At 72.7% G+C, this 56,761-nt stretch carries 50 protein-coding genes and 1 tRNA gene (2 of these 51 running past the window's edge); 24 read left to right on the plus strand and 27 right to left on the minus strand.

Translation table 11 applies throughout. The annotated features are described in order from the left end of the window. From Ae505Ps2_RS13855 to Ae505Ps2_RS13895, 9 genes are all read right to left on the minus strand, one after another. A protein-coding gene (locus Ae505Ps2_RS13855) for an ABC transporter ATP-binding protein (RefSeq protein ID WP_198932137.1) crosses the window boundary here: on the minus strand, window positions 1-364 show its 5' end (the start). The gene continues 644 nt to the left of window position 1, outside the view; the window shows 364 of its 1,008 coding nt (coding positions 1-364); its start codon is at window positions 362-364; its stop codon lies beyond the left edge, outside the window. Next, window positions 361-1,059, minus strand: coding sequence for an alpha/beta hydrolase (locus Ae505Ps2_RS13860; RefSeq protein ID WP_075307841.1), 699 nt, complete (start codon window positions 1,057-1,059; stop codon window positions 361-363). The genes Ae505Ps2_RS13855 and Ae505Ps2_RS13860 overlap by 4 nt, the downstream gene beginning before the upstream one ends. 7 nt (window positions 1,060-1,066) lie before the next feature. Further along, on the minus strand, window positions 1,067-2,155 hold the full coding sequence (locus Ae505Ps2_RS13865) for an ABC transporter permease (protein ID WP_198932138.1): 1,089 nt from the start codon (window positions 2,153-2,155) through the stop codon (window positions 1,067-1,069). Beyond that, window positions 2,152-3,018, minus strand: coding sequence for an ABC transporter permease (locus tag Ae505Ps2_RS13870; RefSeq protein WP_075307839.1), 867 nt, complete (start codon window positions 3,016-3,018; stop codon window positions 2,152-2,154). Before Ae505Ps2_RS13870 ends, Ae505Ps2_RS13865 begins: the two co-directional genes overlap by 4 nt. Further along, a complete protein-coding gene (locus Ae505Ps2_RS13875) occupies window positions 3,015-4,664 on the minus strand; it encodes an ABC transporter substrate-binding protein (RefSeq protein ID WP_075554231.1) in 1,650 nt (549 codons plus the stop codon). Before Ae505Ps2_RS13875 ends, Ae505Ps2_RS13870 begins: the two co-directional genes overlap by 4 nt. Window positions 4,665-4,830: 166 nt before the next feature. Next, entirely contained in the window at window positions 4,831-6,426 is a 1,596-nt protein-coding gene (locus Ae505Ps2_RS13880) for an amidohydrolase (RefSeq protein WP_139318787.1), read from the minus strand. Window positions 6,427-6,443: 17 nt separating this feature from the next. Next, the gene (locus Ae505Ps2_RS13885) at window positions 6,444-7,967 is read right to left on the minus strand and encodes a glutamine synthetase family protein (protein WP_084786271.1); all 1,524 of its coding nucleotides are present in this window, start codon (window positions 7,965-7,967) and stop codon (window positions 6,444-6,446) included. Next, window positions 7,960-9,330, minus strand: coding sequence for a Rieske 2Fe-2S domain-containing protein (locus Ae505Ps2_RS13890; RefSeq protein ID WP_075307835.1), 1,371 nt, complete (start codon window positions 9,328-9,330; stop codon window positions 7,960-7,962). The genes Ae505Ps2_RS13885 and Ae505Ps2_RS13890 overlap by 8 nt, the downstream gene beginning before the upstream one ends. An 85-nt stretch (window positions 9,331-9,415) precedes the next feature. Then, window positions 9,416-11,416 carry a primary-amine oxidase gene (locus tag Ae505Ps2_RS13895; RefSeq protein ID WP_083695652.1) on the minus strand — a complete coding sequence of 667 codons (2,001 nt, stop codon included), beginning with the start codon at window positions 11,414-11,416 and terminating at the stop codon, window positions 9,416-9,418. Between the two features lie 260 nt (window positions 11,417-11,676). Here Ae505Ps2_RS13895 and Ae505Ps2_RS13900 point away from each other — a divergent pair, with 260 nt between their 5' ends. Beyond that, a complete protein-coding gene (locus Ae505Ps2_RS13900) occupies window positions 11,677-12,411 on the plus strand; it encodes a GntR family transcriptional regulator (protein WP_075307833.1) in 735 nt (244 codons plus the stop codon). Window positions 12,412-12,434: 23 nt separating this feature from the next. On the opposite strand, the gene Ae505Ps2_RS13905 is transcribed toward Ae505Ps2_RS13900, so the two are convergent. From Ae505Ps2_RS13905 to Ae505Ps2_RS13915, 3 genes are read right to left on the minus strand one after another with little or no spacing between them, the layout of a single operon-like run. Continuing rightward, complete coding sequence (locus tag Ae505Ps2_RS13905; protein ID WP_075553678.1) at window positions 12,435-13,565, minus strand: FAD-dependent oxidoreductase; 1,131 nt, start codon at window positions 13,563-13,565, stop codon at window positions 12,435-12,437. Next, complete coding sequence (locus Ae505Ps2_RS13910) at window positions 13,562-14,815, minus strand: aminotransferase class V-fold PLP-dependent enzyme (protein ID WP_083695656.1); 1,254 nt, start codon at window positions 14,813-14,815, stop codon at window positions 13,562-13,564. Before Ae505Ps2_RS13910 ends, Ae505Ps2_RS13905 begins: the two co-directional genes overlap by 4 nt. After that, window positions 14,812-16,266, minus strand: a complete 1,455-nt coding sequence (locus Ae505Ps2_RS13915) for an aldehyde dehydrogenase family protein (protein ID WP_233147449.1) — start codon at window positions 16,264-16,266, stop codon at window positions 14,812-14,814. Before Ae505Ps2_RS13915 ends, Ae505Ps2_RS13910 begins: the two co-directional genes overlap by 4 nt. 805 nt (window positions 16,267-17,071) lie before the next feature. On the opposite strand from Ae505Ps2_RS13915, the gene Ae505Ps2_RS13920 reads away from it, so the two are divergent. The 3 genes from Ae505Ps2_RS13920 (at window position 17,072) to Ae505Ps2_RS13930 (ending at window position 20,823) form a co-directional block, all read left to right on the plus strand. Then, on the plus strand, window positions 17,072-18,430 hold the full coding sequence (locus Ae505Ps2_RS13920; RefSeq protein ID WP_249265267.1) for an MFS transporter: 1,359 nt from the start codon (window positions 17,072-17,074) through the stop codon (window positions 18,428-18,430). Window positions 18,431-18,473: 43 nt separating this feature from the next. Beyond that, a complete protein-coding gene (locus tag Ae505Ps2_RS13925) occupies window positions 18,474-19,322 on the plus strand; it encodes an NAD(P)H-binding protein (protein ID WP_075554233.1) in 849 nt (282 codons plus the stop codon). A 109-nt stretch (window positions 19,323-19,431) separates the two neighbouring features. Continuing rightward, window positions 19,432-20,823 carry a DHA2 family efflux MFS transporter permease subunit gene (locus Ae505Ps2_RS13930; protein ID WP_083695661.1) on the plus strand — a complete coding sequence of 464 codons (1,392 nt, stop codon included), beginning with the start codon at window positions 19,432-19,434 and terminating at the stop codon, window positions 20,821-20,823. Here Ae505Ps2_RS13930 and Ae505Ps2_RS13935 read toward each other — a convergent pair. Then, complete coding sequence (locus tag Ae505Ps2_RS13935) at window positions 20,774-21,955, minus strand: helix-turn-helix domain-containing protein (RefSeq protein ID WP_020628360.1); 1,182 nt, start codon at window positions 21,953-21,955, stop codon at window positions 20,774-20,776. The genes Ae505Ps2_RS13930 and Ae505Ps2_RS13935 overlap by 50 nt on opposite strands. Window position 21,956: 1 nt before the next feature. Beyond that, on the minus strand, window positions 21,957-23,360 hold the full coding sequence (locus Ae505Ps2_RS13940) for a PLP-dependent aminotransferase family protein (protein WP_249265268.1): 1,404 nt from the start codon (window positions 23,358-23,360) through the stop codon (window positions 21,957-21,959). Window positions 23,361-23,533: 173 nt separating this feature from the next. Here Ae505Ps2_RS13940 and Ae505Ps2_RS13945 point away from each other — a divergent pair, with 173 nt between their 5' ends. From Ae505Ps2_RS13945 to Ae505Ps2_RS13995, 11 genes are all read left to right on the plus strand, one after another. Further along, the gene (locus Ae505Ps2_RS13945) at window positions 23,534-24,358 is read left to right on the plus strand and encodes a transposase family protein (protein WP_075553681.1); all 825 of its coding nucleotides are present in this window, start codon (window positions 23,534-23,536) and stop codon (window positions 24,356-24,358) included. A 176-nt stretch (window positions 24,359-24,534) separates the two neighbouring features. Continuing rightward, the gene (locus Ae505Ps2_RS13950) at window positions 24,535-25,944 is read left to right on the plus strand and encodes an MFS transporter (RefSeq protein ID WP_075306997.1); all 1,410 of its coding nucleotides are present in this window, start codon (window positions 24,535-24,537) and stop codon (window positions 25,942-25,944) included. An 8-nt stretch (window positions 25,945-25,952) separates the two neighbouring features. Further along, window positions 25,953-27,251 (plus strand): M20/M25/M40 family metallo-hydrolase, encoded by a 1,299-nt coding sequence (locus tag Ae505Ps2_RS13955; RefSeq protein WP_249265269.1) that lies wholly within the window; start codon window positions 25,953-25,955, stop codon window positions 27,249-27,251. A gap of 113 nt (window positions 27,252-27,364) precedes the next feature. Continuing rightward, the gene (locus Ae505Ps2_RS13960) at window positions 27,365-27,985 is read left to right on the plus strand and encodes a response regulator transcription factor (protein WP_020628356.1); all 621 of its coding nucleotides are present in this window, start codon (window positions 27,365-27,367) and stop codon (window positions 27,983-27,985) included. A gap of 32 nt (window positions 27,986-28,017) precedes the next feature. Continuing rightward, window positions 28,018-29,001, plus strand: coding sequence for a methyltransferase domain-containing protein (locus tag Ae505Ps2_RS13965; RefSeq protein WP_139318786.1), 984 nt, complete (start codon window positions 28,018-28,020; stop codon window positions 28,999-29,001). Then, on the plus strand, window positions 28,998-29,819 hold the full coding sequence (locus Ae505Ps2_RS13970) for a fumarylacetoacetate hydrolase family protein (RefSeq protein ID WP_075333081.1): 822 nt from the start codon (window positions 28,998-29,000) through the stop codon (window positions 29,817-29,819). The genes Ae505Ps2_RS13965 and Ae505Ps2_RS13970 overlap by 4 nt, the downstream gene beginning before the upstream one ends. Beyond that, window positions 29,816-30,709, plus strand: a complete 894-nt coding sequence (locus tag Ae505Ps2_RS13975) for an acetaldehyde dehydrogenase (acetylating) (RefSeq protein ID WP_075333082.1) — start codon at window positions 29,816-29,818, stop codon at window positions 30,707-30,709. Before Ae505Ps2_RS13970 ends, Ae505Ps2_RS13975 begins: the two co-directional genes overlap by 4 nt. Continuing rightward, window positions 30,706-31,740, plus strand: coding sequence for a 4-hydroxy-2-oxovalerate aldolase (dmpG, locus tag Ae505Ps2_RS13980; RefSeq protein ID WP_075553683.1), 1,035 nt, complete (start codon window positions 30,706-30,708; stop codon window positions 31,738-31,740). The genes Ae505Ps2_RS13975 and dmpG overlap by 4 nt, the downstream gene beginning before the upstream one ends. Next, window positions 31,740-31,991, plus strand: a complete 252-nt coding sequence (locus Ae505Ps2_RS13985) for an acyl carrier protein (protein WP_020626707.1) — start codon at window positions 31,740-31,742, stop codon at window positions 31,989-31,991. The genes dmpG and Ae505Ps2_RS13985 overlap by 1 nt, the downstream gene beginning before the upstream one ends. 4 nt (window positions 31,992-31,995) lie before the next feature. Continuing rightward, window positions 31,996-32,916 carry an LnmK family bifunctional acyltransferase/decarboxylase gene (locus Ae505Ps2_RS13990; RefSeq protein WP_075307819.1) on the plus strand — a complete coding sequence of 307 codons (921 nt, stop codon included), beginning with the start codon at window positions 31,996-31,998 and terminating at the stop codon, window positions 32,914-32,916. Window positions 32,917-32,979: 63 nt separating this feature from the next. Beyond that, window positions 32,980-34,035 carry a Glu/Leu/Phe/Val dehydrogenase dimerization domain-containing protein gene (locus tag Ae505Ps2_RS13995; RefSeq protein ID WP_075333083.1) on the plus strand — a complete coding sequence of 352 codons (1,056 nt, stop codon included), beginning with the start codon at window positions 32,980-32,982 and terminating at the stop codon, window positions 34,033-34,035. Between the two features lie 13 nt (window positions 34,036-34,048). On the opposite strand, the gene Ae505Ps2_RS14000 is transcribed toward Ae505Ps2_RS13995, so the two are convergent. Both Ae505Ps2_RS14000 and Ae505Ps2_RS14005 read right to left on the minus strand, forming a co-directional pair. Next, the gene (locus Ae505Ps2_RS14000) at window positions 34,049-34,372 is read right to left on the minus strand and encodes a nuclear transport factor 2 family protein (RefSeq protein WP_020626704.1); all 324 of its coding nucleotides are present in this window, start codon (window positions 34,370-34,372) and stop codon (window positions 34,049-34,051) included. Window positions 34,373-34,720: 348 nt separating this feature from the next. Further along, window positions 34,721-34,805, minus strand: a tRNA-Leu gene (locus Ae505Ps2_RS14005). Between the two features lie 99 nt (window positions 34,806-34,904). On the opposite strand from Ae505Ps2_RS14005, the gene Ae505Ps2_RS14010 reads away from it, so the two are divergent. Both Ae505Ps2_RS14010 and Ae505Ps2_RS14015 read left to right on the plus strand, forming a co-directional pair. Next, entirely contained in the window at window positions 34,905-36,236 is a 1,332-nt protein-coding gene (locus tag Ae505Ps2_RS14010) for a M20/M25/M40 family metallo-hydrolase (protein WP_075307813.1), read from the plus strand. 51 nt (window positions 36,237-36,287) lie between these two features. Further along, entirely contained in the window at window positions 36,288-37,058 is a 771-nt protein-coding gene (locus Ae505Ps2_RS14015) for an SDR family oxidoreductase (protein WP_075312202.1), read from the plus strand. Window positions 37,059-37,085: 27 nt separating this feature from the next. Here the strand turns inward: Ae505Ps2_RS14015 and Ae505Ps2_RS14020 are convergent, their stop codons facing one another. Both Ae505Ps2_RS14020 and Ae505Ps2_RS14025 read right to left on the minus strand, forming a co-directional pair. Further along, a complete protein-coding gene (locus tag Ae505Ps2_RS14020) occupies window positions 37,086-37,370 on the minus strand; it encodes a DUF5703 family protein (protein ID WP_062400830.1) in 285 nt (94 codons plus the stop codon). Between the two features lie 104 nt (window positions 37,371-37,474). After that, window positions 37,475-38,422 (minus strand): aldo/keto reductase, encoded by a 948-nt coding sequence (locus Ae505Ps2_RS14025; RefSeq protein ID WP_075307811.1) that lies wholly within the window; start codon window positions 38,420-38,422, stop codon window positions 37,475-37,477. A 168-nt stretch (window positions 38,423-38,590) separates the two neighbouring features. On the opposite strand from Ae505Ps2_RS14025, the gene Ae505Ps2_RS14030 reads away from it, so the two are divergent. The 4 genes from Ae505Ps2_RS14030 to Ae505Ps2_RS14045 all read left to right on the plus strand — a co-directional run bounded on the left by Ae505Ps2_RS14030 (window position 38,591) and on the right by Ae505Ps2_RS14045 (window position 41,745). Further along, on the plus strand, window positions 38,591-39,412 hold the full coding sequence (locus Ae505Ps2_RS14030) for an undecaprenyl-diphosphate phosphatase (protein ID WP_060710947.1): 822 nt from the start codon (window positions 38,591-38,593) through the stop codon (window positions 39,410-39,412). A 30-nt stretch (window positions 39,413-39,442) separates the two neighbouring features. Continuing rightward, the gene (locus tag Ae505Ps2_RS14035; RefSeq protein WP_075307809.1) at window positions 39,443-40,156 is read left to right on the plus strand and encodes a histidine phosphatase family protein; all 714 of its coding nucleotides are present in this window, start codon (window positions 39,443-39,445) and stop codon (window positions 40,154-40,156) included. Window positions 40,157-40,252: 96 nt separating this feature from the next. Beyond that, the gene (locus tag Ae505Ps2_RS14040) at window positions 40,253-40,837 is read left to right on the plus strand and encodes a DUF3090 domain-containing protein (RefSeq protein ID WP_075307807.1); all 585 of its coding nucleotides are present in this window, start codon (window positions 40,253-40,255) and stop codon (window positions 40,835-40,837) included. Between the two features lie 50 nt (window positions 40,838-40,887). Further along, window positions 40,888-41,745: an SCO1664 family protein gene (locus Ae505Ps2_RS14045; RefSeq protein ID WP_075554234.1), complete on the plus strand. Its 858-nt coding sequence runs from the start codon at window positions 40,888-40,890 to the stop codon at window positions 41,743-41,745. On the opposite strand, the gene Ae505Ps2_RS14050 is transcribed toward Ae505Ps2_RS14045, so the two are convergent. Then, on the minus strand, window positions 41,742-44,045 hold the full coding sequence (locus Ae505Ps2_RS14050) for a UvrD-helicase domain-containing protein (protein WP_233147453.1): 2,304 nt from the start codon (window positions 44,043-44,045) through the stop codon (window positions 41,742-41,744). The genes Ae505Ps2_RS14045 and Ae505Ps2_RS14050 overlap by 4 nt on opposite strands. Window positions 44,046-44,218: 173 nt before the next feature. Between Ae505Ps2_RS14050 and Ae505Ps2_RS14055 the strand changes: the two genes are divergently transcribed. Further along, window positions 44,219-45,094: an alpha/beta fold hydrolase gene (locus Ae505Ps2_RS14055; protein ID WP_075333084.1), complete on the plus strand. Its 876-nt coding sequence runs from the start codon at window positions 44,219-44,221 to the stop codon at window positions 45,092-45,094. A 94-nt stretch (window positions 45,095-45,188) separates the two neighbouring features. Further along, entirely contained in the window at window positions 45,189-46,625 is a 1,437-nt protein-coding gene (gene gndA, locus Ae505Ps2_RS14060) for an NADP-dependent phosphogluconate dehydrogenase (protein WP_083702269.1), read from the plus strand. A 21-nt stretch (window positions 46,626-46,646) separates the two neighbouring features. Here the strand turns inward: gndA and Ae505Ps2_RS14065 are convergent, their stop codons facing one another. After that, the gene (locus tag Ae505Ps2_RS14065) at window positions 46,647-48,359 is read right to left on the minus strand and encodes an MFS transporter (protein ID WP_075307801.1); all 1,713 of its coding nucleotides are present in this window, start codon (window positions 48,357-48,359) and stop codon (window positions 46,647-46,649) included. A 121-nt stretch (window positions 48,360-48,480) separates the two neighbouring features. Between Ae505Ps2_RS14065 and Ae505Ps2_RS14070 the strand changes: the two genes are divergently transcribed. Beyond that, the gene (locus Ae505Ps2_RS14070; protein ID WP_075333086.1) at window positions 48,481-49,014 is read left to right on the plus strand and encodes a DUF2127 domain-containing protein; all 534 of its coding nucleotides are present in this window, start codon (window positions 48,481-48,483) and stop codon (window positions 49,012-49,014) included. Here Ae505Ps2_RS14070 and Ae505Ps2_RS14075 read toward each other — a convergent pair. The 7 genes from Ae505Ps2_RS14075 to glpK form a co-directional block, all read right to left on the minus strand. Further along, on the minus strand, window positions 48,991-50,121 hold the full coding sequence (locus tag Ae505Ps2_RS14075; RefSeq protein ID WP_233147454.1) for an FAD-dependent oxidoreductase: 1,131 nt from the start codon (window positions 50,119-50,121) through the stop codon (window positions 48,991-48,993). The two genes, Ae505Ps2_RS14070 and Ae505Ps2_RS14075, sit on opposite strands and share 24 nt — an antisense overlap. 100 nt (window positions 50,122-50,221) lie before the next feature. After that, on the minus strand, window positions 50,222-51,178 hold the full coding sequence (locus Ae505Ps2_RS14080) for a pyridoxal-phosphate dependent enzyme (protein ID WP_075312194.1): 957 nt from the start codon (window positions 51,176-51,178) through the stop codon (window positions 50,222-50,224). A 44-nt stretch (window positions 51,179-51,222) separates the two neighbouring features. Continuing rightward, window positions 51,223-52,299: a cytochrome c oxidase assembly protein gene (locus Ae505Ps2_RS14085; protein WP_083695666.1), complete on the minus strand. Its 1,077-nt coding sequence runs from the start codon at window positions 52,297-52,299 to the stop codon at window positions 51,223-51,225. A gap of 93 nt (window positions 52,300-52,392) precedes the next feature. Further along, window positions 52,393-52,986, minus strand: coding sequence for a DinB family protein (locus tag Ae505Ps2_RS14090; RefSeq protein WP_020624846.1), 594 nt, complete (start codon window positions 52,984-52,986; stop codon window positions 52,393-52,395). A 109-nt stretch (window positions 52,987-53,095) separates the two neighbouring features. After that, window positions 53,096-53,398, minus strand: a complete 303-nt coding sequence (locus tag Ae505Ps2_RS14095; protein ID WP_020624847.1) for a hypothetical protein — start codon at window positions 53,396-53,398, stop codon at window positions 53,096-53,098. Window positions 53,399-53,414: 16 nt separating this feature from the next. Then, complete coding sequence (locus Ae505Ps2_RS14100) at window positions 53,415-55,127, minus strand: glycerol-3-phosphate dehydrogenase/oxidase (protein WP_075553684.1); 1,713 nt, start codon at window positions 55,125-55,127, stop codon at window positions 53,415-53,417. 129 nt (window positions 55,128-55,256) lie between these two features. Further along, window positions 55,257-56,761, minus strand: the 3' portion of a protein-coding gene (gene glpK, locus Ae505Ps2_RS14105) for a glycerol kinase GlpK (protein ID WP_075307793.1). The gene runs 13 nt beyond the window's last position; only the last 1,505 of its 1,518 coding nucleotides appear in the window; its start codon lies off the right edge, out of view; it ends in the stop codon at window positions 55,257-55,259.

Here is a 56,761-nt window from a genome sequence, read left to right on the forward strand (position 1 = left end):
GCAGCATCTCCGAGACCTGTGCGCCCGCCCGGTGCAGCGGGTTGAGCGCGGCCAGCGAGTCCTGGAAGACGACGGCGACGTCGCGGCCACGGACCTCGCGCAACTCGGCCTCGCTCGCCTCGACCAGGTTGCGGCCCCCGAACTCGACCTGCCCGCTCACGTGCGTGCGCGGGCCGCGGTTGAGCCCGACCAGGCTCATCGTCAACGCGGACTTGCCGGAGCCGGACTCCCCGACCAGGGCCAGGATCTCGCCGCGGCGCAGGTCGAGGTCGACACCGTCGACGGCGGGCAGCCGGCCGTCCGGGGTGTCGAAGCCGACGCGCAGGTCACGGATCCGCATGACGGTCTCCGGCGGCCCGGTCACGGTCCGCTCCGGACGCCGGTCAGCTCCGCGACGGCCGTCCCGATCACCGTGCACACCTCGTCGGCGTGCACCAGCGGGGAGAAGTGGCTGCCCGGGACCGAGCTGGTGGTGGCGCCGGCCCGCGCGGCCATGTCCCGCTGGGCGGCCGGGAGCAGGGTCGCATCGCCGTCGGCGACCTGGTACCAGCTCGGCAACACGCGCCAGGCCGGCTCACCGGTGGGCTCCTCGAAGATCTTCCTGTCGGCGACCCGGTTCTCCGCGATGCGGCCGGCGCGCAGCTCCGGGCCGAGGTCCCAGCCGATCTCGGCCCAGTAGGCCGCGCTGCGTTCGGAGCGCCACTCGCCGTCCGGCCCGCGCCGCATGTGCGCCGAGACCGGCGCGGGGTCGTAACGCTCCACGATCTGCTGCACGGTCTCGCCGGCGTCCGGGGCGAACGCGGCGATGTAGACGAGCCCGGCCACCCGCGGGTCCCGGCCGACGTTCGTGATCACCGCCCCGCCGTAGGAGTGGCCGACGAGCAGCACCGGTGCCTGCAGCGCGTCGAGGGCGGTGGTGGTGTGGGCGACGTCGTCGGTCAACGACGTCATCGGGTTGGTGACCGTCGTGACGTCGTGGCCGCGGCGCCGCAGCTCCGGCAGCACGGCGTCCCAGGTCGCCGGCGTACCGCCGGCGCCGTGCACGAGCAGGATCCGCACGGGTGACTCATCCCTTCCGCAGACGTGGGTCGAGAACCAGGTAGAAGAGATCGACGGCGAGGTTGACCAGCGTGTAGAGCAGGGCGATGGCCAGCGCGGCGCCCTGCACCACGGGGTAGTCGCGCTGCAGCACCCCGGCGACGACCATGCCGCCGACACCGGGATAGGCGAAGACCGTCTCGGTGATGACCGCGCCGCCCAGCAGCGAGCCGAACTGCAGCCCGAGCACGGTGACGATGGGCAGCGCCGAGTTGCGCAGTACGTGCCGGAGCAGGATCGCGTTCTCGGTCATGCCCTTCATCCGGGCGGTGCGCACGAAGTCCTCGCCGCGCACCTCCAGGACCGACGCCCGGACGATGCGGGTGATGAAGCCGGCCATCGAGAGGGCGAGCGTGGTGGCCGGCAGGATCAGATGGGCGATCCAGGGCAGGACGAGATCCGGGCGGTTCTGGAGGATCGCGTCGAGCAGCACGATGTTGGTCGTCGGCTCGTAGCCCAGCGAGTTCGGCAGCCGGCCCAGGACCGGGAGCCAGCCCAGCCACACCCCGAACACCACGACGGACAGCACACCGAGGGCGAACCAGGGCAACGAGAAGCTGACCGTGCCGACCGCCCGGATCAGGGTGTCGATCCAGGTCCCGCGGTACACCGCGGCGACCAGGCCGGTGACCCCGCCGATCAGGACGGCGATGCCCATCGCCGCGACGGTGAGTTCGAGCGTGGCCGGGAGCGCGGCGCCGAGCAGGCCGAGCACGTCGTTCCCGCCGAAGAACGAGCTGCCCAGGTCGAGCCGGACCAGGTCGCCGAGGTAGGTCAGGTACTGGGCCAGGAGCGGCCGGTCCAGCCCGAGCGACTCGGCGATCCGTTGCTGGTTCTGCGCGATCTGCTCCGAGGACAGCCCGTCGCCGGCGCCGCCGAGCGCGGTGGCCGCCGAGCCGGGGATGAGCCGCATCGCCAGGAAGACCAGGGTGGCCAGGACGAGCAGCACCACCGGTACGGCGAGCAGCCTGCGCACGATCAGCCGGGTCAGCCCGGAGCCTCCCGGCCGGACGGCGGGGCGCGCCCGTCGGGTCGTCGTCGTGGTCGGGGCGCTCACGGTGTCCCCTTCCGGTCGAGCGCGTCGCGGACGTCGTCGCCGACGAAGTTGCAGGCGACCACGAACACCAGGGTGGCCAGCGCCGGCAGCACGACCAGCGACGGCGCGGTGTAGAGGAACTCCTGACCGGACTGGACCATGTAGCCCCAGTCCGGGGTGGGGGGCTGGATGCCGAGCCCGAGATAGGACATGCCGGCCGCGAACCCGGCGGCCACCGACAGCGTGGTGAGCACCTGGACCAGCAGCGGTCCGACGGTTCCGGGAAGCACCTCGGTGAGTGCGATCCGCAGCCCGCCCGTCCCGGCCATCCGGGAGGCGAGCACGTGGTCGCGCGCAGACTCGCGCGCCGCGAGCGCCCGCATCAGCCGGGCGATCCCGGGGGCCAGCGCGATGCCGACGCCGACGACCAGGCTGGACGTGCCGGGCCCCGCCGCGGCGACCAGCAGGATGATCAGCAGGACGGACGGGAACGCCAGCGCGACGTCGGTCAGCCGCATCAGCAGCTGCTCGGCCCGGCCCCCGAGGTAGCCGGCGGCGAGCCCGATCGCGACACCGACGACGGTCGCCAGCGCGGTCGCGGCGAGGGCCACCATGAGCAGCGGCTGCGCACCGTGCACCAGCCGTACCAGCTGATCGCGGCCGAGGTCGTCGGTCCCGAGCAGGTGCCCCGGCGACCCCATCGGCAGCAACGCCGACGGCGACTGGCGCAGCGGGTCACCGGTCACCAGCAGCGGACCGGCCACCGCGAGCAGCACGTAGGCCAGGACCAGTGCCCAGGACACGACTGCGACCGGTGTGCGGGCGAACCGGCGCCGTGCCCCGCGCCGCACGGTGCCCGTGCCGCCGACGGCCGGCGCGGTCATGCGCCGCTCACGCTCGCGTCCTCGAGGAAGCAGCGGTGGGTGCTGAGGGCGTTGACGTTCACACCGCTCACGCTCGCGCCGGTGACCACCAGGTTCGTGGAGTGCACCAGCATCGAGAGCACCATGAAGTCCTCCGCCCAGCGGCGCTGGATCGCCGAGTAGGCGGCGGTGCGTTCCGGCCCGATCGGCATGTTCCGGGCGGCGACGGTGTCCTCGGTGAATCGCGCGGTGCCGGGCAGGGTGTCGAAACCGGTGGCGCTCGATCCGTACACGCCCCGCGGGACGGCCATGTTCCCGACCGTGTTGTCCGGGTCGGGGACATAGGAGTTGCGCTCCCACACGATGATCTCGTGGTACGGGTCGTCGGTGTCCATGACGCGGCTGAAGAACGCGGCCGGGTCGACGGAGTCGGAGACCACCCTCAGGCCGATGTCGGTGAGGTTCTGGGCGATCACCTGGGCGGCCCGCGGGTGCCAGGTGTCGCTGGCCGCCATCAGCCGCACCTCGCGGCCGACCGCACCGGCCGCCTCGATCAGCCGGCGGGCCTCGGCGACGTCGGTCCGGCTCAGGTCCGCCAGCGACGGGTCGTGGCCCGGCATCGACGGCGGTACCGCATACCCCGCCGGCAGGGTGCCCACTCCGAAGAAGGCCTGGTCCAGGATGGCCTGCCGGTCGATCGCGAGGTTGATCGCCCGACGCACCCCGAGCTCGGCCAGTGCCGGTCGGCGGACGTCCATCAGCAGCATCGCGTCGTAGCAGTAGGGCGTGTCGTGCACGGTCACCGCGTCGTTCGCCCGCAGCTGCCCGACCGCGGAGTACGGGGTGAACTGGGTGACCGAGACGGCTCCGCTGATCAGCGAGCCGATCATCGTGGATGAGTCCTGGACCTGCTGCATGACCACCCGGTCGACCGGCGGCCGCCCGCCGGTGAAGCCGTCGAAGGCCTCGAGGGTGACCGACTGCCCGGCGGTCGCGGCGGTGAGGCGGAACGGGCCCGTACCGACCAGGTTCTTGCCGATGTCGGCGCCGTGCCGGTCGAGAGCCGCCTTCGAGATCACGCGCGCCCCGATGTCGGACAGCCGGGCGAGCAGCGTGCCGTCCGGGCCATGCAGGACGATGCGTACGGTCCGCTCGTCCGGGGCGTCGAGGGAGACGAGGTTGCGGCCCAGGCTCTGGAACGGGCGGGAGGCACCGTCGGGCAGGGTCGGGTCGTCCGCGTTCAGCTGACGGTTCAGGCTGGCCAGCACGTCGGCGGAGGTGAAGGTCGTCCCGTCGTGGAAGGTCACCCCCTGCCGCAGCGCGAACTCGTAGGTCAGCCCGTCCTCGGAGACGGTCCAGCTCTCGGCCAGGTCCGGTCGTGGCTCGGGATCGGTGAAGTCGCAGAAGGTCAGTCCGCGGCAGACCGAGTCGACGACCATCCAATCGCCGAGGGTGGTGTAGAACGCCGGGTCGAACACCCCGCTGGTCGCGTCGGTGCCCACGGTGAGCGTGCCTCCCGCCGTGCCCCCGCCGCCCCCTCCCGGGGAGGCCACGCCACAGGCGTTCAGCAGGCTCGTCAGGCCGACGCCGAGACCGAGCGCGCCCGCACCGCGGAAGAGGCTGCGGCGCGACAGCTGCCGCCGATCGGTCGGGGTGGTGGGCGGCATCGCGATCTCCTCGGAGGACGTGTCGGTGGCGTGGATCCAAAACACTACGAGTGGTATCCCGGCTGAAGTCTAGGTCGGGACCTGTTTCCGTTCCTTTACGTCGTCATGAACGGGTGGGCGGAGGGCATGGCGTGCACCACGTGCGGTGCAGCGCGCGCATGCGGTGTCACGGAACGTGGAGCGCACCTGCTGTGACCGTGGCCAGGACGCGTCCCCCGGGCAGCGGGCCGGCGGGCCCCAGCGGGTCGACGTCGGTCACGGCGAGATCGGCCGGTCCGCCCACCCGTAGCCGGCCGAGCCCGTCGAGGCCGGCGACCGCCGCGGCCCGGGTGGTGAACAGGGCCAGCGCCTCCTCGGCGGTGATGGCCTCGCCGGGGCCGACCGGGTGCTCGGATCCGCGGATCCTCCGGGTGCGCGCCTGCCACATGCCGTGCAGCGCCGACAGCGGTGGCCCGGGCCCGTCCGAGCCGCCTCCGACGAGCACCCCGGCGTCGATCCAGGAACGGAGCGGGTTCGACCGGGCGGCCACCGCCTCGCCGAGCCGGTCCACGACGGACGCCCCGGCGTTCCACCAGAGAGCAGGGTGGGCCGAGAGGGCCACCCCCAGCGATGCGGTGCGCCGCATCGCCCGTGCGCTCGGTTCGAGGTAGGCGTGGATGAGGTGGAAGCCCAGACCGGCCACCGGTGTCCGCCGGTCGACCTCCTCCAGCGCGTCCAGCACGAGGTCGACGGCGGCGTCGCCGACGGCGTGGATCCCGACCCCCCGCCCGGCCGCCGCGGCGCTCCGGCAGTGTGTCCGCAGCGCCTCGACGCTCAGCGTCCGGTTGCCGGTGTAGCCGTCGGTGCCCGGCCACGGGGTCGACCGCCAGGCCGTGCCGAGGGATCCGCCGCCGTCGAGGAACAGCTTGGTGGGGCCCACCCGCAGCCGGCCGGGATCGGCGCCGGCGACTCCGGACCGTCGTACGGCGGCCTGCAGCGCGGCGTCGTCGAGGTGGTCGTCGCCCAGCGGCATCACCACCACCCGCGTGGCGAGGCGCCCGGAACGTGCCGCGGCGGCGTAGGCGGCGAGCTCGCCGGGGCCGACGGCCGGGTCCATCACGCCGGTGAACCCGTGCCCGCGCAGCAGACGGGTGCCGGTCTCGATCCACCCCGCGCGACGCGCGTCGTCCGGCTCGCCGATCGCGGCGCGTGCGAGATCGGCGGCCGGATGCTCGACGAGCAGGCCGGTCGGCCGGCCGTCGCGGGTGTGCTCGATCCGCCCGCCCGGCGGGTCGGGGGTGGTGGCATCGATCCCGGCAGCCTGCAGACCCGCGGTGTTGACGATCGCGTCGTGCCCCTTGCGGTCGAGGAGGACCGGACGGTGCGGCACGGCGGCGTCGAGGTCGGTGGCGGTGGGCAGCCGGCCCTCGGCCAGGTCCCCGGGGTCGAAACCGGCCTCGGCCTCGATCCAGCCCGTACCGGGGTGGCGGGCGTCGTGCGCGAGAAGGCGGTGCCCGATCTCGGCGATGCTCGTCGCATCGTCGAGGCCGACCCGCTCCTGCGCCCGTCCGGCCCACAGCACGTGCACATGACTGTCGACGAACCCGGGCAGGACGAACCCGCCGGCGTCGTGCTCGACGACGCGACCCCGGCCCAGCTCGCGCCGTACCTCGTCGACCGACCCGAGCGCGACGATCCGGTCGCCCCGGATCCCCACCGCGCCGGCCCGTGGGCGGGCCGGGTCCATGGTGCGGACGTCACCGACGACCAGCAGTGCACCCACGTCGTTCACCGGGCTGGTCACAGCAGGTCGAAGTACTCGCGCTGCTCCCAGGCCGACACGTCGGCCAGGTAGCGCTCGAATTCCGCCCGCTTGAGGTGGACGTACCAGTCGACGACGACGTCACCGAGCTCGCGCCGGAACAGGGCACTGGCGTCGAGCGCGTCGACCGCGGCACCCAGGGTGCGCGGCAGCCGCGGCGCCTCGTCGCGGTAGGGCGAGTCCGACGGCTCCCCGGGCGAGAGCCCGCGGTCGATCCCGTCGAGACCGCACACCAGCTGGGAGAGGATGTAGAGGTAGGGGTTCGCGCCGGGTTCCCCCGAACGGTTCTCCAACCGGGCGGCCGGGTCGCCGGCCGAACCGACCACCCGCACCATCGCCCCCTTGTTGTCGGCCCCCCACAGCACGCGGTCCGGGGCCAGCGAGTGCGGCTGGTAGCGCTTGTACCCGTTGACGGTGGGTGTGCCGAAGACCGCCGCGGCGACCGCATGCTCCAGCAGGCCGGCGAGGTAGGACCTGCCGAGCGGTGAGAGGACCGAGTCGGTCCCCGCCCCGGGGAACACCGGGGCGCCGGTGTCGAGATCGCACAGCGACTGGTGCAGGTGCCAGCCGGTGGAGGCGGTCTCGGACCCCTGCGGCCGGGACATGAACGTGGCGTGCAGGCCCATTCGTGCACACAGCTGCTTGATCGCCGTGCGGGCCAGCACGACCTGGTCGGCGACCACCGCCGCCTCGCCCGCCTCCAGGGTGATCTCGAACTGGCTGGGCCCGAACTCGAGCTCGATCGAGCGCAGCGGCAGGTCCAGCCGGGTCAGTGTCCGGTGGATCCCGGTGACCAGTTCGTCGCAGCGGTCCAGGCCACCGATGTCGAGCAGCTGGGAGCTGGGGGTGAGCGGCCGGACCACGGGCGCGGTGCCCGGCGCGCCGGGCCGGCCGACCTGCGCGGGGTCCATCGCCGGGTCCGCACGGGCGAACACGTGGAACTCCAGCTCCGGGCCGACGGTCAGGCTCATGCCGCGCCCGGCCAGCGCGCCCAGCTGCCGACGCAGCAGACCCCGCGTGCAGAACGGGACCACCCCGCCGTCGGGGTAGTGCAGATCGGCGAGCAGCAGCCCGGTCCGGTTCTCCCACGGCAGCACCCGGAAGGTGGCCGGGTCGGGGACGAGCACCACGTCACCGGCGCCGGAGAAGCCGCGGTGGCCGTCCAGCCGCAGCCCGTCGAACACCGCGAACGTCGAGCGCCCGGACGGGTCCTTCAGCAGCAGCGACGACGGCGCGGTCAGTCCGGAGCGCAGGACGCCCGGCAGTGCGGTACTGGTGATCGACTTGCCGCGCAGCACCCCGTGCTGGTCGACGAAGCAGACCCGGACCAGCTCGATGCCGAGCTCGTCGACCACCCGGCGCAGCTGCGCCGCGGCGGCGTACTGCTGCTCGGACCACAGTCCGTGCCGTTCGACGAAGCCGCCGCGGTCGGCGTCGAGCATCGGGCGGGCGGAGTGCCCGCCGCCGCCCTCGGCCACCGGCCGCTCGTCGACGCTACGCATCGGCGGTCGCCCCCGCTCCGGCCGCCGTGTCGTCGGACAGTGCGGGGGAACCGAGCGGTGTCGCCCACGGGGACTCGGCACGGCGGCGGGCGTCGTGGGCGGCCCACTGCCCCTGCCACCCCGTGGTCGGGCCGACCATGTCGACGGCGACCGGACCCACCAGCCGCGCGGCGCCGTCGGCGTCCAGGGGCTGGGCCGGCAGCGGGGAACCCGCCTCGAAGGCCTCCAGCGACTTCAGCAGCAGCCGCCGGTTCGCGGTGACCGCCCGGTCGGAGACCCCGAGCCGCTCGACGGTCCGATCCTGGACCCGGCCCATGCTCTCGACCGCCCACTGGTCGTGGACGTTGATGTCCAGACCCATCCCGGTGTAGGTCAGCTCGCTCTGTTCGGTCGCGTCGAAGCCCCAGTCGTTGCCGCGGTTCCGGATCGGCCGGTAGTCGGGGAGGGTCACCTCGGCCAGCCGCTGCGCGAGCAGGGTCTCGGCGTCGGTCCGCTCGGCGAAGTCGTAGAGGACCATGTACCAGTAGTGGTTCTCGTCGTCGATCGGCACGTGCCACTGCGCGAAGACCTTGTCGTTGCCGAACGGCACCACGAACGCGTTCGGGAACATCAGGTTCGTGATCCGGACGTGTGTGCGCTCCCCGTCGAGCTCACGGATCGCGAACACCCGCAGCCCGTGCTCGGCCCGCTCGACCTCGATGTCCGGGCGGACGTGGTCACCGACCAGCTTGGACAGCTTCTGCCCGGTTCCTGCGACTTCCTCGCTGAACTGCCGGCCGTAGACCTCACGCGGGTCTTCACCCACGAAGCGGTGCAGGAACGAGACGTGGCTCGGATCGATCCCGCCCTCGACGCCTTGGAGCCAGTTGCACTCCCAGAGCCCCTTGAAGGCGAAGGTGTAGGCCTGTGGCGCGGTGAAGCAGTCGAACGCCGGGAACGGCGGCGGATCGCCCGCGCCGAGGTAGGCGAAGACGATGCCGTTGCGCTCCTCGCAGGGGTAGCTGCGGATCCGGATCTTGTCGGCGAAGGTGCTCGACGGCGGCTCGGCCGGCTGCTCCCGGCAGCGGCCGTCCGGCCCGTAGAGCCAGCCGTGGTAGAGGCAGCGCAGGCCGCCGTCCTCGAGCCGGCCGTAGGACAGGTCGACGCCGCGGTGCGCGCAGAACCGGCTGATCAGGCCCCAGCCGCCGTCGTCGCGCCGGAACAGCACGAGGTCCTCGCTCATCAGCCGGACGGCCTTGACCGGCCGGTCCTCCGGCATCTCGGAGACCAGCGCGGCGGGCTGCCAGTAGGAACGCATCAGCCGGCCGAGCGGGGCGTCCGGGCCGGTACGGGTCAGCTTCTCGTTGTCCTCGCGCTTCAGCACGACGGGCCTCTCTCGCGTCGGGATCGGTTCACGGGTCGAGTTCCGGCCGCGGATCGCGCGCCGGGCCGCCCGCGCAGGGCGGCCATCAGTGGCAGCACCCGTCGCCGGACCGGGCGGGGGCCGGGGCCGGCAGGTCGAGCGAGGGGTTGCGGTCGAAGAACCCGTCGGGCTCCATCCGCATCCCGATCCGGTGCACGGCCATGACCGGCCACTCCTCGGGACGCGGGTCGTGGTGCACGCCGACGACCGGCCAGAGCACCAGCTCGGCGTCGTCGAGCCGACGGTCGGCCCGCTGCCACACGTGCACGCCGTCCTCGCCCAGCGGGCCCTGGTTCGGGTACTCACCGGCGATGAAGCGCTCGTCGGGGGCATAGGCACTGGCCCAGAGCGCCCGGGACACGAACGGCGCCTTGCGTTCCACGACGCTGCCGGGCCGGGCGAACAGCCGGGTCGTGTTCGGGAGCACCAGCCGGTAGCCGGTGGGGTCGCCGAAGCGGTTCGTCCGTTCGGTGCTCTCGACCAGCCAGTGCACCGCGCGGGACGGGTCGGCGCTCCGGGCGCCGGCCGCCTCGCTGGTGATCGGCGTGCGGACCATCCGGCAGGCGTTGCCGTACGGGTCGAGCTCCGGGTCGGGCTCGACCTCGGCGTGGATCTCGCTGAGCCGGTTCCGGGGCCCGTCGACCGCGGTGTCCAGACGCAGCCCGAAGTAGTGCTGGTGGTTCGACGCCTGCACGTCGGCGCCGACCCGGCGACCGTGCCGGGCGGCCCCGTCCGGTCCGAGCCCGGTGACCGACATGATGCCGGTCAGCTTGATCTCCAGGTCGATCGTGCCGTCCTGGTGGAAGGACCAGTAGAAGCCGTAGTCGTAGTTGGCGACGGTGGCGAAGGAGGAGACGACCATCTTCCGGCTCCGGCGCACCTCGGCGTGGCCGGTGCGGGTGTTGACGTGCTTCCAGAGGATCGAGGCGTCCTCCTCGTGCAGACACACCGCGTTCCGGACGGTCCGCGGCTCGCCGTGCCCGCCCAGCACGGCGGCGTCGAGGTAGCGGATCTCGCCGAGGCAGTCGCAGCCCAGCGCCAGCGACGCCGTGAGCGGGCCCGCGCCGTACTCGCCCCAGTCGAAGAAGTTCTTCCGGTACGCCGTCGGGTCCGGGTCGAGGTAGGGCACGTACATCTCGTTGACCGCGGCCCGGCGCAGCACCGTGCGCTCGCGGTCGCCGTCGAGGTAGCGCACGTCGTGCAGCACCATGCCCTCGCGGTGGGTGAAGCCCACCCGGAACGACCAGTTCTGCCAGCGCACCAGGTGCCCGTCGACGGTGAAGCCCGGCCCGTCGGGCTGGACGATCTCCAGCGGGGCGACGACACGGTCCGGGCCCCAGTCACCGGATCGGTAGTTCCCGGCCTCGGCGGTGGGCGGGCCGGAGTCGTGGTCCTCGATCCGCAGGACCTCGAAGGTCTCCATGTCGACGATCGGGACCAGGCCGGGGACCGGGCGCGCGTAGCCGTTGTCCTCGGGGTGCTCGCGGTGCCAGACCGCCCCCCAGGACAGCCGCCGCCCGGCGAACTCCGGGGGCTCGAAGCCGGTGATCGACTCCGGGTCGACCCAGACCAGCGACGGGTCGGTGATCCCGCGGCGGGCCAGTGCCGCGCGCATCCCGGGATCGTCCCGGCAGGCCTGGGCCATCATCCGGGCCTCCTCGCTGGAGATCCCGGGCCGGCGGGCGTCCACCGGGGTCCAGGTCTGCAACGACGCCGGCCGGTCGACCCCCGACGTCCAGCCGGTGACCTCCCACGCGGCGTGCGCGTCGGGGTTCATGACGATCGACCGGACCGGCCGACCGACGCCCGCCGGCAGGTCCCGGGCACGGTGCTCGTCGACCGACACCCCCCAGAACCGGGGGTGCTCGCCGATCCGCGGGTCGGCCTTCACCAGGTCGACGATCTCGGCGATCTCCGACTCGGCGAGGGGCTCGGTCCAGTGCCGTTGGGCCGGGGACGGTGGGGTCTGCCGGCCGAACCGCGGGCCGCTCCCGGCTCCCGGTGTCCGTTCCGGTCCGGACGCGGCCACGCCCTCGATCACGCTCATCGGGTCGGTCCTCCTCCACCGGGTGCCCGGACGAGTCCGGAGCGACCACGGGTCGACGGTTGGTATCCATGACGGATTAAAGTGGATCCGAAAGTGACGGCTGTGGCTCGACGACGACGGCGGACGGCCGCCCGCGGAACTGATCCACGACCCACGGGTTGGGATCCATCCCGGGTGAGCACGCACCCGTCGGCTATCGTTTCGGGTCCACCGGCGCGGTATCGCCGCCACGCGACGGCGCTGAGGACGGGGGGACGGGCATGGTCCGGCGTACACCGGATACCGACGGGACCGAGGGTGGGGCCGCGCAGGGAGCGCCGGGTGCCACGCTGGTCGACGACCTCGCCGCCCGCATCCGGGACATGATCATGGGTGGGGACATCCCGATCGGCGGCCAGCTGCGTCAGGCCGAGCTCGCCACCCTGTTCGGCGTCAGCCGCACCCCGATCCGTGAGGCGATCCGCCAGCTGCAGAACGGCGGGCTGATCGCGGTGCACCCGCACCGCGGCGCGGTCGTGCGGGTACCCGCGCCGTGGGAGGTCCGGGAGGCCTACGAGGTGCGCGCCGAGCTCGAGGCGCTCGCCGCCCGCCGCGCGGTCGCCCGGATCACCCGCGAGCAGCTCGACGAGCTGGAGAGCGACAACCGGGAGATGTACGAGCAGTCCGCCGCCCAGGGCGAGGGCCGCACACCGGTGCACCGGGCGGCCAACGACGCCTTCCACACCCTGATCTCCGAGGTCGCGGGCAACGCCCGGCTCACCCGCTCCATCGAGGACATCAACGGCGCGTTCCCGCGCAACGTGTCCTCGCAGCTGATCGTCAACGACAGCCGGCACCGCGACGAGAACTTCGCCGAGCACGAGCGGATCATCGCCGCGCTCCGCGCCGGAGACGCCGACGCCGCGGCCGCCGAGATGCGGGCGCACGTCATCGCGGCCGGTGACGCGCTGGCCCGCTGGTACGAGCAGCGCTCCGCCACGGTGTTCGTCGGCTGAGACGGATCCGCCGCCCGTCGCGGTCATGCTGCGGTCAGTCGTCGGGTGACGCCGACGAAGTCGAGGTCGGGACGGTCGATCCCCTCGCACAGGTCGGCGGCCGCCTCGCCCACGGCGGGCCCGAACTTGAACCCGTGGCCCGAGCAGGCCGCGGCGACCACCACCTGCGGCGTCGCCGGCAGCCTCCCGATGACGAAGCGGCGGTCCGTCGTCATCGTGTAGAGGCAGGCCCTCGCCTCGGCGACGTCGGTGGACGGGTGGGCGGGCACCTCCGGTACGTGCCGGGACATCAGGGTGCACAGCGCGGCGACCTCGTCCGCGGCCACCGGCTCGACGGGACGCTCGGGGTCCCAGATCCGTTCGGTGTCGGTGCCGGCCTTGTAGCCGCTGCCCGCCACGTCGGGCAGCCCGAACATCAGCCCCTGTGGCCGGTGCACCGAGAACGCGGGGAGCGACGGGGGAGCGGCGGCGGGGTGCCCCGGACGCAGTGTGACGGTGAGGATCCGCCAGGTGCTGAACAGTCCGCCGAGCTCGGGTACCAGATCGGGGACCCAGCCCGCGGTGGCGACGACCAGGCGTCGGGCCCGGACGCTGCGTCGTCCGGTGTGGACGACGACGCCCGCGTCCGGCCCGGAGCCGACGGGCGTCCAGCCCAGCACGGGCTCGTCGAAGATCAGTTCGGCGCCGTCCGTGCGGGCGGCCGCGCGGGCCGCGCGCAGCGCGGCCCCGGCCTCCAGCACACCGGCGTCCGGGTCGGAGACGGCGTGCCAGCCGTCCGGCAACGACAGCCCCGGGGCGAGCTCGCGCAGCCGGTCGGGGTCCGAGACGGTCTCGCAACCGGGGCCCTGCAGCTGTCCGGGCTCGGGGTGGGCGTAGAGCCCGCCGGTGCGGTGCAGCAGCGTCTCGCCGGTGCGCCGCTCCCAGCGCCGCCAGCCGACGTAGGCCCGCTCGACCAGCGGGTTCCACACCGGGTTCGGGTAGGCGCGGCGGATCATCCGGGTCCGCCCGTGCGAGGAGCCGCGCAGGTGGCCCTCGCCGAACCGGTCGAAGCCGATCACCCGCCGGCCGCGCGCGGCGAGCTCGTACGCCGCGGCGGTGCCGTGCACGCCCAGCCCGGCGACGACGACGTCGGCGTCGAGCACGGTGCGGGTCACCGGTGCCCCGCCGTGATCGTGTCCACGACGGACAGCAGGGCGTCGAGGTCGTCGGTGTTGTTGTAGACGTGCACCGAGGCGCGCACGACTGCGGGAACCTCGCGTGCGCCGAGATCCCACTGACCGTGGCTCGCCGGGACGGTCACGACCCGGACCCGCGCCGCGGCGAGCCGGTGCTTGACCTCGGCGGGCTCGACGCCGTCGACGGTGAAGGTCACCATCCCGGAGGTGCTCGCGGCCGGGTCGCGCACGGTCACCCCGGGCCGCGACCGCAGCTGCTCGCGCAGGTCCGCGCCGAGTGCGACCAGATGTGCGGTGGTGACGTCGAGACCCCGCTCGACCGTCTCACGGACCGCGACCCCCAGGCCGAGCCGGCAGGCGACCGAGTGCTCCCAGGTCTCGAAGCGGCGTGCGGTGCCGGCCAGGGTCCACTCGCGCTCCGCGGTCCACGCGGCACCCCGCACGTCCGGGGCGCCCGGTTCGAGGGTGGGCAGCACGGCGGGGTGCACCCAGGCGAAGGCCGTACCCCGCGGGGCCCGCAGGAACTTCCGCCCGGTCGTGACCAGTACGTCGCAGCCGATCTCGCCGACGTCGACGGGCAGGTGGCCGACCGACTGGGTGGCGTCGACGACGAGGCGTGCCCCGTGCCGGCGGGTCAGCGCGCCGAGCGCGGCGACCGGCTCCACCAGCCCGGACGACGTCGGCAGGTGAGCGACGAACACGATCGCCGGTCCACCACCGTGCAGGCTCAGCGCGAGGGCGTCGAGGTCGACGGCACCGGTCGCGGGATCGACGGGGAGGATCTCGAGCCCGGTCCCGGTGCGCCGGGCGTGGGCCATGAGGTGCAGGGCGTGGCTCACGTAGGCCGAGCGGCTCACGAGCAGCCGCGGTGTCCCGCTGCTCACGAGCGCGTCGACCAGCACCCGCAGGCCGGTGGTCGCCGTGTCGAACAACGCGATCTCCGCCGCGCGGGCACCGACGAGCTCGGCGACGTCGTCGTAGACGGCTTCGACCGCCTCACCCACCGCGGCTGCGGCCTCGTAACCACCGTCGCGCTCCTCGCGGCGGAGGTGCTCGACCACGGTGTCGACGACAGCTGCGGTCGGCAGGGCCGCGCCGGCTGCGTTCAGGTGGTGCGACTCGGTGACACCGGGGGTGCGGGCCCGTTCCGCGGCGACGTCGATCCCCGGCGCGGGTGCCGTCCCGAGGGCCGGCCGGGGGGCCGGGCCGGCGATCGACTCGGGGCTCACAGCGCCACCACGACGGCCCGGGACTCGACGAAGCCCTGCAGCGCCTCGTCACCGAGGTCCCGGCCGAGGCCGCTGTCCTTGACCCCGCCGAACGACAGGGCCGGGTCGAACACGTTGTAGGTGTTGACCCATACGGTCCCGACCTCGAGACGCGCGGCGATGCGGTGGGCGCGACCGAGGTCCCGGGTCCAGACACCGGCGGCGAGCCCGTAGGTCGAGTCGTTCGCGAGGACGAGTGCCTCGTCCTCGTGGTCGAAGGCGAGGACGCCGAGGACCGGGCCGAAGATCTCCTCCCGGGCGATCACCATGTCGTTCGTGACGCCGGTGAACAGGGTCGGTTCGACGTAGTAGCCGGGCCCGTCCGGACAACCCCCGCCCACGACGAGCTCGGCCCCTTCCGCCCGGCCCTTCTCGATGTAGCCGAGCACCTGGCTGCGCTGCTCGTGCGAGACCAGCGGTCCGACCGAGATCCCGCCGGCGAGCCCGTCGCCCATCGGGACCCGCCCGACGGCGGCCCGCAGTCGTTCGGTGAGCTCGGGCAGGATCGAGCGCTGCACGAGCAGTCGGCTGCCGGCGGTGCACATCTGGCCGGAGTGCCCGAAGGACGCACGCATCGCGGTGGTGACGACGGCGTCGAGGTCGGCGTCGTCGAAGACGATGTTGGCGCTCTTGCCGCCCAGCTCCAGCGTCGAGTGCGCGAGCCGGCCTGCCGCGGCGACACCGACCTCCCGGCCGACGGCGGTGCTGCCGGTGAACGACACCGTCGCGACGCCGGGGTGGGCGGTCAGCGCCGCGCCGACGCGGCCGTCGCCGGTCAGCACGTTCACCACTCCGGGGGGCACGCCCGCCTCGGTCAGCAACTCGGCCAGGCGCAGCATCGTCAGCGGTGTCTGCTCGGCGGGCTTGACCACCACCGGGCAGCCTGCGGCCAGGGCCGGGGCGAGCTTGAACGCGGCGGTCATGATCGGGAAGTTCCACGGCAGGATCAGCGCGGCCACCCCGACCGGCTGCAGCGTCGTGTAGACGTGGTGGGCCCCGCCGTCGATCGGGACGGTGCTGCCGGTCAACCGGCTCGGGGCGCCGGCGAAGTGCCGGAACGTGCGCGCCGCCTGGCCGGTGTCGGCCCGTGAGCGTTCGATCGGCTTGCCGTTGTCGCGGGTCTCGAGGATCGCGAGGTCCTCGAGGTCCTGCTCGATCAGGTCGGCCACCCGGTTCAGTACGGCCGCCCGCTCCAGCGGGGCGAGTCCGGACCACCGGCGGTCCCGCAGCGCGGTACCCGCGGCGGCGACGGCGGCGTCCACGTCGGCGTCGTCGGCCTGCACGGCGTGGGTCAGGACCTCCTCGGTGGCGGGGTCGACGACCGGGAACGAGGCCCGATCGCCGGCCGGGATCCGGGCCCCGTCGATGTACAGCCCGGCCGACGGCGCGAGCGAGGGCAACGAAGAACGCACGGACTCTCCTGACCTGACGTAGATTGGATCCAACATTAGGATTCTTTGGATCCGATGTGCAAGAGATTCCACACACACCGTGCGCGTGGTCGAACGACGCCGGCACGAGACGTGCCGACGGGCCGCACGGGCCGTGCGATCCGGCGGTGGTGGTGGCCGAACGGCCGACGCGGCGCAGGTTGCCGGTGGTGCCGCGTGGGGCTCGACCGGACCAGGGGTGCCGACCTGCTCTGGCTCGCCCTCGCCCGAGTGGTCGCCCCGTCGATCCGGGCGGCCGCTGCGGATGCGGCCGGGGTCACGCGCGCGGGTCCGGAGAGCACGGGACCGCCCGAAGGCCCGTGACCGGATTCGGAGGATCTGTGTCCGAGCCGGCGTCGCAGGACCGTGGAGTCGTTTCGTGGCCAGTGGATCGTGCTGATATCGCGTTGCCGCCGAAGTGGTCGCCTGCTAGCGTCCTCGTCGGCATTCAATGGTGGGCACGATGTCCTGTGTGAGGATGTGATCGGTCAAGAAGTACGAATGAAGAGGACCGGGGTCCTCCGGCAGAGCCGGACGACAAGGACCCGCGGTTGAGGAGAGCGAAGCCACGCTCGGTCAGGTCTCTGTCTCGCTGTATTCGCGCGAGAACGCAGAGGTCGAGACCCCACTCCGGCGCCACCGCGCGCTGTCTTTTCGTCTACTTCTGACCATGCCGTTGACCTGGTGTTCGTGCTGAGGGCCGAGCGCCGGTCGACCATCTCGTAGGGATGTCGTCGTGTCCACGCCTCGTTCCGGTTCGCTGACGGCGGATCTGTCCTCCACTCGGGTGCGCACCATCATGGTGGCGCTGATGGCCGCCGTCTTCCTGTCATTGCTCGATGCTCAGGTCGTCGCCACCGCGCTGGTACGCATCGTCGGCGACCTGGGTTCCCTGAACCAGTTCGGATGGGTCACCGCGGGTTATCTCATCGGTGGTACGGTCGCATTACCGATCTGCGGCAAGTGGGGTGACCTGTTCGGCCGCAAGCAGGTGCTGGTCGTTTCCGTCGTCGTCTTCCTCGTCGGTTCGACCGGTTCCGGTCTCGCGCAGACCATGGGGCAGCTGGTCGCGTTCCGCGTCGTCCAGGGCGTCGGCAGCGGCGGTCTGTTCGTCTGCGTGCTCGCGATCATCGGCGAGATGTTCTCGCCGCGAGCGGGCGCGAGGTACTACGGCTGGATCTCCGTCACCGTCGGGGTCGCCTCTCTGGCCGGGCCGACCGTCGGTGGTGTCGTCACGGACCTGTTCGGCTGGCGCTGGACGTTCCTGATGAACCTGCCGATCGGGCTGGCGGTGATCGCGATCGTCTCGGCGACGCTGCACCTGCCTCCGCGATCCGCGCCCGGTCGAGTGCGGATCGACCACCTGGGCGCGGTGCTGCTGACCTCGGCCATCGTCGCGCTCAACCTCCTGGCGAACCAGGCCGGCAGGTCGGACCCGCGGAGCCCGGGCGTGGTCATCGGTCTCTGCATGGCCTCGGTGCTGCTCGTCGTCGCGTTCGTGCTGTCGCAGCGGCGCGCGGCCGATCCGGTCATCCCACTCTCGCTCTTCCGGAACCGGACGATCAGCGTGGTCTCGGTGGTCGACGTCATCGCCGGGTTCGTCGGCCTCGGCAGCATCAACTACCTCGTGCTCTGGCTGCAGTCGGTCGACCGGCTGGGTGCGGGCGAGTCGGGCGTGATCCTCGCGGCGATGATGCTGGCCGTCGTCGTGAGCCAGTACGGGAGCGCCCGGCTCATCGGGCGCACGGGCTCGTTCCGCTGGTACCCGCCGGCGAGCATGGCTCTCTTCGCCCTGACGGCGCTGCTCTTCGTCACCGCCGGTCCGGCGACGCCGCTCCCGCTGACGATCCTGTACCTGCTGATGTTCGGCGTCGCGGCCGGGCTCAACCAGCAGGCGCTCACCGTCGCCGCGCGCAGCGGCGGGGGAACCCACGACATGGGCGCGGTCCACGGCGTCACGACCATGCTGCGGCAGATGGGCAGGTCCCTGGGGGCCTCCGTGTTCGCCGCGATGGTCCCGGTCGTCGTCGTCGGGTTCGTGGTCTCGCTGTTCTTCCCGAGCACCCGACTGCCCGAGGACGCGACGGCCGACGGTGCGGCCCCCGAAGGTGCGGCCCCCGACGGTGCGGCCCCCGGCACGCCCTGACCCCCACCTCCCCCTGTTCCACCCCTCCACGAAGGAGACACCCATGTACCTGATCACCGGTGCCACCGGCACCGTCGGCTCCGAGCTCGTCCCGCAGCTCGTGGCCGCCGGCGAACCCGTCCGCGCGCTGACCCGGTTCCCCGAGAAGGCCGACCTCCCCGAGGGGGTCGAGGTCGTCGGAGGTGACCTCGAACGCCCCGAGAGCCTGGACGGCGTGTTCACCGGCGTGGACACCGTGTTCGTCGTCCCGCCCGGCTACGGGCACGAAGGCCCTGTGCACGAGACGAACCTCGTCGCGGCGGCCCGAGCGGCCGGCGTCGGCAAGCTCGTGAAGCTCTCGACCAGCGGGGTCGAGTTCGGCGCCACCGACCCCCTGAGCCTCGGCCACAGCAGCGGTGAGGACGTGGTGCGGGAGTCGGGCATGCGGTGGACCATCCTGCGACCCGGCACGTTCATGTCGTTCGTGGGTCAGTACGCCCGGTCCGTCGCGTCGGACGGCGTCGTCCACACCACCCAGGGGGATCCGACGTCCGCCATGGTCCACCCGCGTGACATCGCCTCGGTGGCGTACCGGGCGCTCCTCACCGACGACCACCTCGGCGCGGCTCTGCCGATCACGGGCGGTGAGGCCATCTCGCCGGCCCGCATGGTGGAGGTCGTCGCCGAGGTCGTCGGCCGGCCCGTCGCGCACGTCGAGCGAACCCCGGCCGAGGCCCGGGCCGAGTACGCCGAGCGCGGCTGGGGCGGGCCGCGGCTCGAGGTGCTCCTCGAGCTGAAGCGCCAGTCGGTCGAGTGGGACCGGACGGTGTTCGACACGGTCGAGCGCGTCACGGGCCGGGCGCCGCTCACCCTCCACGACTGGGTCACCGAGAACATCGCGCTCTTCCGCTGACGGGCGACGCGGCGTCGAGCCGGGTGTTCGTGGTTTCCACGAACTCGTGGCCCGGAAAATCGTGGTCGAGTGCATTACCCGGTCGGCCGTCGAGGGAGACGCTGGGTGCATGTCGCAGCATGTGGAGGTCGGGATCGGAGCCGGACCGACTCGACGGCGGTCACTCGGCTTCTTCGCGGTGTGCCTGGGCAACTTCGTGATCATGCTGGACACCAACATCGTCAACCTGGCGGTCCCGCACATCCAGGAGTCGCTCGGCGGCTCGTTCAGCGGGCTGCTGTGGGTCGTCAACGGCTACACGCTGGCGGTGGCCGCGCTGATCCTGTGCGGTGGCGCGATCGGAGACCGGCTCGGCAACGACCGTGCCTACCGGTTCGGTGTGCTCGGCTTCGCGGTCACCTCGCTGCTGTGCGGCCTGGCGCCGGGCCTGGAGCTGCTGATCGGCTTCCGGCTGCTGCAGGGGGTCGCGGCGGCACTGCTGCTGCCGGCCCTGCTCGGGCTGATCCCGCACCTGTTCGCCGACCCGGCCGCCCGGTCGCGCGCCGTCGCGATCTGGGGCAGCACCGGCGCGGCCGCGCTCGCCGCGGGCCCGTTGATCTCCGGACTGTTCATCGACACACTCGGCTGGCGGGCCATCTTCGTGGTGAACGTGCCGATCTGCGTCGGGATCTACCTGCTGGCCCGCCGCACGATCACCGACATCCCGCGCGGGCCGCGCCGTCCGATCGACGGGTGGGGGCAGGTGCTGGCGATCGCGGCGCTGGGCGCCCTGGCGTTCGCCCTGATGGAGGGCCCGTCGTACGGCTGGACGTCGCCGTTGATCCTGGCCGCCGGGGCGATCGTCGTGCTGGCGGTGCCCGCGTTCGTCGTCGTCCAGGCCCGCAGCGCCCATCCGCTCGTCCCGCCGCGGCTGTTCAGCGATCGCCGGTTCACCGTCGCCGCCGTCAACGGGCTGGTGTTCCAGTTCGTCTTCTTCGGCACCCTGTTCCTGCTCGCGATCTACCTGCAGACCGTGCACCGGACGAGTGCGCTGGTCGCCGGCCTGCAGCTGCTCCCGATCACCATCGCGACGGCGCTCGCCCCGCCGTTGCTCACCAGCCGGCTGATGATCGAGCGCGGGCTGAGCGTGCCGGTCTACCTGGCCGCGCTGGTCGGGGTGCCCGGCTTCCTGCTCATGTTGCTGTGCGATGCCACCTCGCCGTACTGGGTGCTCGGCGCCGCGATGGCCCTGCAGGGCCTGTGGAGCGGGCTGGCACTCCCACCGACGGCCTCGCTCGCGGTGGTCAGCCCCCCACCGGGCCTGACCGGCACGGGCAGCGGCGTGTTCAACGCCAGCCGCCAGCTCGGCGGAGTGCTGGGCGTCGCGGTGCTGGGCGGCATCATGAGCTCCGCCGATTCAGTGGTGACCGGCATGCACATCGGCATGGTCATCTGCGCGGTCGGCGTCGGCGTCATCGCGTTGCTCGTCCGGTACGCGACCGTTCCCGCATCCGCAGGGTGATCCACGAGTTCAGCAGGCCGCGCACCTCGCGCGGATCCCAGCCGGTCAGCTGTGTCCAGCGGTCCAGGCGGTACTTCACCGAGTTCGGGTGCAGGTTCAGCGACTTCGCGGCCGACGTGATCGAGAACCCGCACTCCGCGTACCCGAGGACGGCGTCGGCGAGATGAGGGTGATCGGCGGCGACGTCGCTGCCGACCTGCAGCAGCGGTGCGAGCCGTGGCCCGTGCGGCAGCAACGTCGCGGGCAGCCACTCCTCGCCGAACAGCACCGCCTCGCCGGCGCCCGCCACGGCCAGCGCCCGCTCGGCATCGACGATGCTGGCCTCGGCCCCGGCCAGGCCCGGCCGGGGCAGACCGATGCCGACGGCCTCCCCGGGGAGCGCCTCGTGCACCGTCGCGGTCACCAGGTCGGCCGCGGCGGCCTGGCACAGCACGACGCCGTGCGTTCCGCGGGTGGCGGAGTGGATCGTGCCCGGCAGCCGCCGCAGCCGTTGGCGCAGCTGGTCGAGCCCGTCCTCGGGCCGGCTCGGCAGCAGGAAGCAGACGGCCTGGAACGACCCGTCCGGGTCGAACGTCAGCGCACGGGCGAGGTGCACGGCCTCACCCGACGGGTCCTCGCCGGCGCGCAGGATCTCCAGGAACCGGTGCGTCATGGTGATCTGCACGGCGTGCTGGGAACGCAGGGTCTCGGCGTGCGCATCGGCCGAGGCACTGCTGATCAGCCGGATCCACGTCCACCACAGGTCCACGACGCGCACCAGGTGCGCCGCGAGCGGTGGCTCCCGCTCGTCGGCCCTGGCCAGCAGCACGTTCCACATCTCGCGGTAGCCGACGTGGTACGCGCCGATCATCTCCTCGACCCGCACCCCCTGCCGGGCCCGTTGCCGCCCCAGCTCCCGGGCTGCCTCGGTCTGCGCCGCCGTGGGCGGGCACCGGGCGGCGAGCCCGTCGAGCAGGCCGCGGAACTGCTCACCGACGTGCTTCTCGTGGTCGGCGCGCGGGACGTGCTCGTAGTCGGGCGACGCCGCCCGGATGTGCGTGACGATCTCCGGGACGATGACGGGCACGTCGCGGCGCACCTCGGCACACAGCCCGCGGACCTCGGGCCAGTCCTCGTCGAGCGCGCTACCCACCTCACGACCGTTCCAGCTGGGCCCACGCCAGCGCCAGCCGATCGACGAACTCGGCGGCCACGTGCGACGGTTGGGTGAACGGGACGCGGATGTGGGTGTCGTCGCGACCGGTGGCGTCCAGCGCGGGGCCGGGCAGCACCTCCACGCCGTGGCGCAGGGCGAGCTGGGCGTAGGCGGTGGCGTTCGGCCGCGGCAGCGTCACCCACAGCGCGATCCCGCCGTCGGGGCGGCGCCAGCGCCAGCTCGGCAAGCGATCGCGCAGCAGTTCCTCCAGCACGTCGAGCCGGTGCGACAGCTCGGCCGAGCGGGTCGCCATCGGCCAGCCGTGACGGCGCAGCAGCCGGGCGGCGATGGCGTGGTCGAGCAGCGGGCCGCCCAGGTCGATGAGGCTCTTGCGGTAGGTCAGGGAGTCGATGATGTCGGCGGACGCCCGCAGCCAGCCGACCCGCAGTCCTCGCCAGACGGCGTTGTCGAGCGACCCGACGGTGAGGACCTCGGCCTGCGGAGCGCCGTACGCGGCGATCGGCAGTGGTGGCGTGTCGCCGTGGGCCAACCCGATGTAGGAGTGGTCCTCGATCACCGGGACGCGGTGGCGCGCGGTGATGCGGGCCAGCGCCTGCCGGCGGGCCTGCGACATGAGGATGCCGGTGGGGTTCTGGTAGGTCGGCATCACGTAGACGAACGCGGGCGGCCGCTCGGCGAGCGTGCGGTCCAGCTCGACGGCGTCGATGCCCTCGTCGTCGAGCGGCACCCCGACCAGCTGCGCACCGGCGTTGGTGAAGATGTCGAGGTAGCCGGGCCAGCTCGGGTTCTCCACGACGACGCTCACCCCCGGCCGCACGTACAGCTGGGTGGCCAGCAGCACCGCGGGGTGCGCGCCGTTGGTCACCAGGATCTGGTCGGTGCTGGTGGGCAGCCCGGCACGGGTGTGGGAGTCGGCGACCGCCTCCCGCAGGGTGAGCAGGCCGCGCGGCTGGTAGCCCGTGCCCGACAGCAGCTCCTTGAGGTCGGACTCGACCGTCTCGCGGACCGCCTGGCCGATCCCCGCGCTGTCGTCCCAGTCGGGGATGGCGAGTGAGATGACGTCCTTCTGCCCGGTGATGAGCCGGCGCACGATCGAGGTGGTGCGGCCCTCCGGCACGGCCGCGGTGAACTCGCGCCGGGGCCGCGCCTCGAGGCTCACCCGGGTGCCGCTGCCGCGCCTGCTCACGAGCAGGCCCTCGCCGCGCAGCCGGTCGTAGGCCGCGACGACGGTCGTGCGGCTCACGGCCAGCTGGTCGGCGAGCTGACGCTCCGACGGGAGCCGCCGCCCGGGCAGCAGCGCGCCGGACTCGATCGCGTCGCGGACCGCCGCCGCGATGCGCAGGTGGAGCGGCCCGCTGCCGGCCGACCAGTCTCCGAGCACGCCGAGGATATCGGTCGGAAAACGGTCCATTTCCGATGTCATTGAGGTGTTCTCAGTAGCGGGGTGGCAGGTCGTGGCGACACGCCGAGGGTGGTGAGATGAGCGGGAACGGGGCAGGACCCCGGTAGATCGGTTCGGTCCAGCACAGATCGACACCGTCACCGAGGTCCTGCATGTCTGATCCTGTCACCTACACCGCTGTCCTCCCGATCGGGGAGCGCACCGTGGCCTATCTGGCGCGGCTCCTGGTCCTTCAACGCCGTCGACGTGGCACCCGGCGGCGGGCGTTGACCCCGTTCGCCCAGGCAGTGCTGGTGATCCGCTGGTTCTGTGATGCTACCCGGGTCCGATGTTCGGCCGGTGACAACGCGATCAGCACTGCAACGGCCTACCGTTACCTGCACGAAGGCATCGACGTCCTCGCCGCGGCCGCACCCGGCCTGCACGGAGCCCTGCTCGCCGCCCGCACAGCCGGGCACACCCACGTGAATCTCGACGGCACCCTGATCGCCACCGACCGGTGCCGCGCGCTCGGCCTCACCCCCGGGGTCGACCTGTGGTGGTCGGGCAAGCACCGCCGCCACGGCGGGAACATCCAGGTCCTCACCGCACCTGATGGATGGCCGCTATGGACCAGCGACGTGCGGCCGGGCCGCGAGCACGACACCCGCTGCGCCCGTACCCACCCCGGGCTGCTCGAGGGCCTGGCCGCGTTCACCGACGACACCCACGCCGCGCTGGGCGACCTCGGCTACGAAGGCGAAGCCGACCGGCTCACCGTGCCCATCAAACTCGCCCCCGGCCGCGGGCAGACGGTCAACCAGCGCACCGTCAACACCCTGCACTCAGCCCTTCGTGCTCTGGCCGAACGCGGAAACGCCCTGCTCAAGACCACCTTCGCCGCGTTGCGGCGAGTCACGCTATGTCCCTGGCGCACCGGCGTGATCACCGCAGCTGCGCTCGTACTACTCCACACCGAGTACGACCGCACGACATGATCAACCCGCTACTGAGAACACCTCATTGGCCATATCCAAAGGTGCGCGCCGCAGGAAGACTCGCCGATGGTAGTCGACGGGGGCGGCGCCGGCGAGTGATCGCTGCGCCACATGTTACAGCTGACACAAGGTTGTGTTAATTCGTTAGGCAGACTCCTTGACGGAACGAGGCTCCTATGTCTGATGCGATGACGATATCGGCGAGGCTGGACCGAATGCCGATCACCCGGCTGCACGTCATGGCAGTGGTGTGCGTCGGCCTCGGACTGTTCTTCGACACCTACGAGGTCTTCCTCGCCGGCACGCTCTCCGGCGTGCTCAAGCAGCATTTCGAGCTCGGCGCGGACCCGTTGAAGGCGGTGTTGGCGAGCGCGTTCGTCGGCCAGTTCATCGGAGCTATCTTCCTCGGCCGAGTGGCCGACCGGATCGGTCGGCGGCGGGCGTTCCTGCTGAATCTCGGGATCTATTCGTTCTTCTCGCTCGTGGGTGGCCTCGCTCCGAACGTCGAGGTGCTCGTGGTGTCGCGATTCCTCGCCGGAGTGGGCCTGGGTGCCGAGCTGGCACTGGCCGATGCCTACCTGGCCGATCTGCTGCCGGCCAGGCTGCGCGGCCGGTTCACCGCGCTCGCCTACACCGTGGGTTTCCTCGGCGTGCCGACGGCCGGGTTCCTGGCCAGCATTCTCGTGCCATTGAGCCCATTCGGCGTCGACGGCTGGCGGTGGATGTTCATCCTCGGTGCGCTCGGTGCGTTGATCGTCTGGGTGCTGCGGCGGATGCTGCCGGAGTCACCCCGCTGGCTGGAGGCCGTCGGTCGCCACGACGAGGCGGACGCGCTGATGACGAAGTGGGAGGACGCTGCCCGCGCGAGCGGAAAGGTGTTGCCGGAACCCGAGCGGAAACCGGAGAGTCCGACCGTTGCCGAGAAGATGCCGCTGTCGGCCATCTTCGCCCCTCGCTTTCGGCGCACCACCACCATGGCCTGGGTGCTCAACTTCTGCTCGGCGTTCGGCTACTACGGATTCGGCACCATCGCCCCACTGGTGCTGGCCGCGAAGGGCTATTCGATCGTCGCCTCCCTGGCCTATCTCGGGTTCATCTTCATTGGTTACCCGCTCGGCTCGGCGCTGTCCCTACCGATCGTGGAACGCGTGGAACGCAAGGTGCTGATCGCGGTGACCGCGGGTGGCATGGCGGTGGCCGGGCTGCTCTTCGGGTACGCCCAGTCGCCCGCCACGATCATCCTGTGGGGATTCATCTTCACGCTGGTGAGCAACATCTACTCGAATGCCTACCACGTCTATCACGGCGAAATCTATCCGACGGCCCTCCGGGCGACCGGTGCCGGCGTCGCGTACTCGATCAGCCGGCTGACCACGGCCGCACTGCCTTACGTCCTGCTCCCCGCGTTGGTCATCGGGCCGGAGTTCGTGTTCGGCGTGGTCGCCGCCGCGCTCGCCGTCCTGATCGTGAACGTGCTGGTGCTCGGCCCGCGGACCACCGGCAGGTCGCTGGAGTCGGTCACACCCGCGGTCGAGGGGCCCGGCCCGCTCACGGAGGTCGACCTGCCGAAGGGCCCCGCTCGATGAGCGCGCCGATGAGTGCCGAGGACGAGGCCGTCTCCATCTGCCGCGACCTGATGCGGTTCGACACGTCCAACTACGGCGACGACCGCGGGCCCGGTGAGCGGCTCGCCGCCGAGTACGCGGCGGGGCTGCTGACCGAGGTGGGTCTCGACGTCGAGCTGATCGAGCCGCGCCCGGGCCGCACGACGGTGATGGCGCGCTGGCCCGGGGCCGATCCCGAGCGGCCCGGCCTGCTGGTGCACGCCCACACCGACGTCGTGCCGGCCGAGCCCGCGCTCTGGCGCCACCACCCGTTCGGCGGGGAGATCGCCGACGGCTGCCTGTGGGGCCGTGGGGCGGTCGACATGAAGTACTTCGCGGCGCAGATGCTGGCGGTGGTCCGGGCGCGGATGCGGGCGGGTCGCCCGCCGGCGCGCGACGTCGTGCTCGCGTTCGTCGCCGACGAGGAGAACGGAGGTCGGCTCGGCGCGCGATGGCTGGTGGACAACAGACCGGAGCTGTTCGAGGGGTGCACCGAGGCGATCGGTGAGGTCGGCGGCTTCTCGGCGCCGTTGCCGAGAAGCCGCCGGCTCTACCTGGTGGAGACCGCGGAGAAGGGGGTCATCTGGTTCCGGGTGACCACGAAGGGGATCGCCGGGCACGGCTCCATGCTCAACTCCTCCAACGCGATCGCGCAGCTCGGTGAGATCATGCACCGGGTCGGCGAGCACCGGTTCCCGGTCCAGCTCACACCGACGACCCGGCAGTTCATCGACGCGCTGTCCGCCGAGCTGGACGAGCAGTTCCACCCGGACGACCCGGACGCGCTGCTCAAGGCGATCTCCCCGCTCGAACGGATCGTGGGCGCGTCGCTGCAGAACATCGCGTCGCCGACGTTGATCAGCGCCGGCAACAAGACCAACGTGATCCCGAGCCTGGCCAGCGCCGAGCTGGACTGCCGGTTCCTGCCGGGGCACGAGGACGAGTTCATCGCGTCCTTCGTCGCGCTGGTCGGGCCGAACGCGACGTGCGAGATCTTCTATCGGGACGTCGCGGTCGAGACGGACTTCCCGACCCCGCTCACGCACGCGATGGCGGCCAGCGTGGCCCGCCACGACCCGGGCGCCGGTGTGATCCCGTACCTGCTGCCCGCGGGTACGGACGCGAAGCACTTCAGCCGGCTCGGCATCGCCTGCTACGGCTTCGCCCCACTCAAGCTGCCGGCCGACTTCGATTTCCCGGCCGCCTTCCACGGTGTCGACGAGCGTGTTCCGGTGGATGCCCTGCGTTTCGGCGTACCCGTGCTCGACGACTTCTTCGACCGGTGCTGAGTCCCGCCCGAGAGCGGTCCAACAGTAACCGACGCGTAACGTTGACCGCCATCCAGGAAACGTGAGAACCGTATTCTGGACAGTATCTTCGAGTGGATCCGAAAGGGGCTTCGGTGAATCAGTTGCGCCTGGCCCTCGTCGACGGCAACACGTTGTTGCGGGAGTGTCTGGCCGAGCTCTGCGACATCGAGCCCGATCTGCGGGTGATCGGTCAGGCCGACGGCGGCCCTGCCGCGGTGGCGCTCGTGCGGCGCGACCGGCCCGATGTCGTGCTGCTCGACGCGGAGACCGCGGATGGGCCCGTCGACGTGCTTCACTCCCTGGTCACAGCGCCGTCGGCGCCGCGTGTGGTCGTGCTCGGCGTCCACGGGCACACACGTGCCGTGCGCAGGCTGATGGCGGCCGGCGCCCACGGATACGTCTCGAAGCGGTCGACGCGGGCAGAGTTGCTCGCCGTCGTCCGCACGGTCGGCGCACGCAGCGACCAGGTGCTCCTCGCGCTGCCGGCAATCGCCGTCCACCGGTTCGGTGAAACACCTCGCGGACCGCTGTCGCCCCGCGAGGTGGAGGTGCTCGACCTGGTCGCGCAGGGGCTCAGCAATGCCCAGGTCGGCGCCCGGCTGTCCATTTGCGCCGGCACGGTGAAAAGGCACCTCACAAACATCTACGCCAAGTTCGGGGTGCATTCACGGACGAATGCCATCAACCGGGCGGCGGCCCTGCAGATCCTCTGAACGGCCCACTGTCCGACATGGGGAGACGACGAATGACCACGAATTCAGTCCGAGAAATCGCCGCCGATCTCGCGGCCGACGCCGCGCTCTTGGAGATCGCCGAGAACGTCGGCATCTCCACGCTGCTCGACGGGGAGGCCCCGTTCTCCCTGGCCGAGGTCACCGCGCTCGCCTCGGTCCCCGAGGCCGGGGCACGGTCCTTCCTCGGGGCGCTGGTCGCCGCCGGCCTGCTCGATCCCGCGGGCGAGGACAGCTTCACCCCGTGCGCCGACATGGCCGACCGGCGCTACGCCGCGGGCTACCTGTCCTGGTCGCTCACCGCGAATCGGCCCTACCTCGACCACGCGGCGGAGTTCCTGCGCGAACCCGACGCTGTGGCCGGCAGGTACAGCCGGGACGGGCGCAGCGTGGCGATCTCGTCGCGCTGGATCGGCTCGGCCGGCTTCTATCCCGGCCAGGTCGCGGAGATCCTCAGCCGCAAGCCGCAGCGCATCGTCGATCTCGGGTCCGGCGCGGGCGGGCTCCTGATCCAGCTGCTGACGGCGCTGCCGACCAGCACCGGCCTGGCCCTGGACATGAGCGCGGGCGCCTGCGAAGCGGCCGAGCAGGCCGCGGAGCTGGCCGGGGTGAGCGACCGGCTCACGATGGTCAACCGGCCCATCGAGTCGCTGCTGGAGCACCCGGAGCCGGTGCAGGGCGCCGACGTCGTCCACGCCGGGTTCGTCATGCACGACACCGCGGCGCAGCCGGAGGTGCTCGAGGGGATCCTGCGCACCTGCCGCGAGGGCCTCGCCGAGGGTGGGAGCGTCATCGTCACCGACTGCGTCCCGTACGCCCAGGATCCGCGGGAACGCGCCTTCAGCGCGCTGTTCACCTACCTGCACGCCGCATCCATGGAGGTGAACCTCCCGACCGAGACCGAGTGGCGCGCGGCGTTCACCCGTGCCGGGTTCGGCGACGTGACGCTCACCCCGCTGCCGATGCCGGGCAGCCGCCTGATCATCGCGAGCCGATGATCGCGCCCGACGCGCGCAGCCGCGCCGAGATCCTGTACGAGGCCCGCGCGACGCAACAGCCGGTCGCCCCGTTCACCGACAACGACCCGACCCTGGGCGCGGCCGAGGGCTACGCCGTCCAGCGGGAGCTGACGGCGTTGCTGCTGGCCGACGGCGACAGCGTCGTCGGCTACAAGGCGGGGCTCACCTCGGCTCCGATGCAGGAGATGTTCGGGGTCGACACCCCCGACTTCGCCCCGGTGTTCGGCTCCACCCTCCACGCGGACGGCGCCGTCCTCGACCGCGGCAGGTTCATCGCGCCCAAGGTGGAGGCGGAGATCGTGTTCCGGCTGGCGTCGCCGCTGACCGGGCCCGGCGTCGGCGTCGAGCAGGCGCGCGGCGCGATCGGTGAGGTCGCGGCCGGGCTGGAGATCGTCGACTCCCGGATCGTGGACTGGCGCATCCGCCTGGCCGACACGATCGCCGATCTCGCCTCCAACGGGGCGGCCGTGCTGGGCTCCTGGGCGGAGGCCACGTCCGGCACCGACTACCGACGACTCGGTGTCACGTTCCGCCGCAACGGCGAGGTGGTGGCGAGCGGGAACGGCGCCGCCGCACTCGGCGACCCGGTCGCGGTCGTCGCGTGGCTCGCCAACGTGTTCGGCGAGCACGGGATCACCCTCGAAGCCGGGCACCTGGTCATGACCGGCGCGCTGCACGCCGCGGTCCCGCTGGAGCACGGCGACACCTGCACCGCCGAGTTCGACCAGCTCGGCGCGATCACCGTCCACGCGGGACGGGCCGTCCCACCGGATGAGAAGAGGGGGATTCCCCGATGAAGCGAACAGGCGGGCTCTCCACAGCAGTGCTCGGCGCCGGGCTCATCGGTGTCGACCTGGCCGACAAGATCATGCACTCGGATGTGCTGGACCTGGCCCTGGTCGTGGGCCGCGACGGAGCCAACGCCGGCCTCCGCCAGGCCGCCCGGCTCGGCATGCCGATCGCGGACCGCGGCATCTCCTCGATCATCGAGGTGGACGAGCCCTTCGACGTCGTCTTCGACGCCACCAACGCCGTCGCGCACACCGAGCACGCCGAACGGCTCGCGCCCTTCGACACGATGCTGGTCGACCTGACCCCGAGCCGGGCCGGGCGGATGGTCGTCCCGACCGTGAACGGGGCGAGCGCGGCGGGCCTGCGCGACATCAGCATGGTCACCTGCGGCGGGCAGGCCGCGATCCCGGTGCTGCACGCGATCACCGCGGAACACCGCGTCGACTACGTCGAAGTGGTCACCACGGCCGCGACGCTCAGCGTCGGTCACGGCACGCGCATCAACCTCGACGAGTACGTCGACACCACCCAGGACGCCGTCCGCACCTTCACCGGCGTCGGCGACGTGAAGGCGATCCTCAACATCAGCCCGGCCCGGCCCCCGGCGACCTTCCGGGTGGCCATGTCCATGCTGGGCTCGGGCTTCCGCGAGGACTCGGTCCGAGACCTCGCCGAGGGCGTGGCCAAGGAACTGCGCGGGTTCGTCGGCGGGTTCGTCGTGTCGGCGTGCTCGGTGCAGGACGAGCGGGCGTTCGTCGCCGTCGAGGTCACGGCCTCCGGCGAACGGCTCCCGCGCTACGCGGGCAATCTCGACATCATCAACTCCGCCGCGCTCAGCATCGCCGAGCGATGTGCGGACGACCGGCGGTCGATCGCCGAGGCGGAGGCGTCATGAGTGCGGCACCGGCACGAACGATCCAGATCCACGACCCGACGTTGCGCGACGGCCACCACGCGGTTCGCCACCAGCTCGACGCGCAGCAGCTCCGGGGGTATGCCGAGGCGGCGAACGCAGCCGGGGTGCCCGTCGTCGAGGTCGGGCACGGCAACGGCCTGGGCGCGTCGTCGCTGCAGGTCGGACGGGCCCTGCTGAGCGACGACGAGATGCTCGCGACCGTCCGGGAGGCGCTCACCACCAGCAAGATGGCGGTGTTCATGCTGCCGGGCTGGGGCACCGTGCGCGATCTCGACGACGCCGTCGCGCACGGTGTCGATCTCGTGCGCATCGGCACCCACTGCACCGAGGGCGATCTCGCCGAACGCCACCTCGAGCACCTGCGCGAGCGCGGCGTGGAGGCACACGCCGTGCTCCTGATGAGCCACATGGCCACCCCGGAGGGCCTCGCCGAGGAGTGCGCCCGGCTGGTCGGGTTCGGCGCCACCGGAGTCGGGATCATGGCCTCGTCGGGGCACTACCTGCCCGGCGACGTCACGGAGCGGATCACGGCCATGTGCGCCGCGGTCGACGTTCCGGTGATGTTCCACGGGCACAACAACCTCGGCATGGCCGTGGCGAACTCGGTGGCCGCGGCCGAGGCCGGCGCGTCGATCCTGGACGCGTGCGCCCGCGGTTTCGGCGCCGGCGCCGGCAACACCCAGCTCGAGGTGCTCGTGCCCGTCCTGGACCGGATCGGGTTCGACACCGGCATCGATCTCTACAAGCTCCTCGACGCCGCCGACCTCGCCGAACGCGAACTCATGACCGCGCCGCCGGCCGTCGACTCGGTCGCGATCGTGAGCGGGCTCGCCGGAGTGTTCTCCGGGTTCAAGACCCGCGTGATCGAGGTGTCGGCCCGTGAGGGCGTCGATCCGCGCGATGTGTTCTTCGCCCTGGGCCGGCTCCAGGCGGTCGCCGGTCAGGAGGACCTGATCGTCGACGTCGCCCAGACGATGGCCCGTGCCGCCGCAGAGAAAGTGAGTGCGTGATGATCTCGACCTACTCGGTCCTCACCGAGATCCTGGTGGACGAGTTCCAGCTCTGTGCCGAGGACCTGAGCGCGGATGCGCGGTGCGGCGAGGTGGGGCTGGACTCCTTGACCGCCGCCGAGCTCGCAGGACTGCTGCGCAGCCGCCTGGGCGTCGAGGTCCAGGACTACGAGCTGCTGGAGCTGCCCACGCTCGGCGACGTCGCCGCGCTGGTGGAGACGCGCCTGCCGGCCGACCAGCGGCAGGGCTGAGGCCGTGCAGACGGTCAACACGCTGGCCCGCCGGGTGATCGTCTCGCCGGGGATGTGCAGCGGCGGCTCGCTCGTGTTCGGCGAGGTGGGGGACTGGACGTGGGAGGCCGTGGCCGCGGCGTGCCGCACCAACGTGCATGCCGCCCGTACCGCGACCGGCGACCCGGCCTACCTGTCGTTCTACTACTACCGGGTCCGCGGCGGGAAGGTCGTCCACCCGCACGGGCTCGCGTTCGGCGACGAGCTCGACCTGACCTCGCGGGTGTTCCAGTTCGGCAGCCAGTCGACGTTGACGCTGCACGTGCTGGCGCCCGCGGGCCTCGACCGGGCCGACGTGCCGCTGGAACCGGAGGAGTTCTACGAGAACCCGCACCCGGACTGCATGTACGTGGAGAACTGGAACCGCTGGATCGCGCGCACCCGGCCGGGGACCAACGCCGATCTGGCCACCACGGCGCCGCCCGACTTCGAGTTCGCCGACCTGCCGCGCATCCCGAACCGGTTCTCCCCGCGCGGCGTCGTCGGACGGGCGCGGGAGGCGGGCACGTTCTGCACCGACCCACCACCGGGCTTCGTCGCCGGTCCCACCACCAGCCACACCTACCCGCTCGACACGGTGCGCGACGTCAACGGCGCCGGGCTGGTCTACTTCGCGTCCTACTTCGCCATCTTCGACACCGCCCTGCTGCGCCTGTGGCGCGAGCTCGGCCGCGACGACGCGCGGTTCCTGGAGCGCCGCGTGGTCGACCAGAAGATGGGCTACTTCGGCAACGCCGACCTGGGTGCGGTGTTCACCGTGAACGTCCGCCGATGGACCAGCGAGACACGGCCGGAGGTCGAGATCGCCGACCTGAGCCTGCACGACTCGACGACGGGCAAGCTGCTTGCGGCCACGTCGATCGAGGCGGAGGTGGCGGCCGGCTGAAAGGGTCCACTTCGGCTGCGGGTGGCCATTTCCGAACCTGGTCGACGCGGCCAGAGTTGCTCCATGAACCTGTTCGACACGATGGCAGCGATGGAACACGAGCAGGTGGTCTTCTGCTCGGACCCGAACAGTGGCCTCCGTTCCATCATCGCGGTGCACAATACGGCCCTGGGACCCGGCATCGGCGGAGTGCGGATGTGGCCGTATCCCGACGAGCAGACGGCGCTCGACGACGTCCTGCGTCTTTCCCAGGGAATGACGTACAAGGCGGCGATCGCCGGTGTGAACTTCGGCGGCGCGAAGAGCGTCATCATCGGTGATCCGGCACGGCACAAGACCGAGGCGCTCCTGCGCGCGCACGGGCGTTTCGTGCAGAGCCTCGCCGGCCGCTACATCCCCGGCGTCGACGTCGGCACCAGCCAAGCGGACATGGACGTGCTCGCCGTCGAGGCCAAGCGCGTCTTCTCCGGCACTCAGGACCCGTCGCCGCTGACGGCGCTGGGGGTGCTGGAGTCGATCCGCGCCGCCGTCGAGTTCGTCGACGGGTCCCCGGTGCTGGAGGGACGCCGCATCGCCGTGCAGGGCGCGGGCCACGTCGGCGAGCCGCTGATCAGGCACCTCACTCAGGAGGGCGCGAAGCTCGTCATCTCCGACGTCGACCGCACGAAGGTCGAACGACTGGCCGTCGATCTGCCCGTCGAGGTCGTCGATCCGGACGAGATCCTGGGCGTCGACTGCGACGTGTTCGCCCCCTGCGCGCTCGGTGCGGTCGTCGACGACGCCTCGATCCCGGCACTACGCTGCCGCATCGTCGCAGGTGGGGCCAACAACGTGCTCGCCGAGCCGCGGCACGCGGTGGCCCTGGCCGATGCCGGCATCCTGTACGTGCCCGACTACGTGGCCAACGCCGGTGGCCTGCTGCTCTACGTGGGCAACTGGCTGGGGAACGACCCCGAGCAGACCCGTGCGACGGTGCTGCGGATCGGTCGTACCACCGGCGAGATCCTGGCCGCGGCCCGCGCCGACGGCATCGACACGGCGACGGCGGCCGAGCAGCTCGCGAAGCGGCGCATCGAGGCGCTGCGCCACGTCGGCCCGCCGCTGGTCTCCCAGGCCTGACGGGGCGGTGCTGTCAGACCGCAGGCACGAAGAAGTGGCTGCGGCGCACCTTGATCGCACCGTCCTCGAACAGGTAGATGTCGGCGAACCCGAGGGTGACGGGTTCGCCGTCGTTGCGCACGGCCTCGATCCGGCCCCACGCGGCCGCTCGTTCCTCCTCGACGATCGCGCCGTCGAGGGTGTGGCGCCCCTTCGCGATGACCCGTTCTTCGCGGTAGAAACGCATGATGCGATCGCGGCCGACGAACGGATCGTATCCGGGCCGCTCGTAGACCATCTCGGGATGGAAGAACTCCGACAGCTCGTCCCAATTCCGGGTGTCGATGGCCGCGAACATTCCAGCGACCCGGTCACCGTGTGCGCCCATGGCTGAAATGTAAATGTGCGGCGACCGCAGTAGAAGCCCCGATCGGCACACGTCGCTACCCCGAAAGTCACATGCCGCGGACGACGGGAGGGCAATGGTCGTGGCCGCTGCCCCGGTCGGCCGCGTGGTGAGGGGGAGTGGCACGCGCAGTGAGGTGCCGTGACGCGATGCGACCGCAACGGCTGCCGGGGCCAGCAGCGGCGTGACGGGCCCGGCGCCCACTGGATCCGGCGGCACCTGGCGGCCCGGCCCCCGCAATGGGGTCGGAGTGCCGTCCACCACCGGTGCGCCAGGTGTGGCGCGAAAGCCGTGAAACTGTGTCCGAGGGGGGACTTGAACCCCCACCCCCTTATACGGGGACTAGCACCTCAAGCTAGCGCGTCTGCCATTCCGCCACTCGGACGTCGCGATCTCTCGATCGCGTCGTGGGGGAAGCATAGCCGAGGCCGGCGACCGGGTTGCGGCGGGGTCGGTACGGGCACCCGGTGGTAGAACGACGCCCATGACCGCTCCAGCGAACGACCACCCGACCAGCGCCGAGGACGAGGTCGTGCAGCTGTGTTCCGAGCTGATCCGGATCGACACGACCAACACCGGCGACCCCGAGACCCTGGCCGGTGAGGCCGAGGCCGCCGACTACGTGGCGGACAAGCTGCGCGAGGTCGGCTACGACGTCGAGCTCGTCGAGTCCGGCATGTCGAAGCGGATGAACGTGATCGCCCGGCTGGAGGGCTCCGACCGCACCCGCGGCGCGCTGCTGATGCACGGCCACCTCGACGTCGTCCCCGCGGACGCCAGCGAGTGGTCGGTGCACCCGTTCTCCGGCGCGGTCCAGGACGGCTACGTCTGGGGCCGCGGCGCCGTCGACATGAAGGACATGGACGCGATGATGCTGGCGGTCGCCCGCCGCTTCAAGCGTGAGGGCGTCGTCCCGCCGCGGGACATCGTGTGGGCCTTCGTCGCCGACGAGGAGGCCGGCGGGAAGTGGGGCGCGCAGTGGCTGGTGGAGAACCGGCCGGAGCTGTTCGAAGGCTGCACCGAGGCCGTCGGTGAGGTCGGCGGGTTCTCCCTGACCCTCGGTGAGGACCAGCGGGCGTACCTGATCGAGGCCGCGGAGAAGGGCATCGCCTGGATGCGGCTGCGGGCCAAGGGCAAGCCCGGCCACGGCTCGTTCCTGCACGACGACAACGCCGTCACCATCCTCGCCGAGGCCGTCGCCCGGCTGGGGAACCACACGTTCCCACTCACGATCACCGACACGGTGCGGGCGTTCCTGGACCGGATGACCGAGCTGACCGGCGTCGAGTACCCGGAGGACGACCTCGAGGGCGCCCTGGCCAAGCTCGGGCCGATCTCGCGGATCATCGGCGCGACCGTCCGGGACACCGCGAACCCGACGATGCTCAGCGCCGGGTACAAGGCCAACGTCATCCCGTCGACGGCGGAGGCGGTCGTCGACTGCCGGGTGCTGCCGGGCCGCGAGGAGGCGTTCCTGCGCGAGGTCGACGAGCTGCTCGGCCCGGACGTCGAGCGCGAGTGGGTCACCGACCTGCCCGCCGTCGAGACGCCCTTCGAGGGCGCGCTGCCCGACGCGATGCAGGCCGCGCTGCGCACCGAGGACCCGACCGCCGAGATCGTCCCCTACATGCTGTCCGGGGGAACCGACGCGAAGGCGTTCTCGACGCTGGGCATGAAGTGCTACGGCTTCGCGCCGCTGCGGCTGCCCCCGGAGCTGGACTTCGCGTCGCTGTTCCACGGCATCGACGAGCGGGTGCCGGTGGACGCGCTGACGTTCGGCACCCGGGTGCTCGACCGCTTCCTGCGGACCGTCTGACCTCCGCCCGGCGCCGTGACGTACCCGGCCCGCGGGTGGCAGGGTGGCGGCATGGATCTCTCGGGCAAGGTCGCCCTGGTCACCGGGGGCGCGTCGGGCATCGGCGCGGCCGCGGTGGACCGGCTGGTGGCGGCGGGTGCGCAGGTGGTCGTCGTCGACCGGGACGCCGATGGCGCCGCGGCCGTCGCGGAGAAGGCGGGCGGGCTGGCGTTCCCGGCCGACGTCACCGACCCGACGGCGCTGCCCGCCGCGGTGGCCGCGGCGGAGGAGCGGTTCGGGCGGCTCGACGTCGTGCTGCTCAACGCCGGCGTCACCGCGGGCCAGTCCGGCGTCACCGATCTCGACCTGGACGGCTACCGGCGCATCCTCGGGGTGAACCTCGACCACGTGGTGTTCGGGCTCACCGCGGCCGTCCCGGCACTGCGGCGCGCCGGGGGCGGGCACGTGGTGGCGACCGCGTCGCTGGCCGGGCTGATCGGCCTGCCCGGCGACGCGCTCTACACCGCGACCAAGCACGCCGTCGTCGGCTACGTCCGGGCGGCGGGCCCGGCGCTGGCGGGGGAGGGCATCCGGGTCACCGCGGTGTGTCCCGGGTTCGCCGACACCCCGCTGATCGGCAACGTCCGCGCCCAGTTCGGCGACTTCCCGCTGCTGAGGGCCGACGACGTCGCCGCGGCGATCGAGCAGATGATCGAGCGCGGTGAGCCGGGGGAGTGCTGGTACGTCCAGCCCGGTCGCGAGCCCGCGCCCTACGGGTTCCGCGGGGTGCCCAGCCCGCGCGGGGCCGGCACACCGCCGGAGGTCGGCTGGCAGGACGCCTGATCCTTACGGCGGGCGAACGCCGGGCCGTCAGAAGGTGGGCTCGGGCAGCAGGCCCTGCTGGGCGCCCAGCCGTCGTCGCAGCACGATCTTGCGCACGCCGCCGGGGTAGAGACGCAGCCGGGACAGCTCCCAGCCGGAGAACTCGGCCTGGATCGCCAGCCGGACCGACGCCGTGAGCCGGGAGACGTCCCCCTCGATGCGCACCGGGCGGTACTCGTACCGGTCGTCGGTCCAGCCGTCGCCGTCCCGAGTCCCGGCCACCCGATTCCCGGCGGCGGAGTCCTCCGACCCGTTCCCAGCGCCCTCGGTCATGCGTGCCTCCCGGTCGTGCCGTGCTCGTCGGTGCCCACCGGGTGAACGGTGGGTGTCGCGTCGGGCATTCCCACTGTAAGGGGCACCAGGGCCGGCGGGGAGGCTCAGACGGGATCGCTCACGTCGTCCAGCGCGGTGCGGATCTCGGCGGGCAGCACCAGGTCCTCGGCCGCGAGCGAGGCCCGCAGCTGGGCCGCGTCCCGCGCCCCGACGACGGCCGAGGCCACCCCCGGACGGTCCCGCACCCAGGTCAGCGCCACCGACAGCGGCGAGGTCCCGAGCCCGTCGGCGGCGGTGAGGACCGACTGCACGATCCGCGCCGAGTGCTCGGTGCGGCGCGCCTCCACGTACGACGCCAGCAGCGCACTCGCGCCCCGCGAGTCCGCCGGTGTGCCGTCGGTGTACTTGCCCGTCAGCACGCCCCGGCCGAGCGGGGCCCAGGCCAGCAGCCCGAGGCCGTGGTGCCGGGCGGCGGGCAGGAGCTCGGCCTCCGGCTCCCGGGCGAGCAGCGAGTACTCCACCTGCGCCGACACCGGGCGGCAGACGGCCGGGTCGGGCCCGGCCGTGGCGCTGCCCGCGACCGTGGCCAGCTGCCAGCCCGCCGGGGCGACCAGCCCGGCGTAGCGGACCCGTCCGGAGTAGACGGCGACCTGCACGGCGGACAGCGTCTCGTCCAGCGGCACCCGGGGATCCCAGCCGGGGAACTGCCACAGGTCCAGGTGCTCGGTGCCCAGCCGGCGCAGCGTGCGGTCCAGTGAGCGCAGCAGCGCGGTCCGCGAGGCCCGCTCACCGGTGTCGGGGGTCGCCGTGCCGCGCCCGGCGAGGACGATGTCGTCGCGACGCACGGTGCCCCGCAGCAGCCCGCCGAGGACCTGCTGGGCGGCGCCGCCGCCGTAGTCCTCGGCGGTCTCGACGAATGTCCCGCCGGCGTCGACGAACGCCCGCAGCTGGTCCGCCGCGTCGGCGGGGCAGGTGTCCTCTCCCCAGGTCATCGTGCCCAGGCCGACCCGCGACACCTCGAGGCCGCTGCTGCCCACCGGTCTGCGTTGCACGGTCGCCGAGCCTAGGCGCGCGGGCCCGCCGGACCGGTGAGGGCGCGCAGAGTGACGCCCGTCTCGGCGAGTACGGTGACGGCCCGTGATCACCCAGGAGTCGAGCCACCAGGGCCGGACGACCCCCGACCGGGACACCACCGCCCGTGGCCGCGACGGGAGCCGGTCGTGAGCTGGATCGAGGTCGTCGTCCTCGGGATCGTCCAGGGGCTCACCGAGTTCCTCCCGGTGTCCTCCTCGGCCCACCTGCGGATCGTCTCGGCGGTCGGATTCGGCCGGGACCCGGGCGCGGCGTTCACCGCCGTCACCCAGATCGGCACCGAGGCGGCGGTGATCGTCTACTTCGCCAAGGACATCTGGCACCTGTTCATCACCTGGGTGCGCGGGTTCGGCAACGCGGAGGTCCGCGCCACCGACGACTACCGGCTGGCCTGGCTGGTCATCATCGGCTCGGTCCCGATCGCGGTGCTGGGGGTGCTGTTCAAGGACCAGATCGAGGGCGTCGCCCGGAACCTGTGGCTGGTCGCGGTCATGCTGATCGTGTTCGGTGCCCTGCTCGGGCTGGCCGAGCGCTTCGGCTCGCAGGTCAAGCCGATGGAGAAGATCACCTGGCGGGACGGTGTCCTGCTCGGTCTCGCCCAGGCCATGGCGCTGATCCCGGGTGTCTCGCGGTCCGGCGGCACGATCACCGCCGGCCTGTTCCTGGGCCTGACCCGGCCCGCGATCGCGCGGTACTCGTTCCTGCTGGCGATCCCGTCGGTGTTCGGGGCCGGCCTGTTCACCCTGCCCGACGTGTTCGCCGGCGACGGCCCGTCCGGACCGCAGATGCTGGTGGCGGTGGTGGTCGCGTTCGTCGTCGGCTACGCGGTGATCGCCTGGCTGCTCCGGTTCGTGCAGAACAACACCGTCTACGTGTTCGTCGCCTACCGGATCGCGCTCGGTGTCGCCCTGCTCGCCGCCCTGTCGCTCGGCGCGGTCAGCGCGTACTGACCGGCGCCGCGCCGCGTAGCCTCGGTCGGCGTGACGACCTTGATCCTCCTGCGGCACGGCCGGTCCACCGCGAACACCGCGGGCGTGCTGGCCGGGCGCACCCCGGGCGTGGAGCTCGACGACCGCGGATGGGAGCAGGCCGCGGCCGTCGTCGACCGCCTCGCGGCCCTCCCGATCGCCTCGGTCGTGACCTCCCCGATGGAGCGGTGCCGCCAGACCGTCGCGCCGCTCGCGGCGGCCCGCGGGCTGGAACCGGTCGTCGAGGACGACCTGGCCGAGGTCGACTACGGCACGTGGACCGGGCAGAAGATCACCGACCTGCTGAAGGAGGATCTCTGGAAGGTCGTCCAGGCGCACCCGTCGGCCGCGACCTTCCCCGGCGGCGAGTCCCTGGCCGGGATGCAGGCCCGCTCGGTCGCAGCGATCCGCCGGCACGTCGCCCGGGTCCGCGCCGAGCACGGGGAGGACGCGATCCTGCTGGCCTGCAGCCACGGCGACGTGATCAAGGCCGTCCTCGCCGACGCGCTGGCCACCCACCTCGACAACTTCCAGCGGATCGTCGTCGACACCTGCTCGGTGAGTGTCGTCACCTACACCGAGCTGCGGCCGTTCGTCGCGCGGATGAACGAGCAGTCCGGCGACGTCGCGAGCCTGATCCCCAAGCCGAAGCCGAAGCCCGCCGACGGCGAGGAGCAGCCGGTGAGCGCCTCCGACGCCGTGGTCGGGGGATCCACCAACGCCTGAGGCGGAGTGATCCACCTCGCATCGCCGCGATGACGGCACCCGCGGGTGACCGCGGGGATGCCCCCGGAGCCGGATACGCCTACCCTGGGAAGGGTCATGGCACGCGTCATCCACGTCTTCCGCCGACCCGACCGCTTCGTGGCCGGGACCGTCGGCGAGCCCGGCGATCGCGCCTTCTACCTGCAGGCGATCGAGAGCAGCCGCACGATCAGCGTCCTGCTGGAGAAACAGCAGGTCTCGGTGCTGGCCGAACGCATCACGGCGCTGCTCGGCGAGGTGTCCAAGCGCTTCGGCGAGGACAACCTCCTCGGCGCGACGGTGGCCACCGGCTCGTGGGACAACGACCCGCTCGCGGTCCCGCTGGAGGAGGAGTTCCGGGTCGGGACCATGGGTCTGGGCTGGGACGCGGACTCGAGCTCGATCGTCGTCGAGCTGCTCGCGGTGACCGAGGAGGAGATCGACGAGTCGGTCGTCCTCGACGACACCGAGGAGGGCCCGGACGCGCTGCGCGTGTTCCTGTCCCCGACCGCGGCGAAGTCCTTCGCCGAGCGCGCCGAGAAGGTCGTCGACGCCGGCCGAGCGCCGTGCCCGCTGTGCGCCGAGCCGCTCGACCCGGAGGGCCACGTCTGCGTGCGCCTCAACGGCTACCACGACCGCAACCCCGTGGCCGGGACGGAGTGACGCTCGACCTGCGCGATCCGGCCGTCCCGGAGATCCTCCTGCGCGGCCGCATGGAGATCACCGGCCGGATGGTCGACGCCTCCAACGCCACCCTGTTCGGCACCGTCTCGCTCGACGGGGTCGACCTGCGCTGCGTGTACAAGCCGGTGCGCGGCGAGCGTCCGCTGTGGGACTTCCCCGACGGCACGCTCGCCGGTCGCGAGGTCGGCGCGTACCTCGTCTCGCAGGTCTCCGGGCTCGACGTCGTGCCGCCGACGGTGCTGCGCGAGCAGGCCCCGTTCGGTACCGGCATGGTGCAGGCCTGGGTCTGCTCCGGCGACGAGAGCGCTCTGTCCGAGCCCCCCGGCGACGGCACGGACGGCGACACGGACGACGGCACGGACGGCGAGCAGGCCGGCGACATCACCGAGGAGACCATCCAGCTCGCCACCGAGTCGCTGGTCGAGCTGTGCGAACCGCACGAGATCCCGAGCGGCTGGCTGCCCGTGCTCCGTGCCCGTGACGGCGCCGGGGACCCGGTCGTGCTCGTCCACGCCGACCACCCGCAGCTGCGGGCGATGGCGCTGTTCGACGTCGTCGTCAACAACGCCGACCGCAAGGGCGGGCACGTGATCCTCGCCGGTGACGGCGGGGTCTACGGCGTGGACCACGGCCTCACCCTGCACAGCGAGCCGAAGCTGCGCACCGTCCTGTGGGGCTGGGTCGGCGACGAGCTCGGCGAGGAGCACCTGGCCGCCCTCAAGGAGCTGCGCGCCCGGCTGGCGGACTCGTTCGCCGACGTCCTCGGCGAGCACGTCACCCGCCGCGAGGTCGCGGCGCTGCGCTCCCGGATCGACCACCTGCTCGCCGAACCGTGCTTCCCCGGGCCGGACGGCTACGGCACGGCCATCCCCTGGCCCGCCTTCTAGCCCGCCACCTCCAGGATGCCGAGGCGCTGCGTCGCGCGGGTCATCGCGACGTAGAGGTCCGCCGGGTCGGCCGCCCGGATCCGCTCCGGGTCGACGATCACCACGGCGTCGAACTCCAGGCCCTTCGACGCCGCCGGGGTGAGCACCGGCACGTCCCGCGCACCGAGGTCGGTCCCGGCCGGGGCGATCACCGCGACCGTGCCGCGCCCGGCACGGGCCCGCTCGTCGGCGACGGCGGCGTGCACCGCGTCGGCCAGCCCGGCGGCGGTGACGGTGCGGGTCCACGGCGGCTCGCCGGTGCTGCGCACCGACTCCGGCGGGCGACGGTCCGGGGCGTAGGTCGCCAGCACCTCCGCGGCGGCGTCCATGATCTCCGACGGCGTCCGGTAGTTCACCGTCAGCGTGCGGTGCGTCCAGCGCCCGGCCAGGTGCGGGGCGAGCACGTCGTCCCAGGCCCGGGCGCCGGCCGGGGCACTGCGCTGGGCGAGGTCGCCGACCGCGGTGATCGACCGCGACGGGCAGCGGCGCAGCAGCACGTGCCAGTCCATCGGGGACAGCTCCTGCGCCTCGTCGACGACGAGGTGCCCGTAGCGCCAGTCCCGGTCGCCCGCCGCGCGCTCGGCCACCGTCATCGGCACCCCGGCGACGTGCCGGCTCGCCAGCATGTCCGCGGTCACGAAGTCGGTGGGCCGCAGCTCGTCGGGGTCCTCCCCGGCGAGGGTCCGGTCCGCGGAGTCCAGCACGGTCAGGACCTCGGCGGCGTAGGCGGCGTCCGGCCCGGGGGCTGTGGCGGGGGAGTCCTCGGGTACCGGGCCGAGCAGCTCGGCGAGCTCGTCGAGCAGCGGGGCGTCGGCCACCGTCCACGGTGTCCCCGGCGGGCGGCGCAGCGCGGACAGGTCCCGTCCGTCGCCCGCGGTGGCCAGCCGGTCCGGGTCGGCGTAGAGCTCGGCCAGCGCCCGCTGCGGGGTCAGCACCGGCCACAGTGACTCGACGGCGGCGTGGAACCGCGGGTCGGTCCGCACGCCGTCGCGCAGCTCGGCGCGCATCTCGGCCGACACCTCGGCCGCCCCGGCGGGCTCGATCTCCGGGATGTTCAGCCCCGCCAGCAGCTCCGCGAGCTCCGGCGGGTCCTCCAGCCCGACCTCCAGCCGCTCCAGACCCTGGTCGACGAGCAGCCGCCCCAGGGTGTCGCGGAAGGTCGTGCGGGCCTCGTTGTGCGGACGGCCGGTGGCGCGGGCGCGGCGGCGCGCCTCGGCGGCCAGGGCCGTGTCGATCTCGACGGTGACGTCGTCCATCTCGATCGTGATCGGCCGCCCGGGCAGCTCCTGGCGGTCGTCGACGGCCCGGCGCAGCACGTCGATCATCGCCAGGTCGCCCTTGAGCCGGGCCGTCTCCGGCGGGTCGGTCGCCTCCGCGACGACGCCGTGCGCGAGGCGTCCCGGGGTGGTGAACACGACCGCGGACTCGCCGAGTGCGGGGAGCACGCCGCCGACGTAGTGCACGAACCCCGCACTCGGCCCGACGACGAGCACGCCGCTGCGGGCGAGCCGGTCGCGGTGGGTGTAGAGCAGGTACGCGATCCGGTGGAGCGCGACGGCCGTCTTGCCCGTCCCGGGGCCGCCCTCGATCACGACGGTGCCCGACAGCGGCAGCCGGATGATCTCGTCCTGTTCGGACTGGATCGTGGTGACGATGTCGCGCATCCGGTCCCCGCGCGGCGCGGTGAGCGCGGCGAGCAGTGCCGGGTCCGACGCCGACGCGGGGTCGGCGTCGACCGGGACCGCACCGGTGAGCAGGTCGTCGTGGTACGCGGTGACCCGCTCGTGCGGTGCGGTGCCCGCGACCTCGTAGTGCCGGCGCCGGGTCACCCCCAGGGGCGAGACCGGGGTGGCGCAGTAGAACGGCCGCGCGGCGGGTGCCCGCCAGTCGACCAGGGCGCTCTCGCCGTCGGCGGGGTCGGTCAGCCCGATCCGGCCGACCCGGATCGGGTCGGCGCCGTCGGCGTGGTCGAGCCGCCCGAAGCACAGGCCGGAGCGGGCGGCGGTGAGCGCACGCACCCGCTCCTGCCAGCGGTGCACCGAGACGTCGCGTTCCCAACGGGCGCTGAGCTCCTCGCCGGCCCGGGTGGCCTGGGCGCCGCGGGAGCGTTCGGTGGCCGCGGTGAGCTCGTCGTCGAGCAGGGCGTGCAGCCGGCGGAGCCGGTCGGTCTCGGCGGCGAGTTCGGCCTCGTACGGGGAGCGCGGACTTGACGGGCGGGGGGCTGGTGTGTCCTTGCCCCTCGTGTTATGATGAACGTGCACGGATGTGTTCTCGGATTCGAAGCGCACCCCATAGGTTAGCGCGTCTCCGCCCTCCTGTGCACCTTTCTCGCGCGATGGTCGTGTACCAGCGCTGCGGTTGCCGTCAGCGCCGCCCCGGCGGGCGCGGTCGGGGGAGCCCGACCCCATCGGCGGGGCGGGTTACGGTCACGGCCATGACGCTGCCCGAGCCCCGGCGGATCACCGTCCCCGGCACGACGCTGCCCGAGATCACGCTGTCCGTGCACGACACCGGCGGCGTCGGCAGCCCCGTCCTGCTGCTGCACGGCTGGCCGGACCGGGCCGCCCTGTGGGCCCACCAGGCCGCGGCGCTCGCCGGGGCCGGGTACCGCGTCGTCGTCCCGGACCTGCGCGGCTTCGGCGACTCCGACCGGCCCGCCGAGGTCGAGCACTACCCGATGCGGGCACTGGTCGCCGACGTCCTCGGCGTCGCCGACGCGCTCGGGATCGACCGGTTCGCCCTCGCCGGGCACGACTGGGGCGCCTCGCTCGGCTGGGCCGTCACCCTCGCCTCGCCGCGGGTGACCCGCTACGCCGCGTTCTCCGTCGGGCATCCCGCCGCGTTCGCCACCGCGGGGTTCCGGCAGAAGGCGATGTCCTGGTACATGCTCTGGTTCCAGTTCCCCGGCGTCGCCGAGCAGGTGATGCCGGCCGAGGACTGGCAGTTCCTGCGCGGCTGGCTGCACGCGACGCTGCCCGACGGGCACCCGATGGCCGCGCGGCACGTCGCCGACCTGTCCCGGCCGGGTGCGCTCACCGCGTCGCTGAACTGGTACCGCGCCAACGTCGACCCGGCGAGGTTCGTGCCCACCACGATGCCGGAGCCCCCGCGGATCACGGTGCCGACGATGGGGGTGTGGAGCGACGGCGATCTCGCGCTCACCGAGGGGCAGATGCGGGGGTCCTCGGCCTACGTCGACGACTTCCGCTTCGAGCGGGTCGAGGGCTGCGGGCACTGGATCCCGGAGGAGGCGCCGGAGGCCGCGAGCGCGCTGCTCCTGGACTTCCTCGCCGGCGGCCGGGAAGGGTGACCGAGGGGACAGCCGTCCCTCGCTGCGCGGCCGGGGGTCGCGGGCCAGGATGGGTCGGGTACAGCGGCGTCGCAACGACACGGAGGAAGCACTGATGGCGGAGAAGAGCCGGATCGGGGTCACCGGGCTGGCGGTGATGGGAGCCAACCTCGCCCGCAACATGGCCCGCCGCGGCTTCCCGGTGGCGGTGCACAACCGCACCACCTCGAAGATGACCGAGTTCATGAAGGACTACGGCGACGAGGGCGCCTTCACCGGTGCCGAGTCGCTGAAGGAGTTCGTCGACGCGCTGGAGACCCCCCGCAAGATCGTCGTCATGGTGAAGGCCGGCAAGCCGGTCGATGCCGTCATCGACGAGCTCGCCCCGCTGCTCGACCAGGGCGACATCATCATCGACGCCGGCAACTCGCACTTCCCCGACACCGACCGCCGCGCCGCGTACTGCGCCGAGCGCGGGCTGCGCTTCATGGGCATCGGTGTGTCCGGCGGCGAGGAGGGCGCCCTCAACGGGCCGAGCATCATGCCCGGCGGCCCGCAGGAGGCCTACTCCGAGGTCGAGGAGATCCTCACCGCGATCGCCGCGAACGTCGACGGCACCCCGTGCTGCACCCACGTCGGCCCCGGCGGCGCCGGGCACTACGTCAAGATGGTGCACAACGGCATCGAGTACGCCGACATCCAGCTCATCGCCGAGGCCTACGACCTGCTCACGCACGTCGCCGGGCTGTCCGCGCCGGAGATCGGGAAGATCTTCGAGGAGTGGAACACCGGTGATCTCGAGTCGTTCCTGATCGAGATCACCGGCATCGTGCTCGCCAAGACCGACGAGAAGACCGGGAAGCCGCTCGTCGACGTCATCGTCGACCAGGCCGAGCAGAAGGGCACCGGTCGCTGGACGGCCATCGACGCCCTCGACCTCGGCGTGCCGCTGACCGGCATCACCGAGGCGGTGTTCGCGCGGACGCTGTCCAACCTGCGCGACGAGCGCAAGGAGGCGTCGACCACGCTCGGCGGCCCGACCCCGGGCTCGGGCGCGAACCGCGAGGAGCTCGTCGAGGACATCCGCCAGGCGCTCTACGCGTCCAAGGTCGTCGCCTACGCCCAGGGCTTCGCGCAGATGCGTGCCGCCTCCCGGGCCAACGACTGGGACCTCGACCTCGGTGCGATGGCCCGGATCTGGCGCGGCGGCTGCATCATCCGGGCCCAGTTCCTGAACCGGATCACCGAGGCCTACGAGTCGCACCCGGACCTGGACAACCTGCTGATGGTCCCGTACTTCACCGAGGCCGTGGCGAACGCGCAGGACGCGTGGCGGCGGGTCGTGGTGACCGCGACCGAGCAGGGCGTGGCGATCCCCGCGTTCTCCTCCAGCCTGTCCTACTACGACGGCTACCGGCGCGAGCGCGGTCCGGCCAACCTGATCCAGGGGCTGCGCGACTACTTCGGTGCCCACACCTACGCGCGCACCGACGCCGACAGCACGTTCCACACCCGCTGGAGCCAGGACGGCAGCGAGGTCGCCACGGGCTGACCCCGCGGTCCCCGCCCGGGCTCAGCTCCGGGCGGGGACCGGGACCGCCACGTCGGCCTCGTCGTCGACGTGGTGGTACTTCCCGCCGCGCAGCGCGCTCGCCACCGCGGCGACCAGGCAGGCGACGGCGGCGAACCCGAGGGCGAGGGTCAGCCCGTCGGCGAACGGGCCGGAGATCAGCTGCGGGAAGAACTGCCGTCCGGTCAGGTACGCCGACTGCGTGGGCGTCAGCGCCCCGAGGACCTGCGGACCGAGCAGCGTCGCGATCGGGTTGTAGCCCAGCAACGCCGCGAACAGGATCCCGACCGGCGGCAGCGCCGCGACCCGGTCCGCCGCGAGCTCCGGCACGCCCTGGGCCATGAGCCCGTCGTGCAGGGACGCGGGCAGCGTCGTCGACAGGCCCGCGATCAGCAGGGAGAAGAACACCCCGATAGACAGCACCGTCGCCGCGTTCTGGAACGTCGAGGTCATCCCGGCCCCGGCGCCGCGCTGGTGTGCCGGCAGCGAGTTCATGATCGCCGCCCGGTTCGGGGAGCTGAACAGGCCCATCGCCAGGCCGTTGAGCGCCAGCAGCACCGCGAACGCGCGGTAGTCGAAGTCCACCGGCAGCGCCAGCAGCGCGAGGAACGTCGCTGCCGCGCCCACCATCCCGACGGTGGCGAAGGCACGGGCGCCGTAGCGGTCGGACAGGACGCCCGACACCGGTCCGGCGACGAGGAACCCGATCGTCAGCGGGACCATGTAGATGCCCGCCCACAGCGGCGTCGTCTCGAACGGGAAGCCGTGCTCGGGCAGCCAGATGCCCTGGAGCCAGATGATCAGGATGAACTGCAGCCCACCGCGGCCGAGCGCGGCCAGCAGACTCGCGACGTTGCCCGCGGTGAACGCGCGGATCGAGAACAGCGAGACGTGGAACATCGGCTCGGCCACGCGACGCTCGATCCAGGCGAACAGCGCCAGCACCGCGATCCCGCCGCCGATCAGGCCGAGGACGAGCGGGCTGGTCCAGCCCATGACGTCGCCGCCGTAGGGCTGGATGCCGTAGGTGATGCCCATCAGGACGGCGACGAGCCCGACCGCGAACGTCAGGTTGCCCCACCAGTCGATCCGCGCCGCGCGACGGGCGCCGGTGTCACGGAGCCGGGCGTAGGCCCAGACCGTGCCGAACACCCCGACCGGCACCGACACCAGGAACACCAGGTGCCAGTTCACCGGGGCGAGCACCCCGCCGACGACGAGCCCGAGGAACGAGCCGGCGATGGCCGCGACCGAGTTGATCCCGAGCGCGAGCCCGCGCTGGTGGACCGGGAAGGCGTCGGTGAGGATCGCGGTCGAGTTGGCGAGCAGCAGCGCACCGCCGACGCCCTGCAGCACCCGCATCGTGATCAGCCAGACCGCGCCGGCGTCGCCGTGGAGCCAGGTGGCGGCCAGCAGCACCGAGAACACCGTGAAGACGGCGAAGCCCAGGTTGTACATGCGGGTACGGCCGTACATGTCGCCGAGCCGGCCGAAGCTGACCACCAGCACCGCCGTGACGACCAGATACCCCATGATCAGCCACAGCAGGTAGTCGATGTTGTCCGGCGCCAGCGGATCGATCCCGATGCCGCGGAAGATGTCCGGCAGTGCGATCAGCAGGATCGACATGTTGATCGTCACGATCAGCACGCCCATCGTGGTGTTCGACAGCGCCACCCACTTGTACCGGTCGACCGGCCCCGTGTTGTTGAGCATCGCTAATCAAAGTACTCTCCGGCGCGGGTTCGCGCTACGGTCTCGCCCGGCTCGTCCGGTCCGTCCCGATCCTCCCTCGGGTAAAGGAACTCCCAGGTCGGGCGGGGTCTACAGTCCCCGCATGGCTAACGTCCGGTCCGACGGTCCGACGGCCACGACGCCCGCGGCCCGCCGTACCGAGCAGCTGTTCCGCGTCGCCCTGGTCGTGAAGGGCATCGACGGGGCCGCGGAGCTGCTGGGCGCCGTCGCGCTGGTGCTGGTATCGGGTGACTGGCTGCACCGGGTCGTCGCGCAGATCCTCGCCCGCGACCTGATCGGCCCGCCCGACGGCACCCTGGCCCGGCACCTGACCGAGGGCGTCGACCGCTTCGCCGGTGGGGACCGCACCTTCGTCGTCGTCTACCTCGGGTTGCACGGGGTGCTCAAGCTCGGCCTGGTCGCGGCGCTGCTGACCCGCTGGCGCCCCGCCTACCCGCCCGCGGTGGCGATCCTGGCGGTGTTCGTCGTCTACGAGCTGGTCCACGCCTGGCACACGCACTCCATCGTGCTGCCGTTCCTCGCCGCGCTCGACATCGCGATCATCGTGATGGTCGTCCGGGAGTACCGGCTGCTCGGCCGGGAGGCCGACGGGTCAGGCGCCGGTCGCGACGGGTAGCCGCGCCAGGACGTCGCGGGCCGCCGCGCGACCCGCCCGGTCCGCGCCGATCGTGCTCGCCGAGGGGCCGTAGCCGACCAGGTGCAGCCGGGGGTCGGCGACGACGCCGGTGTCGAGCGGCTCGCCCATGACGATCCCGCCGCCCGGCCCGCGCAGCCGCAGCGGCGCGAGGTGACCCAGCGCGGGTCGCCAGCCGGTCGCCCACACCAGCACGTCCGCGGGCTCGCGAGCGCCGTCGGGCCACTCCACGCCGTCCGGCACGACCCGGGCGAACATCGGCCTGCGGACCAGTACACCGCTCGCGATCCCGGCCCGCACCTCCGGCGTGCGCGGCAGCCCGGTAACCCCGACGACACTGCGCGGGGGCAGCCCGGCCCGGACCCGCTCCTCGACCCGGGCGACCGCGGCGCGACCCTGCTCGGGCCCGAACGGCGTGTCGATCCACTCGGGCTCCCGGCGGGTGACCCAGGTCGTCGCGGCCGCGTACGGGGCGATCTCCAGCAGCAGCTGCACCGCGGTGATCCCGCCGCCGACCACGACGACCCGCTTCCCGGTCATCGTCTCCGGGCCCGGGTAGGTGCGGGCGTGCAGGCTCGTGCCGCGGAACGTCGCCAGGCCCGGGTAGGCGGGGACGAACGGGCGGGTCCAGGTGCCGGTGGCGTTGACCAGGTGGTCGGTGACCCAGGTGCCACGGTCGGTCTCGACGGTCAGCGGCCCGGCGGTGTCGTTGGTCGGCGGCCCGCCGGTGCTGATGGCCGGCGGCCCGCCGGTGTCGGACACCCGGTGGACGTGCACCGGGCGCACGACCCGCAGGTCGAGCTCGCGTTCGATGCGCGCGAAGTAGGCCGGCACGGCGTCCCGCGCGGGCAGGTCGGGGTCGGCGCCGGGGTCGTCGAAGCCGGAGCGGATCCCGGCGACGTCGTGGACGCCGTTCACCGTGCGCATCCGCAGCGTCGGCCAGCGGTGCCGCCACGCGCCGCCGGGGCCGTCCTCGCCGTCGAGCACGACGAACCCGGGGCCCGGTTCCAGCCCGCCGCGCCGCAGCCCGGCCGCCGTCGACAGGCCCGCCTGGCCCGCGCCGATCACCACGACCCCGGTCCGCTCCACGCCCGCGTCAACGCCCCGGACGCACGCGGTCATCCCGCGGTGATCGCCGGTGGTGGAGTGTCACGCCCGCCTCGCGGATGCTGGCCTCCACCACCGGTCGTCACGGCTGCGCGGCGGCGCGGACCACGTCGGCGACGTCGGCGTTGGCGCCGCAGACCACCAGGGCGAGCCGGGCGTCCGGGTGCCGTTCGACGATCCGGCGGGCGGCCGGGACCAGACAGCCCGCGGCCGGCTCGGCCCAGATCCCGGCGTGCTCGGCGAGGGCGAGGGTGCCACGGACGGCCTCGGCGTCGTCGACGACGAGGACCTCGTGCACCAGCGCGCGGGCGTGGTCGTAGGTCAGCTGCGACACCGACGGCGCCGAGAGCGTGGTGATCGCGGAGGTGATCGTCACCGGGGTCGGGCCGCCGGCGGCCAGCGCCGTCGACATCGACTCCGCGCCGACGGTCTCCACCCCCCAGACCCGGGCGCGGGGCAGCAACGCGCGGACCGCGACCGCGATCCCGGAGACCAGCGCCCCACCGCCGACGGAGACGAGCACGTCGGTCGGCGGCTGCCCCAGGGCGACCGCGTCGTGGGCCAGCTCCAGCCCCACGGTGCCCTGAGCGGCGACGATCACCGGGTCGTCGAACGGGTGCACCAGCGTCCGTCCGGCCCGCTGCAGCTCCCCGGCCAGCGCGAACGCGGCCGCGATGTCCGGGGTGAGCCGCACGTCGGCCCCGGCCGCGCGGGCCGCGGTCACCGAGCGGGCCGGCGCGTTCTCCGGCATCACGACGACGGCGTCGACCCCGGCCGCACCCGCGACCTCGGCGACGGCGAGCCCGTGGTTCCCGCCGGAGACGGCGACGATCCCGGCGGCGCGTTCGTCGCCGGTCAGCGACGCGAGCTTGGCCAGCACCCCGCGCGGCTTGAACGACCCGGCCCGCTGCAGGTGCTCCAGCTTGAGCAGCACCGGGGCGCCGAGGGCCGCGGACAGCCCGGGGGAAGGGACGGTCGGGGTGCGCACCACGCCCCCGGCGATCCGCTCCGCCGCCGTCTCGATGTCTGCGATGCTCACCTGGTCCGCCACCGCCGCAACGTAACCCCGGCCCCTCGGCCCGGTCAGGTGCGGGGGCGGAAGCGGTCGGCGAGCTGCGGGTCGTCCTGCCACCACAGCCGGGACGGGGCGGGCTCCGCGGCGGGGTCGGACCCGGTGGCCTCGGCGGCGCGGGTCCGTGCGGCGCCGAGCTCGGCGGCGCGGGCCTCGGCCGCGTCGAGCTCGGCGTCGGTCGCGCGGGCCCGGCGTGCGTCCTCCCGGGAGAACAGCCACAGCACGACCCCGAGGAACGGCAGCCCGACCACGTCGCCGCCGATCCACAGCACCCCGGCGCCGAGCACCTGGTCGATGTGCGGGTCCGGCCCCCAGCCGCGGTGCAGCCCCAGGTAGTACGCCGCCGCGAGGGTCGGGCCCAGCCACAGCACGATCCCGAGCACGGCGTCGCCGACCATCTCGGCGATCGTGAGCACCAGGGTCACCGGGTACGGCGTCGACGCTGGCGTCGGGTCGATCCGCAGCCGGGTCCAGAAGTAGACGAACCCGCACACCACGAGACCCGCTCCGACGGCACCGGACACGACGCCGTCGCGCAGGGTCGCGACGTAGAGCGGGGTGAGATACAGGACCATCAGGGGCGCGACGAGCAGTACGGTCGCCGCGAACGGGCCGGTCAGCAGCCGCGCGGCCCGGGAGCGCAGCACCCGGCGCCAGGCCGGCCGCCGATCCCGGGGCACGCTCGCCGCCAGCAGCGTCAGCGGCGCGCCGAGCGCGAGCAGCATCGGTACCACCATGAGCAGCAGCAGGTTCTGCACGGCGCGCACCCAGAACAGCGTGTCGTCGTACACCCCGACGAACGACGACCCGGCCAGCACGGTGACGACCAGCCCGGCGCCGAACGCGACGGCACGGCTCCGGGACCACCCCGGGCGGGACCGGGCGGCGACCCCGTAGCCCACCGCCGCCGCGGCGGTCGTCCCGAGCAGCAGGGGCGCGAACCGCCACGTCGTGAACAGCCGGAGCGCCGTCAGCGGCGGCAGCAGCGCCGCGGCCGTCACCGTGGGATCGCGGGGGAGCGGGTCACGGCGCCATCCTGCGCCGACCCGGCTGCCGGCGGAAGGGACGGTGGGCGGGTCGGCACGCATGCGTCGAACCCGCCCGGGATCCGTTCGGCGACGTTCGCCCGGGTCGTCCCGGCCGCCGCCGCGCCGGTGCCCACGGGCCGTCGTGCCCGGGGCTCAGCCCATCGTCCGGGCGCCGTCGATCGCCTCGCGGATGATGTCGGCGTGGCCCGCGTGCTGGCTGATCTCGGCGAGCACGTGGATCGCGACCCGGCGCACCGACCAGGAGGTGTTCGGCTCGAACCAGGGGGCGACCGGCAGGGCGTGTGCGCTGTCCAGGTCCGCGGTGCGCAGGACCTCCTCGGTGCGTGCGGCGACCTGCTCGACCCGGGCCCGCAGGTGCTCCAGGGTCTCGTGGTCGGCCAGGACGAACCGGGTGTCCACCCACTGTTCGCCGGAGGCGGACCAGTCGCCGCCGTTGGCGTCGGCCTCGGCGTCGACGGCGTCCCAGTCGACGGAGTCGTTGTAGACGTCGACCTCGCCGAACGCGGCGGCGCCCTCGACGGCGAAGCGGAACCACTGCTCCTCGGTGTCCGCGACGTGCTTGAGCAGCGAGGCGATCGTCAGCGCGCTGACCGTGCTGCGGGTGCGCGCCTGCTGCTCGGTCAGGCCGTCGGCGGTCTGCAGCAGGAAGCCGCGGTGGCGCTCCAGGGTGCTGATCAGCTCGGCACGTTCGCCGGTCAGGGCCTGCTTCTCGTCGGTGGCGTTCATCCGGGGCCGCCTCTCGGGTCCGCGGACCGGGCGATCCCGGTCCGACGGGAACGACGATAGGACCGATCGCGGACAGGTCCGGTCCTCGACGAGGGGCCGTCCGTGGCGATCAGTCCGCCAGGTCGCGCAGCGCGGTCTCCCAGCGTTCGCGGCGGGCGTCGTCGTCGAGGTCCCACCAGGGGGTGCCGCGCTCGCCGAGTCCGTGCTTGGCGGCGGACACCCGCGTCCTGGCGGCGGCGACGCGGTCGTCGTCGCCCGTCCGCCGCCCCGCTCCGATCTCGGCGCGGGCCTTCCCGAGGTGCTGCTGCAGCGCGGACCGGACGTCGTCGGGGATCGCCGGGTCGGTCGCGCGCCACCGGCGGCCCCGGACGACGACGTAGCGCCCGTCCGGGGTCCGCTCGGGTCCGCTCACGCGAGGACGGCGGTGCTCAGCCGACGACCGGGACCACGTCCGGCGCGCCGAGGCGGGCGGCGTCGGCGGTGGCGTCGTCGGGCATCTTCTGGCTCTCCCGCTCGGCCTCGACCCGCTTGACGTAGTGGTCGACCTCGCGGGCGATCTGCTCGTCGTTCCAGCCCAGGACCGGGGCGACCAGCTTCGCGGTCTCCTCCGCGGCACCCACGCCCCGGTCGAACGTCTCGATCGAGATCCGGGTGCGGCGGGCCAGGATGTCCTCCAGGTGCCGCGCGCCCTCGTGCGAGGCACCGTAGACGACCTCGGCGCGCAGGTAGTCCTCCGCGCCGGTGAGCGGCTCGGCGAGGGTCGGGTCGGCGATGAGGAGGTCGAGAACCTCGTCGATCAGCGAGCCGTACCGGCCGAGCAGGTGCTCGATCCGCACCGGGTGCAGACCGCTGCGCGCGGCCAGCTGGTGGGTGAAGTTGCGCAGCGCGGTGAAGCCCTCGGCGCCGAGCAGCGGGATCTTCTCGGTGCAGGAGGCGGGCACCTTCGCGTCGAGCGAGTGCACGGCGGCAGCGACCGCGTCGCGCGCCATCACGCGGTAGGTCGTGTACTTGCCCCCGGCCACGACGACCAGCCCGGGTACCGGGGTGGCGACGGCGTGCTCGCGGGACAGCTTCGAGGTCGCCTCGGACTCGCCGTGCAGCAGCGGGCGCAGACCGGCGTAGACGCCCTCGACGTCCTCGTGGGTCAGCGGCTGCTCCAGCACCTCGTTGACGTGCGCGAGCAGGTACTCGATGTCGGCCGCGCTCGCCGCCGGGTGCGCCTTGTCCAGGTCCCAGTCGGTGTCGGTGGTGCCGATGATCCAGTGCCGGCCCCACGGGATGACGAACAGCACCGACTTCTCGGTGCGCAGGATCAGCCCGGCGTCACCACGGATCCGGTCCCGCGGGACGACCAGGTGGATGCCCTTGGATGCGCGCACCTTGAACTGGCCGCGCTCGCCGGCGAGGCCCTGGGTGTCGTCGGTCCACACCCCGGTGGCGTTGATGACCTCCTTGGCGCGGACGTCGAACCGGTCGCCGGACTCCAGGTCCTGCACGGTCGCGCCGATCACGCGGCCGGAGTCCTTCAGCAGCCCGACGACGCGGGCCCGGGTCGCCACGTGCGCACCGTAGGCGGCCGCGGTGCGGGCGATCTCCATGGTGTGGCGGGCGTCGTCGACCTGGGCGTCGTAGTACTCCAGGGCCCCGACCAGTGCGTCCTTGCGCAGCGACGGCACGACCTTGCGGGCGCCGCGACGGGTCAGGTGCCGGTGGTGCGGCAGGCCGCGGGCCCGACCCGACAGCAGCCCGAGCGAGTCGTAGAGCGCGACGCCGGCGCCGGCGTAGAAGCGCTCCCACACGTGGTGCTTGAGCGGGTAGACGAACGGCACCGGACGCACGAGGTGCGGCGCGAGGGTCTGGATCAGCAGGCCCCGTTCCTGCAGGGCCTCGGCCACCAGGCGGAAGTCGAGCATCTCCAGGTAGCGCAGGCCGCCGTGGATGAGCTTGGAGGAACGGCTCGACGTGCCGGACGCGAAGTCGCGGGCCTCGACCAGTCCGGTCGTCAGACCGCGGGTGGCCGCGTCGAGGGCTGCGCCGGTGCCGACGACGCCACCGCCGACGACGAGCACGTCCAGCTCGCGGTCGCCCATCGCCTGCAGCGCCGTGGTACGGGCCTCCGGGGAGAGCGCCACCGATTTCATGATCAGACCTTCCTGAGTGGTTCCTGCTCGCGGGTGTCCCGCCGGGGAGTACCCGGTGAACACCCGTCCGATCGCGGGTGTGCCCGGTGTCGCCCCCACGTGTGGTGAGGGCGACACCGGACGGGGGTCCTACTCGACGTCGACCCAGTCCAGGGTCCGCTCGACGGCCTTCTTCCAGCGGCCGTAGCCCTCGTCGCGCTGCTCCTGCGACCAGGTGGGCTCCCAGCGCCGGGCCTCGTTCCAGTTCTCCCGCAGCTCGTCGGTGTTCTTCCAGAACCCGACGGCCAGCCCGGCCGCATACGCCGCACCGAGCGCGGTGGTCTCGGCGACGACCGGCCGCGAGACCGGCACGCCCAGCACGTCGGCCTGGATCTGCATGCACAGCTCGTTCTGGGTGACGCCGCCGTCGACCTTGAGCGTCTCCAGGGTCACCCCGGAGTCCTTGGTCATGGCGTCGCTGACGTCGCGGGACTGGTAGCAGATCGCCTCCAGCGTGGCCCGGGCCAGGTGCGCGTTGGTGTTGAACCGGGACAGGCCGACGATCGCGCCGCGGGCGTCGGAACGCCAGTACGGCGCGAACAGGCCGGAGAACGCGGGCACGAAGTACACGCCCCCGTTGTCGGAGACCTGGCGGGCCAGCGACTCCGACTGCGAGGCCCCGGAGATGATGCCGAGCTGGTCGCGCAGCCACTGCACGGCCGAGCCGGTGACCGCGATGGATCCCTCCAGCGCGTAGACCGGGCGCTCGCCCTCGAACTGGTAGCACATCGTGGTGAGCAGGCCGGACTCCGAGCGGACCAGCTCGGTGCCGGTGTTGAGCAGCATGAAGTTGCCGGTGCCGTAGGTGTTCTTGGCCTCGCCGGGGGCGAAGCAGACCTGGCCGACGGTCGCCGCCTGCTGGTCGCCGAGGTCACCGGTGATGGGGACCTCGCCGCCGAGCGGACCGTTCGCGAGGGTCTTGCCGAACGCGGTCGCCGACGACGACGGCTTGATCTCCGGCAGCATCTGCCGCGGGATGCCGAAGAAGCCGAGCAGCTCGTCGTCCCAGTCGAGGGTCTCGAGGTCCATCAGCATGGTCCGGCTGGCGTTGGTCACGTCGGTGACGTGCAGTCCGCCGTTCGCGCCACCGGTGAGGTTCCAGATGACCCAGGTGTCGGTGTTGCCGAAGACCGCGTCGCCGTTCTCCGCGGCCTCGCGGACGCCGTCGACGTTCTCCAGGATCCACTGGATCTTGCCGCCGGAGAAGTAGGTGGCGGGCGGGAGGCCTGCCTTGCGACGGATGACGTCGCCGCGGCCGTCGCGGTCGAGCGCGGTCGCGATCCGGTCGGTGCGGGTGTCCTGCCAGACGATCGCGTTGTAGTACGGGCGCCCGGTGCGCCGGTTCCACACGACGGTGGTCTCGCGCTGGTTGGTGACGCCCAGCGCGACCAGGTCGGACGCGGTCAGCCCGGTCTTGGTGAGCGCCTGCTGGAGACAGGTGTTGGTGCGCTCGATGATCTCGATCGGGTCGTGCTCGACCCAGCCGGCCTGCGGCAGGATCTGCTCGTGCTCCAGCTGGTGGCGTCCCACCTCGTTGCCGCCGTGATCGAAGATCATGAAACGGCTGGAGGTGGTGCCCTGGTCGACGGCGCCGA

It is taken from the genome of Pseudonocardia sp. Ae505_Ps2 (assembly GCF_001932425.1).
Classification (GTDB): Bacteria; Actinomycetota; Actinomycetes; order Mycobacteriales; family Pseudonocardiaceae; genus Pseudonocardia.

Excerpts from the sequence above, each read along its gene's own strand:
- Ae505Ps2_RS13955 (WP_249265269.1), top strand. The coding sequence starts at position 25,953 with ATGAGTGCCGAGGACGAGGCCGTCTCCATCTGCCGCGACCTGATGCGG.
- Ae505Ps2_RS13970 (WP_075333081.1), top strand. The coding sequence starts at position 28,998 with ATGATCGCGCCCGACGCGCGCAGCCGCGCCGAGATCCTGTACGAGGCC.
- Ae505Ps2_RS13900 (WP_075307833.1), top strand. The coding sequence starts at position 11,677 with ATGGTCCGGCGTACACCGGATACCGACGGGACCGAGGGTGGGGCCGCG.
- Ae505Ps2_RS13895 (WP_083695652.1), bottom strand. The coding sequence starts at position 11,416 with ATGAGCGTGATCGAGGGCGTGGCCGCGTCCGGACCGGAACGGACACCG.
- Ae505Ps2_RS13875 (WP_075554231.1), bottom strand. The coding sequence starts at position 4,664 with ATGCCGCCCACCACCCCGACCGATCGGCGGCAGCTGTCGCGCCGCAGC.
- Ae505Ps2_RS14065 (WP_075307801.1), bottom strand. The coding sequence starts at position 48,359 with ATGCTCAACAACACGGGGCCGGTCGACCGGTACAAGTGGGTGGCGCTG.
- Ae505Ps2_RS14010 (WP_075307813.1), top strand. The coding sequence starts at position 34,905 with ATGACCGCTCCAGCGAACGACCACCCGACCAGCGCCGAGGACGAGGTC.
- Ae505Ps2_RS13930 (WP_083695661.1), top strand. The coding sequence starts at position 19,432 with ATGTCGCAGCATGTGGAGGTCGGGATCGGAGCCGGACCGACTCGACGG.
- dmpG (WP_075553683.1), top strand. The coding sequence starts at position 30,706 with ATGAGTGCGGCACCGGCACGAACGATCCAGATCCACGACCCGACGTTG.
- Ae505Ps2_RS14045 (WP_075554234.1), top strand. The coding sequence starts at position 40,888 with ATGGAGATCACCGGCCGGATGGTCGACGCCTCCAACGCCACCCTGTTC.
- Ae505Ps2_RS13965 (WP_139318786.1), top strand. The coding sequence starts at position 28,018 with ATGACCACGAATTCAGTCCGAGAAATCGCCGCCGATCTCGCGGCCGAC.
- Ae505Ps2_RS14055 (WP_075333084.1), top strand. The coding sequence starts at position 44,219 with ATGACGCTGCCCGAGCCCCGGCGGATCACCGTCCCCGGCACGACGCTG.
- Ae505Ps2_RS13975 (WP_075333082.1), top strand. The coding sequence starts at position 29,816 with ATGAAGCGAACAGGCGGGCTCTCCACAGCAGTGCTCGGCGCCGGGCTC.
- Ae505Ps2_RS14090 (WP_020624846.1), bottom strand. The coding sequence starts at position 52,986 with ATGAACGCCACCGACGAGAAGCAGGCCCTGACCGGCGAACGTGCCGAG.
- Ae505Ps2_RS14085 (WP_083695666.1), bottom strand. The coding sequence starts at position 52,299 with ATGCGTGCCGACCCGCCCACCGTCCCTTCCGCCGGCAGCCGGGTCGGC.
- Ae505Ps2_RS14040 (WP_075307807.1), top strand. The coding sequence starts at position 40,253 with ATGGCACGCGTCATCCACGTCTTCCGCCGACCCGACCGCTTCGTGGCC.
- Ae505Ps2_RS14100 (WP_075553684.1), bottom strand. The coding sequence starts at position 55,127 with ATGAAATCGGTGGCGCTCTCCCCGGAGGCCCGTACCACGGCGCTGCAG.
- Ae505Ps2_RS13870 (WP_075307839.1), bottom strand. The coding sequence starts at position 3,018 with ATGACCGCGCCGGCCGTCGGCGGCACGGGCACCGTGCGGCGCGGGGCA.
- Ae505Ps2_RS14000 (WP_020626704.1), bottom strand. The coding sequence starts at position 34,372 with ATGTTCGCGGCCATCGACACCCGGAATTGGGACGAGCTGTCGGAGTTC.
- Ae505Ps2_RS13925 (WP_075554233.1), top strand. The coding sequence starts at position 18,474 with ATGTACCTGATCACCGGTGCCACCGGCACCGTCGGCTCCGAGCTCGTC.
- Ae505Ps2_RS13985 (WP_020626707.1), top strand. The coding sequence starts at position 31,740 with ATGATCTCGACCTACTCGGTCCTCACCGAGATCCTGGTGGACGAGTTC.
- Ae505Ps2_RS13950 (WP_075306997.1), top strand. The coding sequence starts at position 24,535 with ATGTCTGATGCGATGACGATATCGGCGAGGCTGGACCGAATGCCGATC.
- Ae505Ps2_RS13995 (WP_075333083.1), top strand. The coding sequence starts at position 32,980 with ATGAACCTGTTCGACACGATGGCAGCGATGGAACACGAGCAGGTGGTC.
- Ae505Ps2_RS14020 (WP_062400830.1), bottom strand. The coding sequence starts at position 37,370 with ATGACCGAGGGCGCTGGGAACGGGTCGGAGGACTCCGCCGCCGGGAAT.
- Ae505Ps2_RS14070 (WP_075333086.1), top strand. The coding sequence starts at position 48,481 with ATGGCTAACGTCCGGTCCGACGGTCCGACGGCCACGACGCCCGCGGCC.
- gndA (WP_083702269.1), top strand. The coding sequence starts at position 45,189 with ATGGCGGAGAAGAGCCGGATCGGGGTCACCGGGCTGGCGGTGATGGGA.
- Ae505Ps2_RS13885 (WP_084786271.1), bottom strand. The coding sequence starts at position 7,967 with ATGCGTAGCGTCGACGAGCGGCCGGTGGCCGAGGGCGGCGGCGGGCAC.
- Ae505Ps2_RS13945 (WP_075553681.1), top strand. The coding sequence starts at position 23,534 with ATGTCTGATCCTGTCACCTACACCGCTGTCCTCCCGATCGGGGAGCGC.
- Ae505Ps2_RS14015 (WP_075312202.1), top strand. The coding sequence starts at position 36,288 with ATGGATCTCTCGGGCAAGGTCGCCCTGGTCACCGGGGGCGCGTCGGGC.